Genomic DNA, 57,671 nt, shown 5'->3' with positions numbered 1-57,671 from the left:
CGAGGGCGACTTTTACACGCACAAGATCATGACCCCGATGTTCACCCCCGAGCCGCACCCCTATCCGGCGCCGAAGGTGTTCATCGCGGCGGTCGGCGAAGCGATGACCGAGATGTGCGGCGAGGTCGCCGACGGTCACCTCGGTCACCCGATGGTCTCGAAGCGCTACCTCGACGAGGTGACGGCCCCGGCCCTGCTGCGTGGGCTGCGGCGATCGGGCCGCTCCCGCAGCGACTTCCAGGTGTCGGCCGAGGTGCTGGTCGCGACCGGCCGGGACGACGCCGAACTGGCGACCGCGATCGCGGCCGTGCGCAAGCAAATCGCGTTCTACGGCTCGACGCCGGCGTACCGCAGGGTGCTCGAGGTGCACGGCTGGGGGGACCTGCAAACGGAATTACATCGGCTATCCCTGGAAGGCCAGTGGGATGCAATGGGGTCGCTCATCGACGACGAGATGCTGGCGGCCTTCGCCGTGGTCGGCCCAGTCGACACGGTCACGGCCGCCCTGCGGACCCGCTGCCAGGACTCGGTCGACCGGGTGCTGCCAATCTTCATGACCGCGTCACCGGGGTGTGTTAGCGCCGCTTTGAAGGACTTTCGACAGTGAGCGCGGCGACGACGGACGAGGCCGCCGGACTGCTGGCGGATCCGCTGGCCTACACCGACGAGCGGCGGCTGCACGCCGCGCTGGCGCAGCTGCGCGCCGGCGCTCCCGTGTCGTGGGTCGACGTGCCGAACTACCGTCCGTTCTGGGCGGTCACCAAGCACGCCGACATCATGGACATCGAACGCGACAACGCGCTCTTCACCAACTGGCCTCGTCCGGTCCTGACGACCGCCGAGGGCGACGAGATGCAGGCCGCGGCGGGCGTTCGCACCCTGATTCATCTCGACGACCCCCAGCACCGGGTGGTGCGGGCGATCGGCTCGGACTGGTTTCGGCCGAAGGCGATGCGCGCGTTGAAGCTTCGTGTCGACGAATTGGCCAGGATTTACGTCGACAAGATGATGGCCGCGGGTCCGGAGTGTGATTTCGTGCAGGAGGTGGCGGTCAATTACCCGCTCTACGTGATCATGTCGCTGCTGGGGCTGCCGGAGACCGACTTTCCGCGCATGCTCAAGCTGACCCAGGAGCTGTTCGGCAGCGACGACTCCGAATTCAAGCGCGGCACCACCAATTCCGACCAGCTGCCCGCGTTGCTCGACATGTTCGCGTACTTCAACGCGGTGACCGCGGCCCGCCGCGAGCATCCGACCGACGACCTCGCGTCGGCGATCGCCAACGCCCGCATCGACGGCGAGCCGCTGTCGGACATCGAGACGGTCTCCTACTACCTCATCGTCGCCACCGCGGGGCATGACACCACCAGCGCGACGATCTCCGGTGGCCTGCAGGCCCTCATCGAGAATCCCGACCAGCTCCGACGGCTGCGCGGCGACCTCGGCCTGATGCCGTTGGCCACCGAGGAGATGATCCGCTGGGTCACCCCGGTGAAGGAGTTCATGCGGACCGCCGCTCGCGACACCACCGTGCGTGGGATACCCGTCGCGTCAGGCGAATCCGTGCTGTTGTCGTACGTCTCGGCCAACCGAGACGAGGACGTGTTCGATGAGCCCTTCCGGTTCGACGTCGGGCGCGACCCCAACCGGCACCTGGCCTTCGGCTACGGCGTGCACTTCTGCATGGGTGCGGCGCTGGCGCGCATGGAAGTCAACAGTTTCTTCTCCGAGTTACTGCCCCGCCTCAAATCAATCGAACTGGCCGGTGACCCGGAACTCGTCGCCACGACATTCGTCGGCGGCCTCAAGCACCTGCCGATTCGTTATTCGCTCGAGTGAGCGATCCGCTTAATTAGCAGGCCTTTACGGCCGCCTGAAAATGTCGAAAAATCGGCGGCAATAGCTACACTCCCCGGTGGAGGACTACGCAATGACGCATAGGACGATTGTCATCACGGGTGCCAGTGACGGGATTGGCGCCGCCGCCGCCCGCCGCTTGAGTCGGGGCGGTGCGAACGTGGTGGTGGTCGGTCGGTCAGAAAGCAAGACAAAGGCGGTCGCCGCGGAATTGGGCGCCGACTATTTCGTCGTTGACTTCGCCGACCTGACCCAGGTGCGGGCGGTCGCCGACAAAATCCGGTCGGAGTATTCGCGCATCGACGTGTTGGCCAACAATGCCGGCGGCATGTGCCGAAAAGTCGAGATCACCCCCGACGGGTACGAGAAGACCTATCAAGTAAATTACCTGGCGCCATTCCTGCTCACCACGCATTTGCTGGACGTGCTGGTCGAGTCCCGCGCCGCCGTCGTCAACACGACCAGCTCGTCACAGCGCCTGCTTCCGCGGGTGGCGATCGCCGACCTGGAGAACACGGCGCGCAGCCGCCCCAGCGTCGCCTACGCGCTGACGAAGCTGGCGATCGTCCTGTTCACCCGGGAACTGCATCGCCGATACCACGCCAGCGGCCTGTCGGCCGCGACGTTTCATCCCGGCTATGTCAACTCCAACTTCGGTGACGCCTCGGGCTCGCGGATGCTGCTGTTCATGAAGAACCATGTGCCGATCACCGCCCGCTTCACCGCGACCGCGGACGAAGGCGCCGACCAGCTCGTCTGGCTTGCCTCCAGCGCGCCGGGCATCGATTGGGCGGCGGGCGAGTACTACTCGAAGGGCAGGGTGGCCAAGGCCAACCGCGCCGCCTACCGCGCCGAGCTAGCCCGCGAGCTATGGGAACGCACGTCGGCCCGGCTGAGTTGACACCATCGGCCCAGGTGTCCATCGGCCGCCCCGGTGGGGACCAAAGGCCCTAGGACGTACCGGCCGCGCGCCTAGGCTCGAATGTGACACTGCCCCGCAGCACTATTCGAAAGACGCATCGCATGCACCCGAACAGCCGCCCGGTCGTTACCCTGCACCCGCTGGTCTCCCTGGCGATCGATGAGCATAGCGGGCGCACGTACGTCAAGGCCGAGTTGCATTTGGGCGGAAAGCATCTCGCGGGGGCGGGCGTCGCCTATCGCCACCCGTCCGACTGCCTGACGCGCGAGGCCGGCCAGGAGCTGGCCACGGCGCGGGCGTTGTCGGACTTGGCCGAACAGGTCACGGCGCTGCGTCACGTCAGGGCCTGACAACACGCGGTCCGGCCACCCGGGCCAAAGCGCCCAACCCGGGTATTAGCATTGCAGCTCGTGCTAGGTGTTCATCATTCGGCGATCTGCACGAGCGACGTCGAACGCTCGCTGCGATTCTGGCGTGACGGCCTCGGTCTGAGCCAGTTGTTCGACCATCACTTCGGCGGTGACTGGCCGGAGCTGTTCGGCGCGCAGACCGATCAGTTGCGGTCGATCTTCCTCGGCGACCCGCAGACGCCGGAGAGCGGAATCGTGGAGCTGGTGGAGTTGCCCGGCGCCGCCGAGGCGTGTCCCGGGCCCGATGGCCCCCGGCACGGATTCTTCTTGCTTTCACTGCAGCGGGACGTCGACGAGACGCTCTCTGCGCTCGACACTTTGGGGTTCAACGACGGCGTCCGGCGTGTCACGGTTACGGCGCCGGGCGGAAAGGCGGTCGCGATGGCGGTCATCACCGCGCCTGACGGCGTGCGGGTCGAGCTGATCGGCTCGCCACAATGACGCCATCGACCGCCTTGGTCACCGGCGGAGCGTCGGGAATCGGGCGTGAAGTCGTCGGTCTGCTTCGCGAGGCGGGGCACCACGTTGTGGTGTGGGACCTCACCGATACCGACATCGTGTGTGACATCAGCGATCCCGACGCGGTGGCGGCGGCCATGGAGCAGACGGTGCGCGAGCACGGGGTGCCGGCGCGGGTGGTGACCTCCGCCGCCATCGGATCGTCCGGCCCGTCGGGCCTATTGCTGAAACAATCGCCCGCCGACTGGGAGCGGGTGCTGTCGATCAACCTCACCGGCACCTGGCTCACGCTGCGCGCCGCCGCGCAGGCCATGGTCGACGCCGAGGTGCAGGGTTCGATCGTCGCGGTGTCCAGCATCAGTGGCACCGTGGCCGACCGCGATATGGGCGCGTATTGCGTGTCCAAGGCAGGCGTCGACATGCTGGTCAAGGTCGCGGCCGCGGAGTGGGGAACCTACGGCATCCGGGTCAACGCCGTCGGCCCCGGCGTGACGCGGACCCCGATGCTGCCCAACCCGGACGCATGGCCGGGGTGGGTGGACGGACTGTCCAGGCGAACGGCGCTCGGTCGACTGGGGGAGGCCATCGACGTGGCCGGGGCCATCGTGGGTGTCCTCGAACTGCCCTGGGTGACCGGGCAGGTGGTGCACGCCGACGGCGGGCTGGCGCTGCACAGCCCGATCGACGCGTACGGTCAGCTGGAGCGGCTGATGCGGCTAAAGCGGCTGCGGGAGATCAGGGATCAGCGAGAGAAGGCCAAAGAGGCTTAGGCGCCGAAATCGATTATCCCTCTGACAATTGCACCGTTCAGCAGGTCCACGTACGCCTCGTTGACGTCGTCCAGCCGGTACCGCTTGGTGATCATCTCGTCGAGCAAGAGCTGTCCGGTCTGGTAGAGGCGCGCCAGCCGGGAGATGTCGGCCTTGGGATTGCACGATCCGAAGATCGTGCCCGCCAGCGTCTTGTTCATCAGGATGAAGTCCTGCAGGTCGATGTTCACCGACCGGGTCAGTTGCGACGTCATGCCGGTGAGCACGCACGTGCCGCCCTTGCGGGTGAGTTTCACCGCGTCGCGAACGTCGTCGGGGGCGATCAGGGACGGCGAGACCACCACGGCGTCGGCCATCACGCCGTGCGTGAGGTCCCGCACCAGGTCGAGCGCCTCGGCGGCCGTCGCGGCGCTGTGGGTCGCGCCGAACTGCATCGCTGATTTCTGTTTGAACTCAACCGGATCGACCGCGACGATCTGTGCGGCCCCGTTGATCCGGGCGCCCTGGATCGCGCCGGTCCCGATGCCGCCCACGCCGAGGACCACGACGGTGTCGCCACCGCGCACGCCGGCCCGATTCGCCGCCGAACCGTAGCCGGTCGGGATCGCGCACGACAGCAACGCGCTCGGCGCCAGCGGCAGGTGCGGGTCGATCTTCACGAGCGAATTGGTCGACACCACAGTGTGTTCCGCGAACGCGCCGATCTTGGCGATATGCCCGAGATTTCGGCCCCCGGCCGTGTGGTGGCGGAAGGTGCCGTCGGTGGGCATGCCCGGGATCATGGTGCCGATACCGACGTCGCACAGGTATTCCATGCCGGTCGCGCACCAGCGGCACTGTCCGCAGACGGCGACGAACGACATCACCACGTGGTCGTCCACGGCGAAACCCGATACTCCTGGCCCGATTTCGCGTACAACACCCGATCCCTCGTGCCCGCCGATGGTGGGGAACATGGTCGGCAGTCCCAGCGAGCGCATCACCTCGTTGGGCGCCGCCATGTCACCCTTGAGGATATGGTCGTCGGAATGACACAGCCCGGCGGCCGCCATCTCGACCAGGACCTCGCCTGCGCGGGGCGGGTCGAGCTCGTACTCCTCCACGGACCACGGCCCGCCGACGTCGTGCAGGATCGCGGCGCGGCTCTTCATTTCGCCGGGGAGAAGGTGACCGGGAGCTTGTTGGGTGAGCGGAACGTGAGCCCGACGATCCGGGACTCCTCGCCCGTGCCGTCGTCGGGCAGGAAGGCGAGGTTCTGGAGGCGGTCGAACAGGCTGTTGAGCATGACGCGGGTTTCCAGCCGGGCCAGGTGCATGCCGAGGCACATGTGGATGCCGCCGGCGAACGCGATGTGGGCGTGCCGCGGCCGGGTGATGTCGAACGTGTTGGGGTCGGGCCATCGGGTTTCGTCGCGGTTCGCCGAGCCCATGCACAGGTCGATCTGCGCGTCGGCTGGGATCGTCTTGCCCCCTAACTCGACTTCCTCGGTGGTGGTCCGCATGACCATGGTCAGCGGGGTTTCCACCCGCAGCCCTTCCTCGATGGCGGGTGGTATCAGTGACCGGTCCCGGGCGACCATTGCCAGTTGCTCTGGGTGGGTGAGCAGCAGGTACAGCAGGTTGCCCGACGAGCGGTAGGTGGTCTCCAGCCCCGCGGGCAGCAACAGGCGCAGGAACGCGATGATGGCCTCGTCGCTGAGCTTCTCGCCGTCGATCTCGGCGGCCACCAGGTCCCCGATGATGTCGTCGGTGGGTTTGCGGCGCCGCTGCTCGACCTGGTCGAGGAAGTAGCCGTGCAGTTCGGCCGCGGCGTTCAGCCCCGCCATGATGTCTGTCGGGATCGAGATTAGATCGAGGGACAGCCGCCGGAACAGGTCCAGGTCCTCGGGCGGCAGTCCGAGCAACACCGAGATGATCCGCGTCGGGAACTCGAACGTCAGCGCCTTCACCAGGTCGGCCTGGCCGTCTTTCTTGATCTCGTCGATCAGCTGGTCGCAGACCGGACCGATGACCGAGGGCTCCCACCGTTCCAGCGCGGTGGCGCGGAAGGCCTTGGCGACCAGGCTGCGGTGGTCGTGGTGCTCCCGGCCGCCCATCGCCAGAATGGTGTGCCCCATGACCAGTCCGATGGTCTTGTCGTAGGAGGCGGACGTGAAGATCCGATCGTCCCGGAAGGCCTGGAACACCCCGTCGTACCCGAACAGCACCCATTCGTCGTTCGGCCGCAGCTCGTCCGGCATCTGCGTGTGGTCGGCCAGGGACCCGTGCCAGACGGGGTCGGTGCGCCTCATGTACTCGAAGAATGGGTAGGGACTGGTTTCGCCGGTGAGGTCGAGGGCGACGGGCTGGCCGTCATGGTCGGTGCTGAGCGTCATCAGCGCTCCTCCTGAGCAGCCGGAAGGCAAATGGGTGCGGCGTGGATTTTGGCTATCATAATATAGATAGCAACGAAGCTTAACGGCTTGTGGTGGTTACCGTAATGGGCACAGTATTGGAGCCTAGGCGTCAGAAGGCGGTGATTCTCAGGTGCCCGAGCGGCGATTCGTGTGCTCGATCGACGAGCTGCCGCCCGGCGGCATGAAACTGGTGGACGTCGGCAAGTTCGGCGTCGGGGTCTACAACGTGCGCGGCTCGCTGTACGCGATCGTCAACTACTGCTCGCACGAGGGCGCGCCCCTGTGCCAGGGCCTCCTCGGCGGCACCAACGAGTCCGCGCCCGGCGAGCCCGGCGGGCTGCGCCGGGTGCGCGAGGGACAGATCGTTCGATGCCCTTGGCACAATTGGGAATTCGACGTGACCACCGGGCGCAACGTCGCCGATCCGCGCCGCCGCGTCCGCACGTACCGGGTCGACGTCACGGGCGGGGAGGTGTACCTGACCGCATGAGCCACTCCGTCATCGACGCCAATGTGCAGCCGCACTTCCGCTACAACGCTGAGATCCGCCGCTACCTGCCGGACGCCCACAAGCTGCGCTCCATTCCCGACGTCGAGCAGCAGTGGTACCAGGCCCCCGGCGGCGACTACCGCGAAGGCCTCTACGGCGAGCACTACCCCGGGTCGGACCCGGCCACGGTCAGCCGGCACCTGTTCGATGACGGAGGTGCGGACTTCGCGATCCTCAACCCACTGACCCGCGGCAACATCGCCGATTACCGGCTCAACAGCCGCCTCTGCGCCGCGGTGAACGACTGGCTGCTCGACCGCTGGCTGGAACCGGACACGACCAACCGGTTCCGGGGCACGATCCGCGTGAACCCCGAAGATCCCCGGGGCGCGGTGGCCGAGATCGAGCGCCTGGCCGACCACCCCAAGCTGGTGCAGGTAGGCGTTCCGATGCAGTCGCGCGAGCCCTACGGCAAGCCGATGTTCGAACCCATCTGGGAGGCCGCCGCCGCGCGCGGGTTGCCCGTCGCGGTGCACATCAACGGCGGCAACGGGGTCGACCACCCGCCCACCTTCGCCGGGCACGCCCACACCTACCCGGGGTACGCGGCGTTCATGCCGCTGAACTACTTCGTGCACCTGGCGACGCTGATCGTCGAGGGGGTGTTCGGCCGGCACCCCGGGCTGAGGTTCGTCTTCGCCGACGGCGGCTACGACATCCTCACCCCGCTGATCTGGCGGCTCGACACCTTCTGGTTGTCGATGCGCGACCAGACGCCGTGGGTCGACCGCTACCCCAGCGAATACCTGCCCGGCCACGTCCGGTTCTGTTCTTCGGCGTTCGACGGGCCGGTGGAGGCGGACAAGATGCGGCGCTGGATGGCCTTCTCCGGCAAGGCGGACCTGCTGATGTACGGATCGGGCTACCCCCACTGGTCCGCCACGACGCCGGTAGCCTCCGCTGCGGGCCTCGACGACGTTCAACGCGAAAAAGTGTTGTGGCGCAACGCCAGTGAACTGTACGGACTCAGGGAGCGTGTCTAATGACCACCATCGAACGGGCCGACGCACCGATCCGGCGCGACGAGATAGCGGTCACCATCGTGGACACCGACGTGCACCCGCTCCCGGTTTCGGCCGACGTGCTGAAGTCCTACGCGCCCCCGGAGTGGGTGGACAAGATCTGGCCGACCGGCAATGCGGTCACGCCGGTGCCACATTTCTACGACACCCCGGACTCGTACAAGACGATGTCGCTGCGCCTCGACGCAGCGCCGCCGGGCGGCGGATTCGCCGGCAGCGACCCGGATTTCGCCGCCAAGCAATTGCTCATCGATGCGGGCGTCAGCATCGCGTCGCTGGAGCCGATGTGCGACGCGCAGCTCCCGCAGGCCGAGCACGTCCTGAAGTCCACCTACAACGACTGGCTGGCCGACGTCTGGTTGGACCGGCACAACGCGCACGGGCGCTGGCGCGGGTCGATCAGCGTCAGCGCGCAGACGCCGGAACAGGCGGCCCGCGAGGTGGAGCGCTGGGCCGGCCACCCCTATATGTCCCAGGTGCTGATGACGCCCCAGACGCGCGGAATTCCCTTCGGAAACCCCCATTTCGACCCGATCTACGAGGCGGCGGCGCGCCACCGGCTGCCGGTGGCCACCCACCTGATGGGGCAGACGCCGTTCGAGCTCATCCCGCTGTACCCGGTCGGCAACCCCGCGCACTGGCACGACTTCTTTGCGTCCTGGCCGTTGCTGTATGTGTCGCACTTGATGAGCTTGGTGTTCGACGGCGCGTTCGACCGTCATCCCGGGCTGCGGGTGGTGTTCATCGAGGGCGGGTTCACCTGGGCGATGCCGGTGATGTCGAGGATGGACCGGATCTGGGAGGCCCGCCGCGGGGACCTGCCGCACGTGCGCCGCCGCCCGTCGGACTATGTGCGCGAACACGTTCGATTCACCACCCAGCCGCTCGAGGACGCCGACACCGTTCAGTTCCGCGAATACCTGGAGATGATGGACCTCGGCGACAACCTCATGTTCTCCACGGACTATCCCCATTGGAGCTACGACTCGCCGACCTACGCCATCAACAGGTTCCCCGCCGATCAGCGGGAGCGCATCATGCGCGGGAACGCGACGGCCCTGTACGGTCTGCCGCCGACCGTCAAGGCGCTGCCCGGCGAACGCGGTGGTGTCGGTGCCCGGTGACCTAAGACGAGAGCCGATGACCGACGCGAACCCGGCACGGCTCCAAGGCCTTAACCGCATCGACCCCGCGTTGCGCGAGGCGGCGATCGAGCTGGGCATCGTCGAATTTCGGGCCGAGACGCTGCCCGCCGAGCGCGACCGCGCCGACCTGCTGGCCGCGCGGCGGGCCACAGCGGTGGACACCGACGGCGTCGCGGTCGAGTCACGATCCATCGCCGGGCCCGGGGGTGGGCGGCTGGGACTGCGCCTGTATTGCGGGCCGGTCGAGTCTCCCGCGCCGATCCTCGTGTACGCGCACGGGGGTGGGTTCGTGACCGGGAACCTGGACACCGACCATGCGCAATGCGTGGAACTGGCGCGTGACGGCAAGTGCCTGGTGGTGTCGGTCGACTACCGGCTCGCGCCCGAGCATCCGTGCCCGGCGGCGCTCGACGATGTGGAGGCGGCCCTCCGCCACGCCGTGGAGAACCGCGCCGAATTGGGCGCGGACGCCGGGCGCATCGCGGTCATGGGTCGGGATGCGGGTGCGGCGTTGGTGGCCGGCCTGACCCAACGCATGTTCGACCGGGAGGGTCCCCCGGTCCTCGTGCAGATCCTGCACCAGCCGATGCTCGATTCGGATGCCACGCCGTCGCGGCGCGAGTTCCAGCGCACTCCCGGGCTGAACGGCCCCGCCGTGAGCCGAGCGTGGGGTCATTATCTCGGGCACGCGAGCGCGACCGGCCAGCATGTCCCGTCCCACCGCGCCAACCTGGAGGGCCTGCCGCCCACGTTCATCAGCTGCTCGGAAATCGACCCGTGCCGCGACGAGGCGATCGACTACGCCAATCGGCTGCTGCACGCCTACGTCCATACCGAGTTGCACGTGATCGCAGCGACGTTCAACGGCTTCGATGCGCTGGTCCCGGACTGGGTTGTCGCGCAAGAGAACCGCGCGCTGCATGCGCAGACGCTTCGGCGCGTGTTCGCTATGTAGGGAGCGCCGCTAGACGGGGTTGAATTTGGTGATCAGCCACTTGCCGTCGACGCGCGTCATATGCACCAGCACGCTGCTCAGCGCCACCGCCGGCTGAGGGCTGTCCTTGGTGGTGGTCGACTGGTCGACGAAGATGAGCACGATGGCGGAATCGGGGTGCAGCTCCGTCACCGCGGCCCCCGTCACCTTGGCCGTGGTCCTCAGTGACCTCTGTTTGGCGGCGGGTGCGACGATCTGCTGGGTGAAATCGTTGTAGTAGTTCAGGAAATCGCCGGCGAGGTGCGACTTGGCGTTGGCGAAGTCCTGGTCGAGCGTGTCCGACGAGTAGGACAACAACGCTGTGGTGCCGTCGGATGCGGAGCTGACCACCGCCCGCTTGACGCCGGGGTCGGTCTGCTGATCGGGGCGGTACTCCTTGAAGTAGAGCCACGTGGCGACGCCGCCCGAAGTCAGCAGGAGCACGACGACGAGCCCGTAAAGGGCCGTCCGCACCGCGGGCGGCACACTGCGTCGCCGGCGCCTGGGTGGCGCGGGCGGGTCGGCCGCCGCCGCGTCGTCGGTTGTCGTCGGCTCGGCCACTCGGTCGACACCGTCAGCGGGTTCGCTTGTGGCGGAGGCGAGTTCGTCGGACCCTGCGGTGGTGTCGCGCACATCGTTGGTCACGGTACGTACTCAACTTTCGACATCTTGTAGCGTCCGCCATCATCGGCAACGGTCACCCTGAGCCGCCATATCTTGGGCGGCTCGTCCCTTCCTGGTGGGGAATTTGTGACTCGGGATGTGGCCGACACGAGCACCACCGCCGAATTGTCCTCCACGAGTTCGACCGCGGCGGCGTTCACCGTGCCCTCGGTGATCGCTTTGGATTGCTCGACCACCCTGACGAAATCGTTGGCCCGCTGCTGGAAGTCGACCTTGAACTGGCCGGTCGAGCTGTCGATCACGCGCTGCACGTCGGCTTTGGCCCGGGTGAAGTCGAGCGAGATCATGTTGACAACGCCCTGTCTTGCGCCGGCCACAAACGCCGCCTCGCGCTGGTGGCGCTGGTTGGCGTCGCGATGTTGCAGCACCATGTGGGTGCTCGCTGCGGCGAAGACGATGGTGAGGATGATTGCGGCGGTGATGGCGCTCACCGGCAGTGACGGCACCCAGCGCCGCCATCCGGTCCGCCTCGCCGGACGCCTGGGTGCGGCGTCGTCGGTGCCCTCGAGGTAGTCCTCGTCGGCCGTCTCCTCGTACTCCCCGCCGTAGGCGTCGTCCTCGGACTCGGCGTAGTACTCCTCGGCGGTCTCGTCGTAGTCGTCGACGGCCTCCGCGTCGGCGGCGGCGAGTGCCGCGTCGGCGTAGTCCTCGGCGCCCTCCGCCAGGGCCAGCGCCTCACGTCGGAGGCGGGCCGCGCGGGCGCGGGCGCGGGCCGCGGCCGCCAGCGCCTCCGCCTCCGCGGCCTCCGCCTCGGCCTCGGCGATCAACGCCAGGGCGTCGGCCTTCGAGGTGACCGACTCCTGCGGGTGGTCGTCAGCCTCAGCCATCGCGATCACCGCTCGTCAGGATCATTATCGACTGCACTCCGGTATCTCTTACCGTATCGCCGTTGCTAACATCGGAGTCGCCAGCGAACTGCGACAACCAGGACCGATCAGGCGGATGATCAACCACCCCAACCTTCTCCCTTGCGTCTTCCGCGGCGGCGATCGACGGCCGAAAACGATCCCGCCGGCATCATGACGGCTGTCGACTCTCCCGAAAAGATACTCTTCACCTCCACCACCCAAGCCTTTCTCCAAAAGAAGCGCCGCTGCGCCGCGTCCGGGAACTGCATGCCGCCGGCCAGTCGTTCGACCCGGCCTGGTGGCGGCGCGCCGCCGAGTTGGGCTGGACGGGCCTGCTGGTGCCGGAGGAATTGGGCGGCGGCAGCGTTTCGGAGAGCGGCTTTGCCGATCTGGCCGCGGTCGCCGAGCAACTCGGCAGGACGGTGGCGCCCGGACCGCTATTCCCGGTCAGCGTCGTCCTGGCGGCGCTCGCCGGCTGCGCCGACCCGCATTCCCACGCCGCCACCATCGATGCCCTGGTAGCGGGGACGAAGGTTGCGTCCTGGGCGGTTTGTGAGCCGGGCCGGGGCTGGGCGCCGGCCGACCCGTCCGTGACGGCCACGGCAACCGATTCGGGCTATCGCATCGACGGCACCAAGGATCGGGTCGAGGCGGGGAGCCAGAGCGATGTGCTGCTGGTGGTGACGCGGTGCGGCGGTGAGCTTCGTCAGTTCCTGGTCCCGACGGACGCGCCCGGCGTCCGGATCGCGCCCCAGCAATCGGTTGACCTGGTCAAGCAGTACGCCCGGGTGGATTTCGGCGGTGTCGTCGTCGAGCCGTCGGCGCAGGTCGGCGACGCCCGGCAGTCCGCCGCGCTGATCGACCGGCAGAGCCAGATCGCCCAGGTGCTGCAGTGCGCCGAGGTGGTCGGCATCCTGCAGACGGTATTCGACTTCACGGTCGAATGGGCTTCGGGACGGCACAGCTTCGGTCGCCCGTTGGCGTCGTACCAGGCGCTCAAGCACCGGTTCGCCGATATGAAGCTGTGGCTGGAGGCATGCCGCGCCACCACGGCCGCGGCCGTCGCCGACGTCGGCGCCCGATCGCCGGATGCCGGCCTGAGTGCCAGCATCGCCAAGTCCTATGTCGGGGAGATGGCTGGCCGGATCGTGCAGGACTGTGTGCAGATGCACGGCGGGATAGGCGTCACCTGGGAGCACGACCTGCATCTGTACTTGCGCCGGGTTACGTTGTACCGCTCCACTTTCGGCACACCGGAGGAGCACAACTTGCGCGTGTACGAGGCCGAGAAGGCCACCCGGCCGACGAGGATGAACGGATGACGCCGAGCGAATCGGTCGCCGAATTCGCCGCCAGGGCCCGAGCGTGGTTGGCGGACAACATGCCCGTCATCGACCCGGACGCGCCGCCGGCCGCACCGCGGGACGACGAGCGGTCCTGGCAGCGGGCGCGCGAGCTGCAGAAACGGCTCTATGAAGGGGGATTCGCCGGCATCTGCTTCCCGAGAGCGTACGGGGGGCTGGGTCTGGACTACGAGTACCAGCAGGCGTTCGACGTCGAGACCCGCAACTACGAGATGCCGCTGATCCTCAACACCCCGACGTTCACGATCTGCTGCGCCACGCTCCTCGACACCGGCACGGAGGACCAGAAGAAGCGACACATCGCGGCCGCGCTGCGCGGTGACGAGGTGTTGGTGCAACTGCTGAGCGAACCCAGCGGAGGATCGGACCTCGCCGGTGTCATCACCCGCGCCGAACGCCGCGGCGAGCGGTGGGTGATCAACGGCGCCAAGACGTGGAGCACCAGCGCTTTCGCGGCCGACTACGGGCTGTGCCTGGCCCGCACCGACTGGGGCGTGCCCAAGCATGAGGGTTTGACCATGTTCCTGGTGCCCATCGACCATCCCGGAATCACGTTGCGGCGCATCACCATGCTCAGCGGCTCGACCGAATTCTGCGAGGAGTTCCTGGACGAAGTCGACGTCGGCGACCATGCGGTGATCGGTGACGTCAACGGTGGCTGGGCCGTGGCGTCACGGCAGCTCTATCACGAGCGGCGAGCGGTGGGGCAAGGATCGGAGTTCGCCAGCGGCAGCGGCAGCGAGGGCGGCAACGCGATCCCGGTCGACTTCGTTGCCCTGGCCGAGAAGACGGGACAGGGCGGCGACGGACGCGTTCGTGAGATGGCCGGCCGGGCCCTGGTGCACCGCGCCGTGGGCGAGCAACTGATCGGTCACGTCTACCGAAGCGTCCGGGACGGCGCGTTGCCGCCGGCCGCGGGCACGCTGATCCGCTTGTTCCACTCCGAGACCGTCACCCTCGACGTCGACACCGCATTGGCAATCGCCGGAAGTGCCGGCGTGGTGGGCGAACCCGGCGAAGGCCTGCAGACCGGGCTGCGCTACCTGTCCCGGCAGACCGTCGCCATCGGCGGCGGCACCACCGAGATGGCCCGCAACGTCATCGGTGAGCGGGTGCTGGGTTTCCCCCGGGAACACGCCGCCGATCGCGGCGTGCCCTTCAACCAGGTGCGGCACGGTCAAACCAGCTGACCGCTGTCGGATTCACCTTCCTCCTGGGCGAGCACGCCTTGGGTGCTCCCGCCGGAAAAGGGGAGCTGGACCAGCGACAAAACGTGGTGTGCGGGGCTACCCGGCGGCGCGACCAGCACGCACTCGGAACCGTGCCGCCGTGCGCGGTCGCGGGCGGCGGCCAGCGCGCTGACACCGGCGGACCCGAGGTGGGTGACGCCGCTCAGGTCGATCGTCAAAGGCGCAATGCCCGCACGGCTTTCGACGGCGATCTGCCGGTCCAGGGTGGGCGCGGTGGCGGAGTCGACATCGCCGCTGACGACGATGCGGCCCGCCGAGATCGCCGAGGCGAATTCGTTGCTCGCCGACCGCGCCATCGTGGCCCGGCTGACCATCGCGTCGGTGACGAAGTTGGCCGGCCTGGAGAGGCGGTGCTTCACGCTGGCCGTCGTCCCGCCGGCACCGCTGGTTATCTGCGCCCGCGATACCAGGGCTTCCGCCATGGCAAGGCCGCGTCCGCGTCCCTTCTCGCCCTCTCGGTAATCCTTCCACTGACCGTGGTCGATCACCGAGGCGTGCAGGTTGCCGTCCTCGGTCAGGGATGCCTCGACGACAATGCGGCCGGAAACCTCACCGGCGTAACCGTGTTCGACCGCGTTCTCGACGAACTCGGAGATCGCGTGCACGATGTCGCAGATGTCATCGTCGTCGGCCCCGACCCGGGACAACCATTCGCGGAGCCCGGCGCGGACCGTTCGTGCAGTCCGGATCGTCGCGTCCAGCGTCATGGCGAAGGGCTCCGGCGGGGTGCGGCGTTGCGCCGCAAGTAAGGTCACGTCGTCGCTGTAACCCGTCGACCGAAGCAGCAATTCCAGCGTCTCTGAGCAAAGGCGGTCGACGGCCCGCGCGGCGGAGTCGATGACAAACCCTCGGCCCGCCGCGATATTGGCGGCCAGATCTGCGAATTCGGCGGTGCTGGCGACCAGCGGACGGCCGGGGCGCTCGATCAGGCCGTCGGTGTAGAGCAGGACCGAGTCGCCCACTTCGAGAACTTCGGTGCGTAACGGAAAGCCGGTGTCGGCGCCGAGGGGACCTGCCCCGGATGGATCGGCGTATCGGGCGGTCCCGTCGGCGCCCACCAGCAGCGGCGGCGGGTGTCCCGCTGTGCAGTACCGGAATTCGCCGGTGACCGCGTCGAGTGAGCCGACGCACAGTGTGGCCGAGTTCGAACCCGGCACATGGTGGTGGAAACGGTCGACCGCCTCGAGGGCTTCTTGGATCGGCCGCCCAGAGAGGATCTGCATCCGCAACGCGGTGCGCAGTTGCGACATCACCGCGGCCGCCTCGACGCCATGCCCGACCACGTCGCCCACGACGAGAACCAGTCTGTCGTCGAGGGCGATCACGTCGAACCAGTCGCCGCCGGCCGCCGTATCCTCCGCGGCGACCAGGTACTCCGCTGCGATGTCGGCGCCGGGAACGACGGGCACCGACGGCGCCAGCAGCGCCTCTTGCATCACGATGGCCGAGTCCCGGACGTTGCGGTACCGCTCCGACAGTTCCGCCATGCGGGATTCGGCGGCCTGCCGGGCCCGCACCCGCTCGGTGGCGTCGATGAACGCGAGCTGCACGCCGTCGATCGAGCCGTCATTGCCGCGTCGTGGCGTCACGATGAAGTCGAAAAAATGTTCCTGTGCCGTGCCCGAGCCCTCGAAGTCGGCCTGTACGCGCCACTCGGTCCCCGACTGCGGCTCGCCGGTCTGGTACACCCGGTCGAACATTTGCAGGATCTGCTGGCTCTCCAGCTCGGGGTAGACCTCCCGGACTAGGAGCCCGATGGTGTCGATCGGGGGGCTGAGGGTGCGGTAAGCGGCGTTGACCGCGATAAAGCGGTGGTCGGGCCCCTCGAGGCCGACCAGCAGCGCGGGGACGTTGTCGAAGACGCGGCGGACGTCGTCGGCCGCGCCCACGCTCTTGTCCCAATCCTTTTCGGCCACCATGCGGCGGTCCCTCCCTACCGATCCATTCCGGCGGGCCGACTCGATGCCAAATCACTCCTTTGCATATCTGCACACGGGAACGATCAGATTATCAATGCGCGCCCGATGCTCGACCCATCAGTTGGCCGCTCTTGCGTTCCCCACGCTGTGGGAGGTGTGAGACGCCGCCGGGCTGCGCGGGCCCTTGTCCGGCACACCCGGAACGGGTTCCGGCTCACGCGCCGCCCGCCGTCCGGGCGGGCATGCCGTAGTCCCGGCGCGGGTCCCCGCGTCAGGCCGAGACGGGCTTCTTCGCCGGCGCCGAGACCTTCATCAGCTTCATGAGGTTGCCGCCCATGATCTTCGCGACGTCCGCCTCGTCGAAGTCGGTGAGCTCGTCGACGAAGGAAATCGGGTCCTTCAGGCCCTCGGGGTGCGGCCAGTCGGATCCGAACAGCACGCGGTCGGTGCCCACCATCTTGACGATCTCGGTGAACCGGTCCTCCCAGAACGGGGTGATATAGACGCAACGCTTGAACGCCTCGACCGGGTCCTCGCTGAACGACTGCGGCATCTTCTTGTAGACGCCCTTGAGGCCCTTGAACAGGTCAGGCACCCAGTCGGCGCCGTTCTCGATCGAGAGGACCCGCAGCTCGGGGTTGCGGGAGAACGCGCCGTGGCAGACCAGCGCCCCCATCGCGTCCAGGATCGGCCGGTGCCCCATCGCGAAGCTGCGGAAGGCGGTCGGCTTGAACGGCAGGAACTCGTCGCCGGGCTCCCACACGTTCGCGAACTCGGAGTAACCGCTGTCCGAGGCGTGCATCGATACCGGGATCTCGGCCTTGATGCACGCCTGCCAGAACGGGTCGAACTCCTCGAGGCCGAACGATCGGCTGCCCTTGTAGCCGGGCACCGGCGCCGGGCGGACCAGCACGGTGCGGGCGCCGCGCTCGAGGCACCACTGAAGCTCTTCGAGCGCGCGGTCGACGATCGGCAGGGTGATGACCGGGGTGGCGAAGATCCGGTCCTTGTAGTTGAACGACCATTGCTCGTACATCCACTGGTTCAGTGCGTGGATGACGTCGTGGGTCATCTCCGGGTCGTCCTTCATCCGCTCCTCGACCAGGCTGGCCAGCGTCGGAAACATCAGGGCGTAGTCGATGCCGAGCTCGTCCATCACCTCGAGGCGCGCGCCCGGCTCGCGGAACGCGGGGATGGCCTTCATCGGCTCGCCCAGGATCTCGCGGTAGGTCTTGCCCTGCGCGCCGTTGCGGAAGTAATCCTCCTGGGCGCCCGGGCGCGCCACCACCTCGAACGTCGGGTTGGGAATGTACTCGCTGATGTGGCCGCGCACCACGATCTTGGTGCGACCGCGGACCTGGACGTAGTCGATGACGCGCTTGCGGTTCTCCGGCAGGAACTTGGTCAGCGCCTCCTGCGGTTCGTACATGTGGTTGTCGGCGTCGAACACGGGGAAGGAAAGTTCGCGAGTCGGCATGGCGATCTCCTCGGGAAAGGTCTGGGCCGGTAATGACGTTACCACTTTCGGGCAACGCGGTATACGGGCCTATGCGCGGGTGCCGAGGTCGCCGCTGGGTGTATCTCCATTGATGATGGCGAAGCTCACCGTCGCCGTGGCGAGCAACGCCGCGTCGCCGTCCCCGTAGACGTCCACCTGCATGACCATCGCCCGTCGGCCGGAGCGCAGCATCCGGGGCACCGCGAACGCCGCCCCCTGCCGCACGGGGCGCAGGTACCGGATGAACAAGTCCGCGGTCGTCATCGTCGTGCCCGGCTTGAGGAAGTCGAGCCCGAACTGACCGCCCGCGACGTCTACGAGGGTGGCGATCAAGCCGCCCTGCAACGCCCCAGACGTGTTGACCACCTGCGGACTGACCGGCATGGTCATCGCGAATTCACCGTCGCGGTTGCCCGGGCGCATGCCGATCTGCGCGAACAGTTCGGTCAGCGAAGGGGCGGTGGACGTCTCATCGGGTTCCCGGATGCCGAGGGCGCGGCTGCAAAATTCGTAAAGCTGGGCGGAGTCCACCGGCGTTCCGTTCAATTCCGTTCCGAGCCAATGCAATCGCTGCGCGCCCATCATCGTCTGCATGACGATGGCGGCTGCCGCTCCGACGTCCAGGCCGGGATTGAACGTCCCCTCGGTGATGCCTTGCCCGACGATGTCGCGGATCAGTTGGTGCAAGGGGGAGAGCACCCGCGCGTACTCGCGGGGGCGCGTCTCGGCGAGGTGCTGGTTGTACAGCGTGAGCGCCCGGTTGAGGCTGTCCTGCGTGCTGGACTCCGGTTGTTGGCCGACGCGGTCGATCACCAGCTTCAGCGCGGCCGTGCTGTCCAGGCCCACGGTCTCCGCGCGCCAGGCCTTCGCCGTTTGGGCGATGGTCCGCTCGAAGAGCGCCAGCAGCAGTTCGTCCTTGCCACCGAAATGCTGGTAGAACGCGCGCAGTGACGTCTTCGAGCGGGCCACCACCTCCTGCACGGTGAAATCCGTGCGCCCGGTTTCGCCCAGTATCGTGACGGCGGTCTTGATGAAGCGATCGCCGCGCGTCACCTCGGGGTTGTCGCCGGCTTCAGCGCTCCGGGCGGCCGTGGGCATCGGGCCTCCTCGGTTGCGGACCGGTCACCTCCGAGAACGAGGTTACCGTACCGAACTATCGCACTCCTTCCATTTGCGCGACACCGGTCGTCGCGTCGGGGCTGGCCGGGCGGTCCGCCTCCTTCGAGGCCAGCCACCACACCATCGGGTAGGCGGTGGCAAACCCCAACCACATCCCCGCCCACATGATCAGCCAGAACGCCATCGACGTGGGGGAGTAGCGCAACACGAATGCCACCAGCAGCATCGAGGCTCCCATGCCGATGTCGAAGGCGACGATGGCGAGAACCGAGATGCGCGACGCCGCCCAAATGCGTTGGCCCACCGACCGAGTGCCGTCGGCCAAGGACATCGCGTGGTACTCGAACGCGACGAGCAGTGGCAGGGCGATCGCGGCGATGATCAGCATCATGGGCCAGACGCCCTGCCCGGCGATCTTGATTCCGGTCCACATCACCAAGGGCATGGCGATCATGTGACCGACGAACGAGACGGCGCCGCCGGGGATGGTCTGGACGGCGGCAGCCGCGGCCGGCCCCAGTCTTGGAGCCCGCCCGTGTTGTTCCTGCCAACGCGGGGTGGCGGGCCGGCCCCAGCGCTGATAGGCCCACCACGCCAGTGGACCGGCATAGATGGCGGTGATCGGCCAGACCGCCTCCATCGCGCGCAGCGGCTGCCGGTAACCGCGCAGATATGTTTCCGCCAGCAGCACGCCGGCCACCATCACTCCGAGGATGGTCACTATCCAGGCCACCAGTGTCACCCACTGCGGCGCGGGCATCGCCATCATCATCATCTTGGTCCTTCCTGCATGGGAGATTTCAATCCCGTTGTGTCGTTGTGTCGTTGTGTCGTTGTGTCGTTGTGTCGTTGTGTCGTTGTGTCGTTGGGTGGCGGCCGGCCCGACACCACCGGTCGTGGCGCCGGGCCGGCCGTGTTCCTTCAGGCGACCCCCCGGTCGGCCAGGAGGACGTCGGCCAACTCGGCGACCTCCTGGGCGCAGCCCCAGGACAGCGTGACGCCGGCGCCGCCGTGGCCGTAGTTGTGCACGATGCGGGTGCCGGGTTCGATTTGCAGTCGCACGCCGGCTTCGCGGAACGGCCGCAGGCCGACTCGTATCGGGTCGACCGCGTCGAGCTGCGCGCCCCGCAGGCTGGGCAGGAATTCGCGACAGCGGTCGAACATCTCCCGCAGCGGCGGATAGCCGTCCAGGTCGAGGTCGGTGTCGTATTCACCCGGCTCGACGAGGCCGCCAAGCAGCAGCCGATTGGCGCCGCGAGGAACGATGAACACCATGTCCTGGTCCTCGGTGCCCGTATCGTTCGCGACGGCGTGCACGGCCGTCACGCGCGACATCGTGCTGCCGTCGTTCACCACTCGTAACAGAGCCCCCCGGTGCGGCTCCATCGTCGGGTCACACGCCAGCTCGCGTGCTCCCAGCCCCGAGCAGTTGACGATCAGCTGCGCGCCGTACTCGGACATCAGCTCGTCCTCCTGCTCGACGAGCGCCCCGCGAATGCTGCGCCTGGCCATGGTGACGCCGGCGTTCCCCGCCTGGCGGGCCAGCCAGGCCAGATACGAGTCGGTGTCGATGGTGGGCGCCAGGTAGGAATAGGCGTCGACCATCCCGGCGGCGGGATTGATCTCGTGGGCGTCGATGAGTTCGGGGTCGTGGACGAAGCCGGGCACGAACTGTTCGACCGCAAGCATTTTCGCCTGTTCGGCCGGATCCTCCTCGATCGGGCGGGAGAAGTAGAACACCGCCGGCCGCAGGCTCACACCGGTGCGGGGGTCGGCGGCGAGGCGGGCGAAGCGGCTGTAGGAGTAGCGCGCCCAATCAGCGGAACGGGCCAGCACCGCTTGATTGTGGTGGCGACCGCACACGGACGGTGGCCATTCCCACACCGCTCCCGCGACGGTCGACACCGTGTCGGCATCGAACCGGTCGGCGGCCACCACGACGCGCCAGCCCTGGCGGGCCAGCGTCAGCGCCGTGGTCCATCCACTGACGCCGGCGCCGATCACCAGCGCGCCCGGCTGGTCGATCCGCGCCGTCATGACCGGACCTCCCGCCAGCTCAGGGCGCCCGTCGACCGCCCGGAAGGGGCGCTGGCGCGCAACGCGTTACGACATTCGGACAGGAAAAAGCTCATCAATTTCTCGTTTCTGATCTCCGCGCGTGTGCGCGGCAAGGGATGTGGGCAGCGACGGCAAGCCGGGCGACGGCGCGCGGTGGCTTGGCGCTGGCCTATCAGATACGAGCGATGCAGTGCCGGGTGAGAATCACTCGGCCCGGGCGGTGGGGAATCAGGCCGAAACGCGGGGGCGGCCCGCGGGGTATCGACACGACCCACCAAACCGCCGAACCGGCCAAGGCCAGGATGGCGAGGACCACCGCAAGTGCGACCAAGTCAGAAGCCGGGCATGCCTGCGCCAGATGTTTGCACTCGTGGTCCATCGGCGCGCACGAACCGGCGCCCAGCGGGACGCGTTCGGCCAGGGCGCCGATTTCGTGGCCGATGGCGGTCCTGGACAGCGTCGACACTGTGGCCATGTGCATGGTTGCGGTGGCCGCCTGCGGAACGTGGCAGCCGGCGGCCATGCCTAGGGCCCAGAAGAATGCCGCGATCGCCGCGGCATAGCGCGGCCACTGATTCACTCGGACAGCATCACGGCGCATAACAAGGAAGAGGCTAGCACCCCCGGGGGGTATGGGCCACACGTGACACACCCAAGTGGATGGGTTGCGCTCCTGGAACCCCCGAATGGGCGGTAATCGAGCCCTTTTGCGAGACGGCGCAGCCGCCGTGCCTTGTCATAACGCGACCGGCAAATACGGGTACGGGGTACGTGGATGCTAGGCCGCGTTGGGTGCCTCGCTTTCTGAGGAATCCGACGTGTCCGCCGAAGCCGCGATTGCAGGCGTTGACGGACGGCGACCTGGCGATCGCGGAGGAGTCGGCACTGGAATGCCTGTGCGGCGAGGGACTGCGCCTGCCCGGCTTCCTGGGTATCACCGACACACCGCGGCCCGACGCGAGGGAACTCCTGCTCGGGCTGGCCAAGCGGGACATCGGTGTACGGGTCATCACGGGTGACCGTCCGGCCACCGCCCGCGCCATCGCACGCCAGATCGGGCTGGACGTCGCGGACGAATCGGTGATCACGGGCGCGCGCTGGGAGCGGCTGTCGGTCGCGGAGCGCGCCGAGGTCGTCTCGGACACCGTCATCTACGCGCATGACACCCGAGCAGAAGGTGCAGATCGTGCAGCAGATCAGCCAATCCGGGCGGATCTGCGCGATGGTGGGCGACGGGGCGAACGACGCCGCGGCGATCCGTGCCGCGGCCGTGGGGTGGGCGTGTCCTCGCATGGAAGCGGTCCGGCCCGCGGCGCCGCCGACGTCGGGCAGACGCTGCTGGAATCACGCGCCCCGCTCGTCCTCGGCACCGTCGCCGCGACCTTCGTCACGCTGCCGCCTCGGCCGAACCGGACACGAACGGCTCGGGCGAGGCCCAACCTGAATCGGCAGCGGCGAGCCGGTGGGCCGCGTACGCCGCGGCGCATCCAGACTCCAAGCGCGCCAAGGCGTTGCGCTCACTGCGGGAGCCGGAGCGCCGCGCGATCGACCTCCCGGTCATCGGGAAGTTCCACGGGCCCGACAAACACGACGCTGTCTATGTCGCGGGATTGGCGGCGTTGCTAGTGGTCGGAGCGGTCGAACTGCCGGTCGCGCTCGTCGCGACGGGCGGGCACGTGCTGGTCAAGCAGCACTCCAGCCGCTCCCTCTCGGCGATCGGCGAAGTGATGGAAGACGTTTTCGGCCGCACGTCTAGCACTGCCGCTCACCCGCCGCGCGCCTCGATCAACGCCGAGCGGTTCACCTTGGTGGCCGCGGTCCGCGGGATGACGCCGACGAATTCGACGGTCTTCGGTGCCTTGTAGTGGGCGAGCCGGCCCTTGGCGTACTCGATCACCTGCTGTTCGGTCAGCGACGCACCGTCGGCCAACTGGACGACGGCATGCACCCGGCGTCCCCACTGCGCGTCGGAAAGGCCGATGACGACCACGTCCGCGATGCCGGGGTGACCGGCGAGCGCCGACTCCACTTCGGCCGGAAAGACATTCGCCCCGCCGGTGATGATCATGTCCACTCGGCGATCGACGATGTACAGGTAGCCGTCCTCGTCCAGGTATCCGATGTCCCCCGCGGACCGAAACCCGTCCTCGGTCGACGGGAGCGGCGGCGCACCGCCCAGGTAGCGGGATCCCGCGCTCATCGGCGCGCGCAGGTAGATCTCGCCGTGTTCGCCGGGGCCGAGCGGCCTGGTGCCGGCGTCGAGGATGCGAATCTCGGTGTCGCGGAAGCCCCGTCCGACGCTACCCGGATGCGCGAGCCACTCGTCGCCGCGCAGGGCGGTGAGTCCCAGGTTCTCGGTCATGCCGTAGGCCGTCACGATCTGCTCGGGGCTCAGCAGCTCGAACCAGGTGTGCATGAGCGACGGCGGCATCACCGCGGCGCCCTGCAGGATGAAGACGATGCTGGACAAGTCGCGCTGGCCGACATCGGGCCGCGCCGCGATGCGTGCGAGCATCGTGGGCGTGGCCGTGAAATTCGTGACGCGGAAGCGCTCGATCACGTCCAGAACCAGGGCGGCGTCGAACCGTTCGAGCACAACCAGGTGATCACCGGCCAGCAGGAAGAAGAAGGTGGCAAAGCCGTTGGTGTGATACATCGGCGCGGGCACCATGATCGTCTGCGGCTGGGCGACCGGTGTCCAGTTCGAGAGGAACGGCTCGCCGTGCTGAGCGGTCCAGAGCGACGGCGCCAGGCTGAGGATCACCTTGGGCACGCCCGTCGACCCGCTGCTGCAGATGCCGTTGGCGTTGGGGGAGACGGCCGCGGGGAGGGGGCTCGTGGACTCGCCGGCGGCGCGCGCATCCAGGTCCCACCGGGTGTTGTCGTCAACGACCACGGCCGGGTCGATCACCGCGCGCACCCGCTCTCGCTCCCATTCGGGCAGGTCCCAGTGCATGGGAACGGGGACCGCGCCGATCTTCCAGCATCCCAGCGTGGCGAGCATCAGGTGAAGCGAATTCGGGATCGCCAGCGCCACAAGCGAACCCGTTCCGGCGCCGGCAGTGGCCAGTGCCCGGCCCCATTGGTTGGCCCGAGCGTCCAGTTCACCGAAGGTGAGCGCTTCCGCCGTGCCGTCGAGCGCGACCACGGTCACGGCCGGCGCGTCAGGTCGCCGTTCGGCGAGCTCGCCGAGCCTGACGCCGAACGGGATCCCGTTCTCCAGGGGGTTGTGCACCGCGCCCGCCGCGAGCGGCTCGGTCGTCACGCCGGCACCGCCCCACTGAACAGCGTCTCGAGGGACCCGTTCGCCACGTCGGGCATCAGGCGCAGGGCTAGCGCCTCGGCGCCCAGCGGCAATCGGATCAGCGGCTGCGTGTGCCGGTCGAGGACGCTGACGTCGGACTCGTCGCAGAAGCCCAGGGCCCCGAGCAGTTGGTGCGAAGTGCGCAGAACCTGCCGCGCGGTATCGGACGCCTTGAGCCGTAGAACCAGTGCGTCGGCCGAGGAGACCTGACGCGGCGTGGTTTTCGGGCGGCAGATCGTGTACTTGGCCAGTTCGTCGAGTCCGCGCAGCGCCACGGCCGCATCGGCGACGGCGAACCGGACGGCCTGGAAGTCGGCCAGTGGCTTGCCGAACTGAACCCGGGCGCGCACGTGGTCGGTGACGATTCGTAACGACTGCTGCATCGCGCCCAGAATTCGCCATGACCCCAGCACGAGATGAAGGTTAACGTCGGTCGCGGGAACCGATCCGTCGGGCGCGCCGAGCGACGCCGGGACCAGGAACGGACCCAACTTGGCGTTCGTCCGCGACGCCGGGTGCGGACGGTACCGGGTACCGTCCAGGTCGGCGGCGATCCAGCTGCCCGGCAGGTCGCCGTGGTCGATGCGGGGAGCCGCCGGATTGACCAGGGTTAGCCGGGCGCCGTCGAGCGCAAGCAGGTCCTCGACCAGCGGGTAGGGCAGCGCGGTCGCACCGGCGGCCCGGCAGAGCACCGCGGCGGCCAGCAGGTCGTCCGGCGTTGATCGGGCGTCGAGTTCGAACGCGCCGAGCTCGGCCAGGGCTGCGCGGGCCGCGTCCCGGACGGTGTCGTCGGTCTCTGCGCGCAGCGCCGCGGGCGGGCCGCCCAGGCGGGCGAGGCGCTTGGCGGTGACGGCGGCGAAGTCGTTAATATCTTGTGGCAGTTCAGGTTTCAACGATGCTCTCCCAGGATGTCCCGCGCCACCAGCATGCGCTGCACTTCGATGGTGCCGGACGCCACGGTGGCGGCCTGCGCGTAGCGCCAATGGTCTTCGATCGCGCCGTGCAGCGGCGCCGACGCGCCGCTGTCCAGTGCGGTGGGGCCGAGCACGTCGAAGAGCAGCTCGGCAACCTGTTGATCGCAGGTGGTGGTGGCGATGCGCGCGGCGCTGGCCGCCGCCCCGGCCGAGGGGTCGTCCTGCAGCGACACCGCGCGATACGCCAACAGCCGGGCCACCCGAAGGTCGACGAGTGCTTTGACCCAGCGGGCGCGCACGGATTCGGGCAGTCGGTCCCAGTCGTCTCCGAGCTCGGTGATCATCCGGGAGAGCAGCGATTCGCAGCGCGCGTAGCGGGCGATGCCGACGCGCTCGAAGGCCAGCGCCTCCCGCATCACCCGCCACCCGTCGCCCACCTCGCCGAGGACGTCGCCGGCGAACGCCGGCACGTCGTCGAGGAACATCTCGTTGAGGTGATGCGGTCCGAGCATCGACCCGATGGGGCGGACGGTGAATCCGCGCCGGTCCATGGGGATCAGAAACAGGGTGAGGCGCTTGTGCTTTGGCGCTTCCGGGTCGGTGCACGCCGCGAGCACGCACCAGGACGCCATCAGGGCGTACGACGTCCACACCTTCTGGCCGGTGATGCGCCAGCCGTCACCGTCGGGCACGGCACGGGTGCGCAACGACGCGAGGTCGGTTCCGGCCTCCGGCTCGGAGAAGCCCTGACACCAAATCGCATCGCCGGCCGCGATCGCGGCGAGGTGCTTGGCCTTCTGCTCGGCGGTCCCGTACCGCATCAGGGCCGGCCCGACCCAGTTGATGCCCATGTACTGCGGGCCGCGCGGCTCGTGCTGGGCCCACATCTCCTCGCGCAGGACGGTCTGTTGCCACACCGAACCCCCGCCGCCGCCATGCTCTTTCGGCCAGGCCAACGCCAGCAACCCCTCGGCGGCCAGCAACTTGCAGAACGTCTCGGTGGTGGCCAGATCTTGCGGGTTCTCCGTGCAGGCACCGAGGAAGTCGGCAGGGATGTGATCGGCCACCAGCTCGCGCAGATGCTTGCGCAGGTCGGCGGCGTCGTCACCGAGGTCGTAATCCATCGTCGTCATCCCTTCGGCAGTCCGAGCAGCCGCTCGGCGATGATGTTGCGCTGGACTTCCGAAGTTCCGCCGTAGATGGTTGCGGCCAATGCATCCTGGCGCTCGAACAACAGGTCCGGATCGCTGACCCAATTCTGTCCTTCGGTTACGGCGGCGAGATCCCAAACACGTTGCAGGGTAACCGATCCGAGCAGCTTGAGGACGTCGGCCTCCGGGCTCGGCCGACCCGCCATCTCGTTGCCCAGTGCGCGGTACCCGGTGGCGCGGAGCGCCTCGGCGTCGGCGAGGAGCGAGCCGAGCTCGGCGCAGAGGTCGTCCGTCGGGCGCGCCCTGCGCACCGCGTCGAGTCCGCGCTTGATTTCGACCCAGTTCATCACCCAGATCATTTGGCGCTCATGCTGCAGCGACGACAGCGCGACCCCCCAGCCGCCGTTGAGCGGACCGAGCAGGTTTTCCGTCGGCACCTCGACGTCGTCGAGGAAGACCTCGCAGAACGTCTCATCGGAGATCGACGCCATGCGGATGGGCTCGATGGTCACTCCGGACGAGTGCAGGTCGAGGATCAGGCACGAGATGCCACGATGTTTGGGCGCATCCGGGTCGGTGCGGGCATACAGGGTGCACCATCGCGACAGGTGGGCCTGGGTGGTCCATATCTTGTGACCGCTGACGCGAAAGGTGTCCCCGTCACGCTCGGCCCGCGTGCGCAGCCCCGCGAAATCCGAGCCCGCTTCCGGCTCGGACATGCCGAGGGCCCACCACTCGTCGCCGCGCAGCAGGGGCACGAGCAGCCGATCGACCTGGGCGGGCGTGCCGAACTGACGGATGCCGGGCCCGGCGACGCCGGGACCCTGAATGTTGGGCAGCTTCGGCGCCGACCGCAGCGCGGACTCGATCCGGACCTCCATCGCGTCGCGCAGACCGAGCGATCGGCCGCCGTGCTCGCGGGGCCAGGTCGGTTGTATCCATCCGGCCTCGAAGGCGGCCCGCTGGTAGTCCCGCCGCAGCCCGAGGTCCCAGCGGTACTCGCGGTACCTGCCGTAGTAGTCCTTCGGCAGGAAATCCGTGAGCCAGGCGCCGAATTCGTCGGTTACGGCGCTCATCCGGCGGCTCCCGCGAACCGGCGGCCCACTTCGTGATAGAGCGCGCGACTGTCGCCGAGCATCGCGGCGCCCTGCCAGGCGTGCCGGACATAGAGGTGGACGTCGTGCTCCCACGTCTGCCCGAGCGCGCCGTGCACCTGCACCGCGGTGCGAGCACAGCTGGCCGCCGCCTCGCCGGCCGCCGCCTTGGCGAGCGCCGCGGCGGTCCAGGCGGCGGCGGGAGTGGTGTCCGGATCGCCCAACCGGGCCGCCGCCGCGTAGGTGAGGCTGCGGGCGCGCTCCAGGCAGACGAGATTGTCGGCCAGCGCGTGCTTGATGCCCTGGAAGGCGCCGATCGGGGCGCCGAACTGGCGACGCGCCTTTGCGTGCTCGACGGAGCGGTGCAGCGCGGCGCGCGCGACGCCGACCAGGTCGGCGGCGGCGGCGATCAACGGCGCCGTCAGCGCGGCTTCCGGGTCCACGGGCGCGGTGGCCAGCGGTTCGGTGTCAACCTCGAGGTCGGCCACCGGTTGCGCGGGGTCGGCCGACTCGCCCGCCAGCACGGTTACCCCGTCACCGCAACGCGCGACCGCCGCCACGACGCCGTCATCGGAGTGCGCCAGCGTCACGATCAGCTCGGCGCGGGGAAGGTTCGGGACCGCGACGGCGCGTCCGCGCAGGCGCCCCGCGCGCAACGTCATCGGTGCGCCGGGCAGCCGCGATCCCCGCGAGTGCACCGCCAGGGTGGCGACGGTGCCGCCGGCGATGTCGGCGAGCACCGAGTCGAGGCCGGTGCAACGCAGGGCGCCGGCCGCCAGGCCGACGCTGCTCAACATGGGGACGGGGGCGATCGCGGCGCCGCATTCTTCGAGAACGACGGCCACCTCGACGGGGCCGTAGTCGCCCGCGAGCGTCGCGAGTTCCGTCCAGCCCAGGTCGACGATGGTCTTCCACAGCGCCCGCCAGCGCTCGGGATCCGATCCGTCCGAAGCATGGCGGGCGGCGCTGGGCGGACACTCGGCGCGCAGGATGTCGCGCACGCTGTCGCGCAGCGACAACTGCTCCGAAGTTAGCCCGACATCCATAAGACCCCTAACATAATAAAAATAGTAAACTAGCGACGCTGTTGCAATCGATAGGTGGCGCATGGTCGAGTGGTATCTGTTCCTGCCGCAGGTGCGGTTGTCGGCGGCCGACGTGACGGACCGGGCGCGCTGCGCCGAAGCCAGCGGCTTTTCGGGCATCGCCTTCATCGACCACCTGGAGGCGCCGGGCCAGCCGGACGAAAACATCTGCGAGGCAATGGGGATCGCCACATGGGTGGCCGCCAAGACCGAGCGGTTGCGGATCGGCCACCTGGTGCTGTGTGACGCCTTTCGCCATCCCGCCGTCCTGGCCAAGCAGGCCGTCACCCTCTCGGACGCGTCGGAAGGCAGGTTCGAACTCGGGCTCGGCGCGGGATCCTGGCCGGCCGAGTTCACCAGATTCTCTGTCGGACAGCAAGATCCAGTTGCCCGGGTGGAACAGCTGGAGCGCCACCTCGCCCTGATCCGGCAATACTGGGGCGACGACGGGGGCGGAGTCGTCCCCCAGGCGCCCCGCAGGTCGCATCCCATCCCGGTCGTCCTGGGCGGTACGGGGCGCCGGATGATGGGAGTCGTTCGCAGATACGCGGATTGGTGGAACCTGCCGGTGAACCACCTCGACAAGCTGGCGGGGCTGGCGCCTTCCGCGGGGGCGGCACGCGTGTCGGTGCAGCTGATGGTGGGCTACGTCCGGGCCGGCGCCGATCCCGACGCGGTTCGCCGGGTGAGCGCCCGGCGATTCGGGCACCTGGGCTCCGGGCTGATCTGCGGCGACGCCGAGGAGCTGATTGGACGGTTCGCCGACCTGGCCATGCAAGGGGTCGAGCGGTTCTACGTGTGGTTCGCCGACTTCGCCGCGCCGGATTCCCTGCAGGAATTCGGCGAGTCGGTGATCAGCGGGTTCCCTGGCGTCGTCGCCGCACCTCGTTCGGAACCACCGGAGGCCGCGCAAACGGGCCCCGCTGCACGGCGTTGAGCTGGATCTCGGGCAGCTCGACGGACGGGTCGACGGTGTCCAGCCAGGCGACCGCGTCGGCGACGTCGGACACCTGAATCGCGTACATCTCGAAGGGAACGTCCTGCAGCATCTCGGTTTGCACCGGGCCCGGCGTGACGATGTGCACGGCGATGCCGTCGCGGTCGACCTCCAGCGCCAGGGCGCGGGCGAACGCGTTCATGCCCGCTTTGGAAGCGGAATAGGCGGTCCGGGCCGGCATCGGATCGTGCGCGGCCGACGACGAGATGAACACCAGTCGGGACCCCGCGCGCATGCGCGGCAGCACGGCGGAGGTCACCACGAAGCAGGAATCCAGGTTCGCCGAGATGACTGCCCGCCACTGGTCGAAGGTCTGTTTGCGCGCGTACGTCCCGCCCAACGTGCCGGCCGCGTGCACGACGAGGTCGATCGTCGTCAACGCGCTTATCGCGGTGGCGAATCCGTCCGGGTCCGAAGCGTCGGCCACGAGGTGTCGCGCCCCGATCTCGTCGGCGGCCGCGCGCAAGGGGCCTTCGCGCCGCGCCGCCAGCACCACGTCGTATCCCAGCTCGCTGAGCCTGCGGGCGCAACCCTTGCCGATACCACCGCTGCCTCCGGTGACCAGGGCGGTTCTGCCGGCAGTCAAGGGCGCCGGACGTCCCGCGGACGCGACAGCGCTTGCGGGGACAGCGCATAGATCCGCTGATCGGCCCGGCCGGACAACACGTAGGTTTGGGTGTCGGCGAGGTGGCGGCCCGCGATGCGGCGAGCTCGGTCGACGTCACCCTCCGCGATGGTCTCGGCCAGCTTGATATGCGTGCTGAGCACCGCCCGGCGCTTCGCCAGGGAGGGGTAGGTGCCCCGCGCCGCACTCTCGTCCGCCCACTGTTGCTCGTGGCTGGTCCACAGCGTCTCCAGGCTGCCGACGACCGCGATGATGGTGTGGTTGCCGCAGCCGCGAACGATGAGATCGTGGAATTCCCGACCGATTTCGGTGAACGACCGGCCGTCTTCGAGGTGCTCGGCCATGGAATCGTTGACTCCCTTGAGCTCCGGGACCAGGGTGTCCGCGCGGTCGGGCCGCTGCGCCGCGAGCGCCGCACAGGCCGGCTCCAGCTCCTGCAGCGCCATGCCGAGGTCGGCGACCGCGACCGACTCGCTCTGCAGCAGCAGTCCGAGCATGTATGCGGCGCTGGTCTTGGCCGGCGCGTGCACGACGGCGCCGCCGCGGTTGCCCCGCCGCACCGACACCAGCCCCTCGGTTTCCAGGATCCGCAGCGCCTCCCGCAGGGAGACCAGGCTGACGTTGAACTGCTCGACGAGGACTTCCTGGCGCGGCAGGAGGTCGCCGTCGGCGAGTTCGCCGTCGATGATCTGGCGGCGCAGCTCGTCGGCTACGATCTCAGCAATCCGCGGCGCCGACAATCGGCGACGGGCGTCCTGCCCAATTCCCAAGGCGGTCATCCGATCCTCGCGTGATCTGCTGGCTTAGCTATTTTAGCAGTAATGGTATAAATAGCCGCGTGAGGCGCGAGCCCGACAGCCGGCCGACACCGCTGCAGGAGCTGCGTGTCGTCGAGATCAGCGACCGGATAGCCGGCGCCTACTGCGGCAAGCTGCTCGTCGATGCCGGTGCGCAGGTGCGCAAACTGGAACCCTCGCAAGGCGATTCGCTGCGACGGTATTCGGCGACGGGTTCGCCGGTACCCGACGGCTCGCCGTCGCCGTTCTACAGCTACCTGAACGCGGGCAAGCAAAGCGCGACGCTCGGCGCGGGATCGGAGCGCTTGGCCGCCGAACTGGCCGCCGCTGACGTGGTGGTCCTCGCCGCGGGCCCGTCGCAGGCCGCGGCGCTGGGCATCGACCCGCGGCGGCTGGTGGCCGACTCGGCGCGGGCGATCGTCGTGACGATCTCCGACTTCGGCTGGACGGGCCCCTACGCGGACCGCGCCGCCAGCGAGTTCACCTTGCAGGCCTGGTCCGGCTCGCCCGGTTTCCGCGGGGACCCGGCTGGACCGCCCATCGCGATCGGCGGCGACCTGGGGGAGTACATGGGCGGTGTCTACGCCGCGTTCGGCGCGCTGGCCGTGCGCCGCCGCGTCGAGCGCGGCGGCCCGGGGGAGCATCTCGACCTGTCCATGCTCGAATCGATCACCGCGATGCAGAGCAGCGAATGGTTGCATTCGGCGCTGCTGCGCGTCCCGCCGATCCGCCGCACCCTGGAAGTCCCCTCGATTGAACCCGCGAAGGACGGCTACGTCGGGATCACCATGGTCACCGGCCAGCAGTGGCTCGACTTCGTCGCGATGGTCGAGTGCCCGCAACTGGAGGAGATCGAACAGCTCCGTTTCCAGATCGGCCGCTGGCAGTACCGCGACCTGATCCGCGAGCAGATCCGGCCGTGGCTGGCCGAACGGACCGTCGAGGAGATCGTCGAGCTGGGCCAGCTGTTCCGGTTGCCGATCGCCGCGCTCGGCAACGGGTCCACCATCCGCGACACGGAGTACGCGACCGAGCGCGGCGTGTTCGTCCGCAACCCCGCGGGCTTTCACCAACCGCGGCCGCCGTGGCTGATGTCGGCGTGCGCGCCCGCACCGCCCGGAGCCACCGCCACCGCCGGCGCCGATGACAAATCGAGCTGGACGGCAACCGAATCCACGTCGGCGCCGGTGCCGCAGGGGCTCCCGCTGGCCGGAGTGCGCATCGTCGACCTGACCGCATTCTGGGCGGGACCCGCGGCGACCCATCTGCTCGCCGCGTTCGGCGCCGACGTCGTCAAGGTCGAGTCGATCCAGCGGCCCGACGGCATCCGGTACTCAGGCGGGATGCGCACCGACGTCGACGACTGGTGGGAGTACGGCTGGGTGTTCCATGCGATGAACACCAACAAGCGTTCCGTCACACTGGATTTGGGCTCCGAGGAGGGGCGGCGCCTCTTCACCGAGCTGGCCGCCGGTGCGGACGTCGTCATCGAGAACTTCTCCCCGAGGGTGATGGACCAGTTCGGGCTCGCCGCCGACGTGCTGCTGAAGGTCAACCCGCGGCTGGTGGTCGCGCGAATGCCGGCGTTCGGGCTGGACGGCCCGTGGCGCGAGCGGGTCGGATTCGCACCCACCATGGAGCAGATCGCCGGCCTGGCCTGGGTTACGGGGCTGGCAGAGTCGCCCCCGGTGACGCCACGCGGGGCGTGTGACCCGCTGGCCGGGGTGCACGCCGCGTTCGCCGTGCTCGCTGCCCTGAGCTTCGCCGAACGCACGGGAACCGGCCAGCTGGTGGAGCTGCCGATGCTCGAGACGGTGCTCAATGCCACGGCCGTCCAGGCCATCGAATCGGAAGTCTTCGGAAAGACGCTGGGCCGGCGCGGCAATCGGGGTCATCCCGACGTCAGCCAGAACATCTACCGGTGCGCGGGTGAGGACGACTGGATCGCGGTCACCGTGCGCGATGACCGGCAGTGGGACGCCCTGGCCGAGCTGATGGGCCGACCGGACTGGTGTGACGATGCCATCGCAGGGGCGGCCGGCCGGCGGGAGCGCGCCGACGACATCGACCGCCGGCTGGCGGCCTGGTTCGCCGGTCAGGCGCTCGACGCCACCGTGGAGCGCCTGGCGGCGGCCGGAATCCCCGCCGCGCCGGTGGTGTCGCCCACCCTGGTAACCGAAAACCCCCAACTGCGTGAACGCGGATTCTTCGAGCCGTTGCGGCACGCGAGCACCGGCACGAACCTCTACCCGAGCCCGCCGTTCGCCGCACTCGCCGGTCGGGACCGCTGGCTGTCGAGGCCGCCGCCGAGGCTCGGCGAGCACAACGCGGAGGTCCTGGTCGAGCGGTGCGGGTTGACCGCCGAAGAGCTGGCGGACCTAGCGGCCAGCGAAGTGATCGGGACCCGGCCCAAAGGGTTATGAAAAGTAAAGGGAAGCTCATGCGCGTGACGGTTGACGGAAACCTGTGTGAGGCCAACGGCTTCTGCGAATCGCTGGCCCCGGATGTCTTCGAATTGGGCGACGCCGACGTAGTGCAGATCGCCGATGGCCCGGTGCCGCCGCGCCTGGAGATCGACGTGCGCGCCGCGGTGGACCAATGCCCCAAGGCCGCGCTACGGCTGACCGACTGAGGTGAGTTGGCGGCCGCCTGTCGTCGTGGCGCCCTAGAGTTGACGCGACACCAATCGACGAGCGGGAGGCGCCCATGGCATCGCGAGACATGACCAGGTATGCCGCGATGCGGCCCTACTTCGAGGTGGTGGCCGAGGCCGTCGATGGCTTGGTCGACGGCACGGATTTCTTCGATATGCACGCCGAGGACGTGGTGGTCGAATTCGTCATCACCGTCCCGAGCTATCCCCGCCGGGTCGTGGGGCGGGAAGCGTTGGCCGAGCTGTACGCCGACTACGGGGAGTCGATCGTGCAGGACGGCAGCAGCGACGTATACCGTTACTTCGATCCGGAGAAATCCGTGGTGGTTGTGGAGTACACGATGCACGGCACCGTGGTGAGAACCGGTGCGCCCTACGTCAACCGGTTCGTCTCGGTGATCACGATCAGGGACCGCAAGATCGCGCACTGGCGCGACTACCTCGACCCGCTGGCCGTAATGGCCGCGTTCGGCACGACGTCGGCGCCCGGCGCGCAGCGCTCCTGATCGCGAACAGCTGCCAACCCCAAGGGCTTCCGCTAAACCCGACCGGCCGGCCCGGACCCGCGTTGACGTTCAATGCTTAAAATAGTAAAAATAGAGCAGTCGCCGAACCGCGGTGAGTGAAGGGCGGCCCAGTCGCGTCCAGCCCGCGCGGAGATACGGAGTGCTCGTGACGCAGATGATTTCGGACTCGGCCCCGGATCCGGCCGGAGACCCGTCGGAGCGAGAATTCGGGCAGGCGGGCATCGCGCTGTCGTCGTACCGCTTTCCGACGGGCTGGTTCATCGTCGCCTTCGGGTCCGACCTCGCGCGAGGTCAGGTCAAGCGGGCGCACTACTTCGGTGAGGAGTTGGTGCTTTTCCGCACCGCATCGGGGCGGGTGCACGTGATGGACGCGTACTGCCAGCACCTCGGCGCCAATCTCGCAGTGGGGGGCGTCGTCGAGGGCGAGAACATCGTCTGCCCCTGGCACGGCTGGCAGTGGCGCGGCGACGGGACCAACGCGTTGATCCCCTACAGCAAGATCGGCTGCAAGAACAACGTCCGCATCCGCACGTATCCGTGCATGGAGTGGTACGGCTTCGTCCTGGCCTGGCACGAGCGGCATGGCCGGGCGCCGTACTGGCAGCCACCGGTGCTGCCCGAGCTGGAAACCAACGAGTACTACCCGCTGCACCCGCACACCCAGATGCTCAACCGGGTCAAGGTGCACCCCCAGATGATCATCGAGAACGCCGCGGACCCCTACCACGTGCAGTACGTGCACAAGGCCGCCAATCCCGCCACCACGGCGTCGTTCGAGGTGTCGGGCTACCACCTGCACGCCACCGTCAACGCCCATTTCGGGGGTGGCCGCACGCAGACCTGGCTGACGCCCAACGGGCCGGTCGACGCGAAGATCATCTACGACAACTACTCGCTCGGGCTGGGCGTGGTCCGCTTCCCGAGCGAGCTGGTCGCGACCGTGCAGGTCACCGGGCAGACCCCCGTCGACGAGGACTACACCGACTACTTCTACACCCAGGCCTCCGTTCGGGAGCCCGGCGACACGGGCGACGTGCCCACTGGGCGCGCCGCGCGGTTCCTGGCGCTGCAGCAAGAGGTCATCAAACAGGACTTCTTCACGTGGGAGAACATGAAATACCTCGAAAGGCCGAACCTGGCGCCCGAGGAGGCGCACGACTACGCCGCGCTTCGCCGCTGGGCGCACCGCTTCTATCCCGGGCCGCAGGCCTCGCCGTCCGACTTCGGTTACACCGCCGACGGGGAGCCGGACCCGGCGGCCGCCGAAGCGTAATCAGGCGGATGGAGGCCTGATGTGCAGTCAGCGCTTCGGGCCGGGTGCTTTCGGCGTCGACGGGTTCACCGTGCCGGCCGTGCTGGATCGCCGCGCCGACCAGCATCCCGACCGCGTCATGATGACGATCGCCGGCGAGGACGTGACTTTCGACCAGATGCGGCGGCGCTCCTGTGCGGCCGCGAACATGCTGACCGACCTGGGGATCGCGCGCGGCGACTGCCTGGCGCTGTTCACGGCCACCTGTCCGGAATGGGTCTACCTATGGCTGGGCGCGGCACGGATCGGTGCGGTGAGCGCGGCGGTGAACGCCGCGAGCAAGGGTGACTTCCTGCTCCACGCCCTCGAGCGGGCACGGGCCAAGGTGATCTTCACCGATGCCGAGCGGCGCCCCCGGGTCGACGATGTCGCCGGCGCGCTGGCGACGGTGAGCGACGTTGTCGTGCAGAATGATTCGCTCGCCGCCACCCTGAGCCGCGGTTCCGATCGTCCACCGCCCTGCCGCACCGCGGCCGAGGACGTGGGCTGCCTGTTCTATACGTCGGGCACCACCGGACCGTCGAAGGCCGTCGCCACGACGTGGCACTACCTGTTCTCGGTCGCCGGCACCGTCGCGCGCGCCTGGGAGTTCGGCCCGGGGGAGGTGCTGTGGACGGCGATGCCGCTGTTCCACCTCAGCGCGGCACCGAGCGTGCTGGCCCCGATGCTGGTCGGCGGAACGACGGTGCTGGCGAAGTCCTTTCACCCCGGCGCGGTGTGGGACGACATCCGTGCCCACGGTGCGATCGGGTTCGCCGGCGCCGGCGCGATGGTCTCGATGCTCCAGAACCAGCCTCCCGATGACAGCGACGCGCGGCTGCCGCTGCGGTTCATTTCCGCCGCTCCCATCGCGGCCGACTCCCACCATGACATCGAAAAGCGTTACGGCTGCCGCATTGCCACCATGTACGGGATGACCGAGGCCTTCCCGATCGCCGTCAGGGGAGTGGGGGACGAGGGTGCGCCCGGAACGTCTGGTCGGCCGAACCCCGATTTCGACGTGCGCATCGTCGACGCGGGCGGCGATCCGCTGCCGGCCGGGGCCGTCGGCGAGATCGCATGCCGCCCCAAACACCCCCACGTGATGAGCGAGGGCTACGTGGGCGAGGAATCGCGGGTGGATCCCCACCCCGAATGGTTCCGCACCGGTGACCTCGGCCGGATGAATGACGACGGGACCCTCACCTACGTGGACCGCGTCAAAGACGCGGTGCGGCGGCGCGGCGAGAACGTTTCCTCGGTCGAGGTGGAGACCGTCGTCAAGCGGCACCCCGCAGTGGCCGACGCGGCGGTGGTGGGGGTGCCCAGCGAGCTGGGCGAGGACGACATCCTCTTGTTCGTGACGCTGCGGCCCGATACCGCATTGGATTGTGCGGAGCTGCTCGACTTTTGCGCGGCGCGGATGCCGTACTTCTGCGTCCCGCGCTTTGTCGAGACGGTCGATGAGCTGCCCGCGAACGCTGTCGGGCGGATCCGCAAGGACATCTTGCGCGCGCGGGGCATGACCCCGAACGCGTGGGACCGGGAAAGACAGGGGTATATCGTTCGCCATTAAGTTACGTTAATGTTACGTAAACGCCAGGAAGTTACGTTAGCGTTACGCCAATAAGTCTTCACTGCTAGCTCCGGAAAGGCCGCAGCACCATGACCATGACCTATCAGGAACAGCAACTGCTCCAGGCCGCGACGGCACGCGCCGCCATCCTCGATCTGAACGCCCGGCACAATCGGGCGTTCTCCGACGGTGACCGGGACCGCTGGCTTGCCACGTTTCGGCATTCCGGTGCCACCTACGCGCGCGACGGAGAGTCATTCCACGACGTGCGATCGGCGTTCGACGGCGGTGATGGACAGCGGCTGGTAACGCTGGACCACGAGATCCGCGTCGACGGCGTCAACGCCGTGCAGCGTTGTGTCGCCGTGCTTTTCGCGAGCATGTACGGTGACACCACGCTGCGCGCCACCGGAGCGTTTCGCGACTCGTTGATCTACGAGCGCGGTGGCTGGTACTTCGCCTCGCGCGAGCTGACCTGGGATTCCGTGCCCAGCCGGCATCCGCTCGTCATGTGAACGCCGCCGGTACGTGGAGCAGGACCCAGCCGGAAGCGTGAGCTACGCGCTGACCTTCGGCACCTACGAAGACGCGCTGAAAATGGTGGGCGCGACCGGGCAACCCCGCACCGCCGCAACGGCCGTCAGCGGGGCGCGCATCCAGCTGTTCGCGGCGATGGTCCACGACGGCAACCGCTCGTATTGGGACCCAGAGTTCGCTCGGCAGCGGTGGGGCGCCCTGCTTGCCCCGCCGGCCCTGCTGATGGGATGGCTGATCCCCCCGCCGTGGGAGCCATCTCAAGACCGGGGTGCCGGGCGGCCGTCCGCCGCCATGGTGCTCCAGGTGCCATTGCCCGGGACCACGTTCATCAACGCGGCCAACGACACCGAGTTCTTCGCACCCATCGTCGAGGGTGACGTGCTGACCGTCGTCGAACAGCTGGTGTCCGTGTCGCCGGAGAAGCGGACGCGCCTGGGCGTCGGGCATTTCGTCGAAACCCTGGAGACCTATCGGCGCCGAGGCGGGGAAGTGGTGGCCACGAGCCGAAACACCTTGTTCCGCTTCACGCCTGGGGCCGGCTCGTGACCGACCGGTACTGGAACGAGATCACCGTGCCGGTCGAGCTGCCGGAGATGGTCGACAACATCACCTACCAGCGGGTGGTGGAGAACGCCGGCGCCACTTGGGACTACTTCCCCGGGCATTTCGATCCCCACTATGCCCGCTCCCAGGGCAACCCGACGATCTACGTCAACACCATGCACCTCGCCGGCTTCGCCGACCGGGTCGCGACCGACTGGGCGGGTCCGGGCAGCCGCGTGGTGCGCCGCTCCATGCGGCTCGCCGGATCGGTCTATGCCGGTGACACGATGGTCGGGCGCGGCAGGGCGGTGGCCAAGCGGCGCGACGACTCGGTGGACCCGCCACGCTGCCTGGTCGACATCGAGATCCGGGTGACCAATCAGCACGGCGCGCTGTGCTGTCCGGTCGAACTCACCCTGCAGGTGCCCGAAAGCGCCTGATCAGCCGGCATTCAAGGGCGGCAATTGCCCCTTGCAGACCAAGGTTTGCAACTCGACGTACTCGTGCAGGCCCTCCGGCCCGAACTCCCGCCCGATGCCGGACTGCTTGAAACCGCCGAACGGGGCGCCGATGTCGAGCGTGTACATGTTGATGCCGTAGGTGCCGGTGCGCACACCGGCGGCGATCTCCAGGCCGTGCGAGATGTCGGCGGTCCAGACCGACCCGGCGAGGCCGTAGTCGCTCTCGTTGGCGATGCGGAGCGCGTCCTGTTCGTCGCGGTAACGCAGCACGGTCAGCACCGGGCCGAAGATCTCCTCGCGGGCGATGCGCATGTCGTTGGTGGCGTCGGTGAACAGCGTGGGCTGCACGTACCAGCCGCGCTCGGCCGGGCTGTCCTGGCCGCCCAGGACCAGGCGGGCGCCTTCCTGCTGTCCGGACCGGATGTACTCCTGGACGCGGCGCTGCTGCCGTTGCGCGACAAGGGGTCCCACGTCGGTCGCCGCGTCGGCGGGGTCCCCGACTTGCAGGCCCGACATCATGGCCGCCAGCGCGTCCACGACCTCGTCGTGGCGTCGGTCGCTCACTAGGATGCGGGTCTGGGCGACGCAGGCCTGCCCGTTGTTCATCAGGCCCGCGCTCTTCAGGCCCGCCGCGGTCTTCTCGATGTCCGCGTCGTCGAGGATGATCGCCGCGGATTTGCCGCCCAGTTCCAGGCTGAAGCGCTTCAGTTGCTCCCCACAGAGGGCGGCGATCCGGCGGCCGACGGCGCTGGAGCCGGTGAACGCGATCTTGTCCACACCGGGATGGCGGACCAGCGCCTCGCCGACGTCGGTGCCCCCGGGGAGCACCGACACCACCCCCTCGGGGAGGTCGATCTGCTCGATCATTTCCGCCAACCACAAAGCGTCCAAAGGTGTTTCGGGCGCGGGTTTGACGATAACCGTGCAGCCTGCGATCAGCGCTGGGATCAGCTTCGGCATGATCAGGAACTGCGGCACGTTCCACGGCACGATCGCGCCGACGACCCCGACCGGGGCCCTGCGCAGGTGCACCTCGCCGAGCACACCCTGGCGGCGCTCGGTCCACGGAAAGTCGCGCGCGGCGGCCAGCGCGAGGTGCATCAGTCCCGCCGCGGCGGCCCCCTGGCCCAGGCGGCTGAAACTGCGCGGGGACCCCATCTCGTCGGTGATCAGATCGGCCATCTCGTCAGCGTGGCCGGCGTAGATCGCGGCCAGCTGCTCGACCTTGGCCATTCGCTCGGCATGGGCCATCCGCGGCCACGGTCCGTGGTCGAAGGCGTGGCGCGCGGCGGCGACGGCCGCGTCGACGTCCTCGGGCCCGGCCGCCTGGGCATGGCCGACGGGCTCCTCGGAGTGCGGGGATATCACCGCGAGCTGTTGCGGATTGGCGGGCTTGCGCCACTCACCGCCGATGAAAATCTCGTTGTACGCGCGATGGCCGGGATTCTGGGACATCGAGAACCTACCTCAGGCAGGGGGCGAGCGACCGTAATTTCGCTATAGATGTTAACATAGCAAAAAAGACAGGAAGCCGACCAGGGTTGTCATGACTAGCGACTGGCGCAGTTATCCATTCCAGTTGGTGCCGGGCGACGGCCAGCTCGATTTCCCGGCCGCCGAGGGCGAACACCCGGACCAGGAGTCGGACACGTGGTTCATCGCGGGTGAGCTCGACGCCGCGACCGGCCGTTCCTTCGCCTTCCTGACCATCTTCAACAAGAACCAACCCGGCGGAACCGTGGTGGCCGATTTCTACACGATGGCGCTGTTCGATCTCGACACCGGCGACTACGGCACTTACACCGACTACGACATGCCGCCGGCCAACATGGAGCCGGGCGCGCGGCGCAAGCTCACGATGGCAGTCGGCCACCTCGACCTCAGCTACCGCAGCAGCGCTGGCACCGCCTCCTGGACCACCTGCCGCGACAGCGACGGGAACCTGCAGCCCTTCACCTACCGCGTCGGACTGGTGGGTGAGGACCGCGACGGACGCGCGATGCGGCTGGACCTCGTCGTAGCGCCCACGCGCGCACCGACACCCGTGGGCGCGTCCACCTACAACGGCAAGATCATCTGCTTCGGCCAAAGCGACACGTATTCGTACTTCCAGACCGGGATGTCGATGACCGGCATCCTGCGCTGGGGCGACGCCGTCGAGCAGGTCACCGGCGCAGCCGGGCATGTCGACCGGCAATGGTTTCCGAAGTACGCCGGAGGCGGAGGATCGGGTGGGGACCCACGGTCCCGGTCGCACGAATGGCGCACCATCAATTTCGACAACGGCGTCGACATGAGCATTTGGCGGCAGTTCGACCGCACCAACGGCAACGCGCCGCAACCGTTCTCCGGGGCGACCACCAGCTACCCGGATCCGGTGATGGCGCCCCACTGCGCCGAGGACGTCGAGGTCTCGACCACCAGCTACGTGCGCTGGCCGGAGGAGGTCCGCCCGCTGGTGCGTCCGCCGGCCCGGGCGCGCTACCTGCCGGACCGGCACCGAATCACCTCTCGCGCACTGCAACTCGACATCATCGGTGAACCGCTGGTCGCTGCGCCGGCGCACGGTCTGCCGATCGAGTACATGGAAGGGCCCTATCGTTATCGCGGCACGCTGGGGGGCCAGCCGGTAACAGCCTTCGCGTTCAACGAGCGGTCCCTGGCGCTCTACCGAGACTGGGAGTTGGTGGAAGTCCTGGCCACCAGCGTCGCGAACATGGAAGCGGCCGACCGCGACCTGCAGGTGATGGTCCGGCTGCTGGTGCAATTGCTGTCCGCCGGACGCCGCGCCGAGGCGGGCGAGCTGCTGACCACGATGCGTCCGGGCGGAAATGATGTATTAGCAACCCTTTTCGAGGATCTCATCGCCCTGCTGGGACCCGACGGCTGATCAGAGGCCCGGAGCGTCCGGGGATGCGTTCCCGAGTGCTCGTCCCCACGCGAGATGCCGATGCTGCAGGCCCGGCTCGTTACGCCCGAACAGTAGGTGGTCGCGAGCACCCGACTCGAGATTGGCTTGCACGCTCTCGGCCAACCGGTAGTCCTCGTCGCGCACCGTGGAGTGTGCATACTCGAACACGGCTTGAGCGCCCGCGGCGACCGATTCGACCGAGAGGTCCAGCGTCGTCGAGTTCTGGTGCACCGTCGTGGATCTGCCCGGGCGATCGCCCGGGTAGACGCGGAACAGCTCGCCGTTGGCAATCGTCACCGACAGCACGATGTTGGGGAACAGCGCGTAGATGACGACCATATTGTGGAACGGGTTCCACTGCTCCTCGGGGATGTTGTCCAGCTCCAGGATCGTGTTCAGCGGGAAGATCAATCGGTGATGCGGCCCGTAGGCGTCGAAGACCGTGCAGTTGCTGCGCGCGATGGTGGCGAAGGTCTGCCGGTGCACGGTCGCGAAGTGGTAATTCTCGGCGAAGGTGTCGATCGCCAGCTTCCAGTTGATCGCGGAGTCGAGCACCTTCTCGCCCAGCGGCGCCCACCGGCCGATGCCCCACGAGTCGAGTTCCTCGGCGAGCGGTCCCAGATGCGCGGCGACGTCCAGGGTCGCGCCGGAATCCAGCGCCACCCAGAGGAACCCGGCGAACTCCGCAGCCGGAAGTTCCGTCAACCCATCGGATTTGACGTGAAGCTCGGGGAAGCCCTCGCGGCCCGGCAGCCCCACCAGCCTTCCGGCGTTGTCGTACGTCCACGCGTGGTACGGGCAGCTGAAGCGTTTGGCGACCCCGCAGCCGGTCGCCACCTGGGCCTGGCGGTGCAGGCAGACGTTGTCGAACGCCCTCACCGACCCATCCGATGCCCTGGTCAGCAGGACGGATCGACCCATCACCGTCTTGACGCAGTAGGCGTTGGGGCCGGGAAGTTCCGAGCCGTACCCCACCAGCTGCGGGCTGGCCTGAATCAGCGCCCGGTCGCGGCTGTGACGCTCCACGGACGTGTAGTCGCGCGCGTCAATCCGGTGCGGCGCCGGGGCGAGGTCAGTCGCGTTGTCTCGCGCCAGCTTCAACGCGCGCCGGGTCAGGTCGATGAGCTGATCGTGTTGCATGTGACCAGTACAGACCTTGCGACGGTTGTAAGGTCAAGAAGTGGCTGAACAGTTGCTGATCGGCGACGTCACGGCCTTGACGGGCATCGCCTCGGGCCGGATCCGCCACTACGAGAAGATCGGGCTGCTGCGCGCGGATCATCTCAGCAACGGCTATCGGGTCTTCGGCGTCGAGCAGGTCCTGGACCTGTTGCGGATCGACCTGATGAGAAGCCTCGGCATGAGCATCAACGACATCCAGCGACTGACCGGCGACGGCCAAACCACGTTGGCGGACCTACTCGACGAACACCGAGCTTTGCTGGTGCGCCAACGGGATCGCCTCGATGAACTGATCGCGGCCCTGGATGAGTGCCGCGCCCACGACCACAACGACGACATCCTGCGCAGTCTGGCGACCACCCACCGCGACAGCATCGGCGTCATCGGGCGGCTCAGCGCTCCCTTGCCCGCGCCCGTCGCGGCCATGTACGCCGACCTGTTCGACGAGTGGGACCTGCCGGTTCCCGCGTTGTTCGGGCAGATGGTGCTGCCACCCGCAGCGAGCACGCTGCTGGCTCAGCTGGCCGAGACGCCGGGACGGCGGGTGCTCTTCGCTCGCCTGCGCCGGCTCGCCGGCGAGGTGGTCGGCCTGGGTGACAGCGTGACGGCGGCGGGCGAGCTCGCCCGGTCCTGGACCGACCGGCAGCTGGCGGACCCGCTACCCGACGACGTCGTCGCCGTGCTGCGCGGTGTGCGGCCCCTGCTGGAGCGCGACCCGGTGATCGTGCAGGGCTTTCGGGCCTGGGCGGCAACGATCAACCCAGCTGCCCCGCACTTCCTCGACGAGATCGCCAGGCAGGCCGCCCGTCGCGGCTTGGAGGCTGTCAGCGTCATCGTGCTGCCCGGCCCCGGGGCGTAGACCGACCCCTAAACCGACCATGCGCCGATGTGATGCAGATGTGACCGATGAGGTTCCCGTGTCTAGAGTGACTGCGTCGTACGCTGTGATTCGTGGCATCGGTCTCGCGACGCAACCTGCTGAAATTCGCGGCCGCAACGCCCGCCTTGGTAGGCCTGGGTGTCGCGGGCGTGTCGTTGGGCGCGGCGCCGGCCTCGGCGTCGCTGGGCACCCTGCTGGACTATGCCGCCGGCGTCATCCCGGCAAGCCAGATCAGGGCCGCGGGAGCCGTCGGGTCGATCCGCTATGTGTCGGATCGGCGGCCGGGCGGGAACTGGATGCTCGGCAAGCCCATCCAGGTCTCCGAGGCGCGCGACCTGAACAGCAATGGGCTCAAGATCGTGTCCTGCTACCAGTTCGGCAAGGGCAGCACGGCCGACTGGTTGGGCGGGGCCGGCGCGGGCGTGCAGCATGCGCAGCGCGGTATGCAGTTACACGCCGCCGCCGGCGGCCCGGCCGAGGCCCCCATCTACGCCTCGATCGACGACGACCCATCATATGACCAGTACAAACAGCAGATCGTCCCCTATCTGCGGTCCTGGGAGTCGGTGATAGGCCACCAGCGCACAGGTGTGTACGCGAACTCCAAGACCATCGACTGGGCGCTGCACGACGGTCTGGGCTCCTACTTCTGGCAGCACAACTGGGGCTCGCCGAAGGGGTTCACCCATCCCGCCGCCCACCTGCACCAGGTCGAGATCGACAAACGCAGCGTCGGCGGCGTCGGGGTCGACATCAACGAAATCCTCAAGCCGCAATTCGGCCAGTGGGTCTAACCGAGCGCGATTACTTCGGGCCGAAATTGCCACGGACGGCGTGACCCACGCCAAAGCGCGACCCTCGCGGCAATCTCGGGGGTCGGCGCCCGGAGGGCCAACCGCGCCCGCGCTCATCCCGCCGGGCGCCCCCGCCCGGCATCCCAGCAAACACTCGTTCGCTGATTACTCGGACCTGAGGGCTTTGCCGGGCCGGGCGGGGCCGGACCGACCCTGCATCCGTGAATCTCACGACCCGAAAATTTTTACATAACGATTACATAACAATACGGCCTTGAACAGCGCAGTTATAGCTACTCGACCGTAACCACCTGCATGCAGCACGTTTGTTCGGGAGGTCCGTGCCGTGGCTCGAAGCGGGTGTTACTCAGGACACGGTTACCCGCGCGTAGAACTCACCAGTAACCAATCAGCAGGCAAAAGGTGCACTGATCCTTATGACACTCTTAGTACATCCGATGCAGTCCCCGGTGCCGCCGAAAAGCGAGCCTTTCGCCAGGCAGGCGCAGAAAGCGGCCCCGGGACAGGAAGACCACACATCGGTCAGGGTTTCCCGGCTGTGATTCGACGCTGAATCCGCGGTGCCTAGCGGCGCTCTGCGCGCCAGAAACGACCGGCCGGACGACCGAAGACGTAAAGACGCACGTAGGGGAGATGTAGCAGGTGACGATCCACGAGCACGACCGGGTATCCGCTGACCGCGACAAGAACGACCCGCACCACTCCCATGCCCTCGTGGACCGCCTGACGGCGGGCGAGCCCTACGCCGTCGCTTTCGGCGGACAGGGCAGCGCCTGGCTGGAGACCCTCGAGGAGCTGGTGTCCTCGGCCGGGATCGAGTCGGACCTGGCGACGCTGGTCGGCGAGGCCGAGCTGCTGCTCGAGCCGGTGGCCCGAGAGCTGGTCGTCGTCCGTCCCATCGGCTTCGAGCCGTTGACCTGGGTGCGAGCGCTGGCGGCCGAGGACCCCGTCCCGGCGGACCGGCACCTCACGTCCGCCGCCGTGTCGATACCGGGCGTGCTGCTCACCCAGATCGCGGCCGTGCGCGCCCTGGCGCGCCAGGGTATGGACTGGACCGCGACGCCACCGGTGACCGTCGCCGGGCATTCGCAGGGCGTGCTCGCCGTCGAGGCGTTGCGGGCCGCGGGCGCGCGCGATGTCGAGCTGCTCGCCTTGGCCCAGCTGATCGGCGCGGCCGGTACGCTCGTCGCCCGTCGTCGGGGCATTTCCGTCCTCGGCGACCGGCCGCCGATGGTTTCGGTCACCAACGCCGACCCCGAGCGCATCGGTCGGTTGCTGGAGGAGTTCGCGCAGGACGTCCGTACCGTGCTGCCGCCGGTGCTGTCGATCCGCAACGGCCGCCGCTCGGTCGTCATCACCGGCACCCCCGAGCAACTCTCCCGCTTCGAGCTCTACTGCCGGCAGATCTCCGAGAAGGAGGAGGCCGACCGCAAGAACAAGCTGCGCGGCGGTGACGTCTTCGCGCCGGTCTTCGACCCGGTGCAGGTCGAGGTCGGCTTCCACACACCGCGCCTGGCCGACGGCATCGACATCGTCGGCGGCTGGGCCGAGAAGGTGGGCCTCGACGTCGCCCTGGCCCGCGACCTGACCGAGTCGCTCCTGGTGCGTCGGGTGGACTGGGTCGAGGAGGTCACCCGCCTCAACGACGCCGGCGCCCGCTGGATCCTCGACCTCGGACCCGGCGACATCCTGACGCGGTTGACCGCCCCGGTGATCCGCGGGCTGGGCATTGGCATCGTGCCCGCCGCCACGCGGGGCGGCCAGCGCAACCTGTTCACCGTGGGCGCCGTCCCCGAGGTGGCGCGGGCGTGGTCGAGCTACGCCCCGACCGCGATTCGCCTGCCCGACGGCAGGGTCAAGCTCTCGACGAAGTTCACTCGGCTCACCGGGCGCTCGCCGATCCTGCTCGCGGGCATGACGCCCACCACGGTGGACGCCAAGATCGTCGCCGCGGCCGCCAACGCCGGACATTGGGCCGAGCTCGCCGGCGGCGGTCAGGTCACCGAGGAGATCTTCGCCAACCGGGTCGAGGAGCTGGCGGGCCTCCTCGAGCCGGGCCGCACCTACCAGTTCAACGCCCTGTTCCTCGACCCGTACCTGTGGAAGCTGCAGGTGGGCGGCAAGCGGCTGGTGCAGAAGGCCCGCCAGTCCGGCGCGGCGATCGACGGACTGGTCATCAGCGCCGGCATTCCGGAGCTCGAGGAAGCGGTCGAACTGATCAAGGAACTCAACGACGTCGGCATCAGCCACGTCGTGTTCAAGCCCGGCACGATCGAGCAGATCCGGTCGGTCATCCGCATCGCCACCGAGGTGCCGACCAAGCCGGTGATCGTGCACATCGAGGGCGGGCGCGCCGGCGGTCACCACTCCTGGGAAGACCTCGACGACCTGCTACTGGCGACCTACTCCGAGCTGCGGTCGCGCTCCAACATCACGGTGTGTGTGGGCGGTGGTATCGGCACCCCCGAACGGGCGGCCGAGTACCTTTCCGGGCGTTGGGCCCAGGCATACGGCTTCCCGCTGATGCCGATCGACGGCATCCTGGTCGGCACCGCGGCGATGGCCACCAAGGAGGCCACCACGTCGCCGTCCGTCAAGCGGATGCTCGTCGAGACCCAGGGCACCGACCAGTGGATCGGCGCCGGAAAAGCCCAGGGCGGCATGGCCTCCAGCCGCAGCCAGCTGGGTGCGGACATCCACGAGATCGACAACAGCGCGTCGCGGTGCGGCCGGCTGCTCGACGAGGTCGCGGGCGACGCCGAGGCGGTCGCCGCGCGCCGCGACGAGATCATCGCGGCGATGGCCAAGACCGCCAAGCCCTACTTCGGCGACGTCGCGGAGATGACCTACCTGCAGTGGCTGCGCCGCTATGTCGAGCTGGCCATCGGCGAGGGCGACTCCACCGCCGACACCGCCGCGCCGGGCAGCCCCTGGCTGGCCGACACCTGGCGCGACCGGTTTCAGCAAATGCTGCAGCGCGCCGAGGCGCGGTTGCACGCCAAGGATTCCGGTCCCATCGCGACGCTCTTCGACGACTCGGCGCTGCTGGAGAACCCCGAAGCGGCGATCGAGCTGCTCCTGGCCCACTACCCCGACGCCGACACCGTGCAACTGCATCCGGCCGACGTCCCGTTCTTCGTCACGCTGTGCAAGACGCTCGGCAAGCCCGTCAACTTCGTCCCGGTCATCGACAAGGACGTCCGGCGCTGGTGGCGCAGCGACTCGCTCTGGCAGGCGCACGACGCCCGCTACGACGCCGACCAGGTGTGCATCATCCCCGGCACGGCGGCGGTCGCCGGCATCACCCGCATGGACGAGCCCGTCGGGGAATTGCTGGACCGGTTCGAGCAGGCCGCCGTCGACGAGGTGCTGGCCGCCGATGGGGGGCCGAAACCGGTGACCTCGCGCCGGCTGGGCCGCCCCGACGTGACCGGGCCGCTGGCCGTCGTGCTCGACGCCGCCGACGTGCAGTGGGCCGGTCGCACCGCAACCAACCCGGTGCACCGGATCGCCGAACCGGGGGACTGGCTGGTCCACGACGGACCCGAGAGCCGGCGCGCCAACCACCCGTCCACCGGAGCGCGGCTCGAGGTCGAGGGCGAGCGGGTGGTGCTCAGCGTGCCCGTGTCGGGCACCTGGATCCAGATCCCGTTCACGCTGCCGCCGAACACCTTCGACGGCGGTACCCCGGTCGTCTCCGTCGAGGACGCCGCCGCCGCCATGCGGGCGGTCCTCGCGATCGCCGCCGGCGTCGACGGACCGCAATCCCTGCCCGCGGTCACCGACGGCACCGCCACCGTCACCGTGGACTGGGACCCCGAGCGGGTGGCCGACCACACCGGCGTCACCGCCACCTTCTCCGAGTCGCTGGCGCCCGGCCTGACCACCGTCCCCGACGCCCTGGTCGGCCCTTGCTGGCCGGCGGTGTTCGCCGCGATCGGCTCGGCGGCCACCGACGCCGGGGTGCCGGTCGTGGAGGGCCTGCTGAGCCTGGTGCACCTCGACCATGCCGCTCACGTGGTCGGCAAGCTGCCGACGGAGCCGGCTCAATTGACCATCGCCGCAACGGCTTCGCCCGCCGTCGACACGGACATGGGGCGGGTCGTCCCGGTCGCCGTGCAGGTCCGCGACTCCGACGGAGCCGTCGTCGCCACGCTCAGTGAGCGTTTCGCGATCCTGGGGCGCACCGGCACCGCCGAGCTGGCCGACCCGGTGCGCGCCGGCGGCGCGGTGTCGAAGAACGCCACCGATACGCCGCGCCGTCGCCGCCGCGACGTGCGGTTGACGGCACCGGTCGACATGCGCCCGTTCGCCGTGGTGTCCGGCGACCACAACCCCATCCACACCGACCGCGCGGCCGCGCTGCTGGCCGGCCTGGAATTGCCGATCGTGCATGGGATGTGGCTGTCGGCGGCCGCGCAGCACTCGGTGACCGCCACCGACGGGCGGGCCCGCCCCCCGGCCCGGCTGATCGGCTGGACCGCGCGGTTCCTGGGCATGGTGCGTCCGGGAGACGAGGTTGACTTCCGCGTCGACCGTGTCGGAATCGACCGGGGCGCGGAGGTTCTCGAGGTCGCCGCCCGCGTAGGGTCGGACCTGGTGATGTCGGCGACCGCGCGCCTGGCCGCCCCGAAGACGGTCTACGCGTTCCCCGGTCAGGGCATTCAGCACAAGGGCATGGGCATGGAGGTCCGGGCCCGGTCGAAGGCGGCCCGCAAGGTGTGGGACACGGCCGACAAGTTCACCCGCGACACGCTGGGCTTCTCGGTGTTGCACGTCGTGCGCGACAACCCGACCAGCATCATCGCCAGCGGCGTGCACTACCACCACCCCGAGGGCGTCCTGTACCTCACGCAGTTCACCCAGGTGGCGATGGCGACCGTGGCCGCCGCGCAGGTCGCCGAGATGCGCGAGCAGGGCGCCTTCGTCGAGGGGGCCATCGCGTGTGGGCACTCGGTCGGCGAATACACGGCGCTGGCCTGCGTGACCGGCATCTACGAGCTGGAAGCCTTGCTGGAGATGGTCTTTCACCGCGGCTCGAAGATGCACGACATCGTGCCGCGCGACGAGCAGGGCCGGTCCAACTACCGGCTGGCCGCCATCCGGCCCTCCCAGATCGACCTGCCCGACAACGAGGTCCCCGCGTTCGTCGCCGACATTGCGGCGAGTACCGGTGAGTTTCTCGAGATCGTCAACTTCAACCTGCGCGGCTCCCAGTACGCGATCGCCGGCACGGTGCGCGGCCTGGAAGCCCTCGAGGCTGAGGTCGAACGCCGCCGCGAGATCACCGGGGGCAAACGGTCTTTCATCCTCGTGCCGGGCATCGACGTGCCGTTCCACTCGCGGGTGCTGCGGGTCGGCGTCGCCGAATTCCGCCGCTCGCTCGAGCGGGTCATGCCCCGCGACAAGGACCCGGAGATCATCATCGGGCGCTACATCCCCAACCTGGTGCCGCGCCCGTTCTCGCTCGATCGCGACTTCGTCCAGGAGATCCGGGATCTGGTGCCCGCCGAGCCGCTCGACGAGGTTCTCGCCGACTACGACACCTGGCGCGCGGAGAGGCCCCGTGAGCTCGCCCGCAAGGTGCTGATCGAGCTGCTGGCATGGCAGTTCGCCAGCCCCGTGCGCTGGATCGAGACGCAGGACCTGCTGTTCACCGAGGAGGCCGCCGGCGGCCTGGGCGTGGAGCGGTTCGTCGAGATCGGCGTGAAGTCGGCCCCGACCGTGGCCGGGCTGGCCACCAACACCCTCAAGCTGCCCGAATACGCCCACAGCACAGTGGAAGTGCTCAACGCTGAGCGCGATGCGGCGGTGCTGTTCGCCAACGACACCGACCCCGAGCCGGAGCCGGAGGACGTGGCGGAGCCGGATGATTCGGCCGCTGCCGCGGCGGACGCTGCACCCCGGCCTAATGTCGCCCCCGCTCCCTCGGCGCCGAGCGGCGCTGCGCGCCCCGACGACATCGCGTTCGACGCCGCCGACGCCACCCTGGCGCTGATCGCGCTGTCGGCCAAAATGCGCATCGACCAGATCGAGCAGCTCGACTCCATCGAGTCGATCACCGACGGCGCGTCGTCGCGGCGCAATCAGCTGCTGGTCGACCTCGGCTCGGAGCTGAACCTGGGCGCGATCGACGGTGCCGCGGAGGCCGACCTGGCCGGCCTGCGGTCGCAGGTCACCAAGCTGGCCCGCACGTATAAGCCCTATGGCCCAGTGCTTTCCGATGCGATCAACGACCAGCTGCGCACGGTGCTCGGGCCGTCGGGCAAGCGGCCGGGCGCCATCGCCGAGCGAGTCAAGAAGACCTGGGAGCTCGGTGACGGCTGGGCCAAGCACGTCACCGTCGAGGTCGCGCTGGGAACGCGCGAGGGCACCAGCATTCGTGGAGGCGGCCTGGGCCACCTGCACGAGGGCGCGTTGTCCGACGCCGCCTCGGTCGACCGGGTCATCGACGCCGCCGTCACGTCGGTCGCCGCGCGCCACGGCATCTCGGTGGCGCTGCCCTCGTCGGGCGGCGGGGGTGGCGCGACCATCGACGCCGCGGCACTGAGCGAGTTCACCGACCAGATCACCGGCCGCGACGGCGTGCTGGCCTCGGCGGCCCGCCTGATCCTGGGCCAATTAGGTCACGACAATCCGGTGAGTGCAATGCCGGCGGCCACCGATGCCGAGCTGATCGATCTGGTCACCGCCGAACTCGGCGCGGACTGGCCGCGCCTGGTGGCGCCGGTGTTCGACGGGAAGAAGGCCGTCCTGTTCGACGACCGCTGGGCCAGCGCGCGCGAGGATCTGGTCAAGCTCTGGCTGGCCGACGAGGGCGACATCGACGCAGACTGGGTCCGGTTGTCGGAGCGCTTCGAGGGCGCAGGGCACGTCGTCGCCACCCAGGCCACCTGGTGGCAGGGCAAGGCGCTGGCCGCGGGCCGGCAGATCCACGCGTCGCTCTACGGGCGCATCGCTGCCGGTGCGGAGAACCCGGACCCGGGCCCGTACAGCGGCGAAGTGGCCGTGGTGACGGGCGCTTCGAAGGGGTCGATCGCGGCATCGGTCGTCGGGCGGCTGCTCGACGGCGGCGCCACGGTCATCGCGACCACCTCGAAGCTCGACCAGGACCGGCTGGCGTTCTACCGGGGCCTGTACCGCGACCACGCCCGCTACGGCGCCGCCCTGTGGGTGGTTCCGGCCAACATGGCGTCGTACTCCGACATCGACGCCCTCGTCGAGTGGGTCGGCAACGAGCAGACCGAAAACCTTGGGCCGCAATCGATTCACGTCAAGGACGCGCAGACCCCGACGCTGCTGTTCCCCTTCGCGGCGCCGCGCGTCGCCGGTGACCTCTCGGAGGCCGGTTCGCGTTCGGAGATGGAGATGAAGGTGCTGCTGTGGGCGGTGCAGCGGCTGGTCGGCGGGCTGTCGAAGATCGGTGCCGAGCGCGACATCGCCTCGCGGCTGCACGTCGTGCTGCCCGGCTCGCCCAACCGCGGAATGTTCGGCGGCGACGGCGCGTACGGCGAGGCCAAGTCGGCGCTCGACGCGCTGGTGAGCCGCTGGCACGCCGAGTCCTCGTGGGCGTCCCGGGTCAGCCTGGCGCACGCGCTGATCGGGTGGACCCGGGGCACCGGCCTGATGGGCCACAACGACGCCATCGTCGAGGCGGTCGAGGAGGCCGGCGTCACCACCTACTCGACCGACGAGATGGCCGGGATGCTGCTGGACCTGTGCGACCCGGAGTCCAAGGTCGCGGCGGCCGGCGCGCCGATCAAGGCGGACCTGACCGGCGGGCTCGCCGAGGCCAACCTCGACATGGCCGAACTGGCCGCCAAGGGGCGCGAGCGGGCGACGTCGGATCAGGACGAGGACGCCGAAGCGTCCGAGGCCGCGGGCACCATCGCCGCGCTGCCGTCCCCGCCGCGCGGGTTCACCCCGGCGCCGCCGCCGGAGTGGGAGGACCTCGACGTCGACCCGGCCGACCTGGTCGTGATCGTGGGCGGCGCCGAGATCGGGCCGTACGGCTCGTCACGCACCCGGTTCGAGATGGAGGTCGACAACGAGCTGTCGGCGGCCGGTGTCCTGGAGCTCGCCTGGACCACCGGGTTGATCCGCTGGGAGGACGACCCCCAACCAGGTTGGTACGACACCCAATCCGGCGACCTGGTCGACGAGTCGGAACTGGTCGAGCGCTACCACGACGTCGTGGTGGAGCGCTGCGGCATCCGTCAGTTCGTCGACGACGGCGCGATCGACCCCGACCACGCTTCGCCCTTGCTGGTGTCGGTGTTCCTGGACAAGGACTTCAGCTTCGTGGTGTCCTCGGAGTCCGACGCGCGCGCCTTCGTCGAGTTCGATCCCGAGCACACGGTCATCCGCCCGGTGCCCGACTCGAGCGACTGGCAGGTGATCCGCAAGGCCGGCACCGAGATCCGGGTGCCCCGCAAGACCAAGCTGTCGCGCGTGGTGGGCGGCCAGGTGCCGACCGGGTTCGACCCGACGGTCTGGGGCATCAGCCCGGACATGGCGAGTTCCATTGACCGCCTTGCGGTCTGGAACATCGTGGCGACGGTGGACGCGTTCCTGTCCGCCGGCTTCAGCCCCGCCGAGGTGATGCGTTACGTCCATCCGAGCCTGGTGGCCAACACCATGGGCACCGGCATGGGTGGCGGCAGCTCGATGCAGACGATGTATCACGGCAACCTGCTGGGCCGCAGCAAGCCGAACGACATCTTCCAGGAAGTGCTGCCCAATATCGTTGCGGCCCATGTGGTTCAGTCGTACATCGGCAGCTACGGCGCGATGATCCACCCGGTCGCGGCGTGCGCGACGGCGGCGGTGTCGGTCGAGGAGGGCGTGGACAAGATCCGGCTCGGCAAGGCCGAGATGGTGGTGGCCGGCGGCATCGACGACCTGACGCTGGAAGGCATCATCGGCTTCGGTGACATGGCGGCCACCGCCGACACCGGCATGATGCGTGGCCGCGGCATCGACGACTCGAAGTTCTCCCGGCCCAACGACCGGCGCCGGTTGGGCTTCGTCGAGGCGCAGGGCGGCGGAACCATCCTGCTGGCGCGCGGCGACCTCGCCGTGAAGATGGGACTGCCGGTGCTCGCGGTGGTGGCGTTCGCGCAATCGTTCGGTGACGGCGTGCACACCTCGATCCCCGCACCGGGGCTTGGAGCGCTCGGCGCGGGCCGGGGCGGCAAGGCCTCGCCGCTGGCCCGCGCGCTGGCCAAGCTGGGCGTGGGCGCCGACGACGTGGCGGTGATCTCCAAGCACGACACGTCGACGCTGGCCAACGACCCCAACGAGACCGAGCTGCACGAGCGGCTCGCCGACTCGCTGGGACGCTCGCCGGGCGCGCCGCTGTTCGTGGTGTCGCAGAAGAGCCTCACCGGGCATGCCAAGGGCGGCGCGGCGGTCTTCCAGATGATGGGCCTGTGCCAGATGCTGCGCGACGGGGTGATACCGCCGAACCGCAGCCTGGACTGTGTCGACGACGAGCTGGCCACCTCCGCTCACTTCGTGTGGGTGCGCGAGAAGCTGCAGCTGGGGAACAAGTTCCCGCTCAAGGCGGGGATGCTGAGCAGCCTCGGCTTCGGTCACGTCTCGGGCCTGGTCGCCCTGGTGCACCCGCAGGCGTTCCTCGCCACGCTGAGCCCCGACGAGCGCGCCGACTACCAGCGGCGCGCGGATGCACGCCTGCTGGCCGGCCAGCGCCGACTCGTCTCGGCCATCGCCGGCGGTCCGCCTATGTACCAGCGGCCACCCGACCGTCGCTTCGACCACGACGCGCCGGAGAAGCGGCAGGAGGCGGCGATGCTGCTCAATCCGGCCGCCCGGCTCGGCGATGACGACGCCTACGAGGTCACTCCGGCGTGACCCGGCCCATCCGTTAGCCTGGCCACCCATGGGCATCGTGGGAGTCGGGATCGACCTTGTCTCCATCGCTGAATTCGCGGAGCAGGTCGACCAGCCGGGGACGGTGTTCTCCGAGACGTTCACCCCGGGTGAGCGGCGTGACGCGTCGGACAAGAGCTCGTCGGCGGCGCGTCACCTGGCGGCCCGGTGGGCCGCGAAGGAGGCCGTGATCAAGGCGTGGTCGGGATCCCGGTTCGCTCAGCGGCCGGTGTTGCCGGAGGCCATCCACCGCGACATCGAGGTCGTCACCGACATGTGGGGACGCCCGCGGGTGCGGCTGACCGGGGCCGTTGCCGAGCACCTGGCCGACGTGACGATCCACGTGTCGCTCACCCACGAGGGCGACACCGCGGCCGCCGTCGCCATCCTGGAGGCCCCCTGATCGCGAGCGTGCGTGTCAGTCCGCGACACGCCGGGCGGAAACGGCAGTCTGCGCACGCTCGCGGGGGCCCGAGGCTGCTCGCGCAATAAGGGTGTGCGACTAGCCTCGGGAACATGAGCGATCTCGTCGAGCGCGTCCACGAAGTGCTGCCGTCGGTGCGGCGCGACCTCGAAGACCTGGTGCGCATTCAGTCGGTGTGGGCCGACCCCGGTCGGCGCCCGGAGGTGTACCGCAGCGCCCAGGCGGTGGCGGACTTGTTGACAAAGGCCGGTTTTGGCGACGTGCAGATCGTCAGCGAGGGCGGGGCGCCCGCGGTGATCGCCCGGCATCCCGCGCCGCCCGGCGCGCCGACGGTGCTGCTGTACGCCCACCACGACGTGCAGCCGGAAGGTGACCCGGGCCAGTGGGCGTCGCCGCCCTTCGAGCCCACCGAACGCGACGGCCGGCTCTATGGCCGCGGGAGTGCCGACGATAAGGCTGGCATCGCAACGCATTTGGCGGCCTTCCGGGCGCACGGCGGTCAGCCGCCGATCGGTGTGACGGTCTTCGTCGAAGGCGAGGAGGAATCCGGCTCACCGTCACTGGGCCGGCTGCTCGCGGCTCACCACGATGCGCTGGCCGCCGACGTGATCGTCATCGCCGACTCCGACAACTGGAGCACCGAGATTCCGGCGCTGACGGTGTCGCTGCGCGGCCTGGTCGACTGCGTGGTCGAGGTCGCCACACTGGACCATGGGCTGCACTCCGGGCTGTGGGGCGGCGTCGTGCCCGACGCGCTCAGCGCGCTCGTGCGAATGCTGGCCAGCCTGCACGACGACCACGGCAACGTGGCGGTGGCCGGCCTGCACGAGACCGACGTCGCGTCCCTGAACTACCCCGACTACCCCGCCGAGCGGGTGCGTGCGGACTCCGGCGTGCTGGACGGGGTGTCGGAGATCGGCACGGGCTCGGTGCCGCAGCGGCTGTGGGCCAAGCCGGCGATCACGGTCATCGGCATCGACACCACGCCGATCGCCGCCGCGTCGAACACGCTGATCCCGCGGGCCCGCGCCAAGATCAGCATGCGGGTGGCGCCCGGCGGCGACGCCGCGGCGCACCTGGACACGCTGACCGCCCACCTGCGGGCGCACGCCCCGTGGGGCGCGCACGTCAGCGTCACGCGCGGCGACAAGGGCGAGCCATACGCCATCGAGGCCAGCGGCGCCGTCTACGACGCCGCGCGAGCCGCGTTCCGGCAGGCGTGGGGGACCGAGCCGATCGACATGGGCATGGGCGGCTCGATCCCGTTCATCGCCGAGTTCGCTGCCGCCTTCCCGGCGGCCAAGATCCTCGTCACGGGCGTGGAGGACCCCGGGACCCAGGCGCACAGCATCAACGAGAGCCTGCACCTCGGCGTGCTCGAACGCGCGGCCATCACCGAGGCGCTGCTGCTGGCGAACCTGGGTTGACGCTTTCGGCGGGCGCGCTGAGCGACCCGGTGTTGTTGGCCGTTAACCCATTCACGAGTTCAGCCCAGAGTCGTCGGCGCCGCCCTGTCGTGGCCGCTGAACCCGGAGTGGCGGCAATGTCAGTGTTGCGCGGTGCGGCACGGGGATCGGCTGACATCGCGTGATTTCAATCGCTTTTGCGGTCAATGGCGTAATCTTTTGATGTCACGCTCATCTGCGTTTGACGTATTCGGTTGTGCCGCAGCGCTAATCGGCTGTCGAAAATAGGAAACAATAGAAATCTTTCCGCAGAAGACCTAGGACGTATAGGGCATAGTGAAAATGTTGCGCATCGGTTCTGCAGCAAGAAGTCTCCTGGGCCTGGCCTTTCTGTTTCTTACCGTGAGCGCGTGCCTCTCAGGGGAACACCGCAGCTCCACCTTCTCTGTTCCGGCGCCCGGTCCAAAGGAATACCCGGCCCCCGCCGAGGGCGACTTTGTAGTAAGCAACTTCCATTTCCGTACTGGAGAGACGTTGCCGGAAATGAAGATTCACTACCGCACCTTCGGTACGCTGCTCCGTGACGGCTCGGGAAGAGCGACGAACGCGGTACTTCTCCTGCACGGCACAACCGGCGCCGGAAAGCAATTGCTCACTCCGAGCTTCGCCAAATACCTGTTCGGCGCCGGCCAGCCCCTCGACGTCACGCGCTACTTCGTGATCGTGCCGGATCAGATTGGCCACGGGGCGTCGAGCAAGCCGAGCGACGGCCTCCGTGCCCACTTTCCCCACTACGGCTACCAAGACATGGTGAATGCGACGCATGATTTGTTGACGACCAAACTCGGGGTCAACCATTTGCGACTTGTCATGGGTTTCTCGATGGGCGGTTCGCAGACATGGATGTGGGGCGAAAGCTACCCGAACTTCACCGACGCGCTCATGCCTTTGGCCAGCAACCCGATTGAGATCGGCGGGGCCAACCGCATCTGGCGCAAAGCGATCATCGATGCCATCCGTAGCGACCCCGATTGGGCCGGCGGAGACTACAAGTCCCAACCGATGAAGGCGCTCACCACGGTCGCGGACATCACCATGCTGGCGCCGAAGAACGCGCCCGTCTATCTCGAACACATCGCGCCGACCGGTCCGGCGGCCGACGACTATTTCGAACACCAGGTATCCGAGCAGATCGCGACTATGGACGCGAATGACTTACTCTTTGCATTCGAGGCCTCCGCCGACTACAACCCCGAAGCCGATCTCCCGAAGATCACCGCTGCCATGGTTGCCGTCAATTCGGCCGACGATTACCTGAACCCGCCGAGTCTGGGCATCATCGACCGCGACATCAAGCGCGTAAA

Annotated in this window: 47 protein-coding genes and 1 pseudogene (2 of these 48 running past the window's edge); 29 read left to right on the top strand and 19 right to left on the bottom strand. The window is 68.6% G+C overall.

Annotated elements, in window-relative coordinates:
* From G6N56_RS09155 to G6N56_RS09130, 6 genes are all read left to right on the top strand, one after another.
* On the top strand, positions 1-607 hold the 3' portion of the coding sequence (locus G6N56_RS09155) for an LLM class F420-dependent oxidoreductase (protein WP_085254813.1). 416 nt of this gene lie to the left of the window's left edge; 607 of the gene's 1,023 nt are visible here — the last part of the coding sequence; its start codon lies off the left edge, out of view; the stop codon is at positions 605-607.
* Complete coding sequence (locus G6N56_RS09150) at positions 604-1,839, top strand: cytochrome P450 (protein WP_085254814.1); 1,236 nt, start codon at positions 604-606, stop codon at positions 1,837-1,839. Before G6N56_RS09155 ends, G6N56_RS09150 begins: the two co-directional genes overlap by 4 nt.
* A 91-nt stretch (positions 1,840-1,930) precedes the next feature.
* Positions 1,931-2,758 (top strand): SDR family NAD(P)-dependent oxidoreductase, encoded by an 828-nt coding sequence (locus tag G6N56_RS09145; RefSeq protein WP_085254968.1) that lies wholly within the window; start codon positions 1,931-1,933, stop codon positions 2,756-2,758.
* Between the two features lie 122 nt (positions 2,759-2,880).
* Positions 2,881-3,129 (top strand): dsRBD fold-containing protein, encoded by a 249-nt coding sequence (locus tag G6N56_RS09140; protein ID WP_085254815.1) that lies wholly within the window; start codon positions 2,881-2,883, stop codon positions 3,127-3,129.
* 60 nt (positions 3,130-3,189) lie between these two features.
* A complete protein-coding gene (locus tag G6N56_RS09135) occupies positions 3,190-3,630 on the top strand; it encodes a VOC family protein (RefSeq protein ID WP_158090694.1) in 441 nt (146 codons plus the stop codon).
* Positions 3,627-4,418 (top strand): SDR family NAD(P)-dependent oxidoreductase, encoded by a 792-nt coding sequence (locus G6N56_RS09130; RefSeq protein WP_085254817.1) that lies wholly within the window; start codon positions 3,627-3,629, stop codon positions 4,416-4,418. The genes G6N56_RS09135 and G6N56_RS09130 overlap by 4 nt, the downstream gene beginning before the upstream one ends.
* On the opposite strand, the gene G6N56_RS09125 is transcribed toward G6N56_RS09130, so the two are convergent.
* Entirely contained in the window at positions 4,415-5,569 is a 1,155-nt protein-coding gene (locus tag G6N56_RS09125) for a Zn-dependent alcohol dehydrogenase (protein ID WP_085254818.1), read from the bottom strand. The two genes, G6N56_RS09130 and G6N56_RS09125, sit on opposite strands and share 4 nt — an antisense overlap.
* A complete protein-coding gene (locus G6N56_RS09120; protein WP_085254819.1) occupies positions 5,566-6,792 on the bottom strand; it encodes a cytochrome P450 in 1,227 nt (408 codons plus the stop codon). The genes G6N56_RS09125 and G6N56_RS09120 overlap by 4 nt, the downstream gene beginning before the upstream one ends.
* A gap of 151 nt (positions 6,793-6,943) precedes the next feature.
* Between G6N56_RS09120 and G6N56_RS09115 the strand changes: the two genes are divergently transcribed.
* From G6N56_RS09115 to G6N56_RS09100, 4 genes are read left to right on the top strand one after another with little or no spacing between them, the layout of a single operon-like run.
* Positions 6,944-7,303 carry a Rieske (2Fe-2S) protein gene (locus G6N56_RS09115; protein ID WP_085254820.1) on the top strand — a complete coding sequence of 120 codons (360 nt, stop codon included), beginning with the start codon at positions 6,944-6,946 and terminating at the stop codon, positions 7,301-7,303.
* Positions 7,300-8,346 (top strand): amidohydrolase family protein, encoded by a 1,047-nt coding sequence (locus tag G6N56_RS09110; protein WP_085254821.1) that lies wholly within the window; start codon positions 7,300-7,302, stop codon positions 8,344-8,346. Before G6N56_RS09115 ends, G6N56_RS09110 begins: the two co-directional genes overlap by 4 nt.
* The gene (locus tag G6N56_RS09105; protein ID WP_085254822.1) at positions 8,346-9,509 is read left to right on the top strand and encodes an amidohydrolase family protein; all 1,164 of its coding nucleotides are present in this window, start codon (positions 8,346-8,348) and stop codon (positions 9,507-9,509) included. The genes G6N56_RS09110 and G6N56_RS09105 overlap by 1 nt, the downstream gene beginning before the upstream one ends.
* Before the next feature lie 16 nt (positions 9,510-9,525).
* Complete coding sequence (locus tag G6N56_RS09100) at positions 9,526-10,485, top strand: alpha/beta hydrolase (protein WP_085254823.1); 960 nt, start codon at positions 9,526-9,528, stop codon at positions 10,483-10,485.
* A 9-nt stretch (positions 10,486-10,494) separates the two neighbouring features.
* Here the strand turns inward: G6N56_RS09100 and G6N56_RS09095 are convergent, their stop codons facing one another.
* Positions 10,495-11,064: a hypothetical protein gene (locus tag G6N56_RS09095; protein ID WP_085254969.1), complete on the bottom strand. Its 570-nt coding sequence runs from the start codon at positions 11,062-11,064 to the stop codon at positions 10,495-10,497.
* Positions 11,065-11,144: 80 nt separating this feature from the next.
* A complete protein-coding gene (locus G6N56_RS09090; protein ID WP_085254970.1) occupies positions 11,145-12,014 on the bottom strand; it encodes an Rv1363c family protein in 870 nt (289 codons plus the stop codon).
* A gap of 192 nt (positions 12,015-12,206) precedes the next feature.
* Between G6N56_RS09090 and G6N56_RS09085 the strand changes: the two are divergent.
* Together G6N56_RS09085 and G6N56_RS09080 are read left to right on the top strand one after the other, a co-directional pair.
* Positions 12,207-13,357 (top strand): annotated as a pseudogene (locus tag G6N56_RS09085) (acyl-CoA dehydrogenase family protein).
* Positions 13,354-14,589, top strand: a complete 1,236-nt coding sequence (locus tag G6N56_RS09080) for an acyl-CoA dehydrogenase family protein (RefSeq protein ID WP_085254824.1) — start codon at positions 13,354-13,356, stop codon at positions 14,587-14,589. Before G6N56_RS09085 ends, G6N56_RS09080 begins: the two are co-directional and overlap by 4 nt.
* Here the strand turns inward: G6N56_RS09080 and G6N56_RS09075 are convergent.
* The 6 genes from G6N56_RS09075 to lpqS form a co-directional block, all read right to left on the bottom strand.
* On the bottom strand, positions 14,577-16,568 hold the full coding sequence (locus tag G6N56_RS09075; RefSeq protein WP_085254825.1) for a SpoIIE family protein phosphatase: 1,992 nt from the start codon (positions 16,566-16,568) through the stop codon (positions 14,577-14,579). The genes G6N56_RS09080 and G6N56_RS09075 overlap by 13 nt on opposite strands.
* 271 nt (positions 16,569-16,839) lie before the next feature.
* A complete protein-coding gene (locus G6N56_RS09070) occupies positions 16,840-18,045 on the bottom strand; it encodes an amidohydrolase family protein (protein ID WP_085254826.1) in 1,206 nt (401 codons plus the stop codon).
* 69 nt (positions 18,046-18,114) lie between these two features.
* Positions 18,115-19,164, bottom strand: coding sequence for a hotdog fold thioesterase (locus G6N56_RS09065; protein WP_085254827.1), 1,050 nt, complete (start codon positions 19,162-19,164; stop codon positions 18,115-18,117).
* Positions 19,165-19,219: 55 nt separating this feature from the next.
* Positions 19,220-19,960, bottom strand: coding sequence for a DUF4396 domain-containing protein (locus G6N56_RS09060; protein WP_232069255.1), 741 nt, complete (start codon positions 19,958-19,960; stop codon positions 19,220-19,222).
* Positions 19,961-20,106: 146 nt separating this feature from the next.
* Entirely contained in the window at positions 20,107-21,222 is a 1,116-nt protein-coding gene (locus G6N56_RS09055) for an FAD-dependent oxidoreductase (protein ID WP_085254828.1), read from the bottom strand.
* Between the two features lie 193 nt (positions 21,223-21,415).
* The gene (gene lpqS, locus G6N56_RS09050) at positions 21,416-21,823 is read right to left on the bottom strand and encodes a putative copper homeostasis (lipo)protein LpqS (protein WP_085254829.1); all 408 of its coding nucleotides are present in this window, start codon (positions 21,821-21,823) and stop codon (positions 21,416-21,418) included.
* Between the two features lie 266 nt (positions 21,824-22,089).
* Here lpqS and G6N56_RS29940 point away from each other — a divergent pair, with 266 nt between their 5' ends.
* Positions 22,090-22,869 carry an HAD family hydrolase gene (locus G6N56_RS29940; protein WP_269473816.1) on the top strand — a complete coding sequence of 260 codons (780 nt, stop codon included), beginning with the start codon at positions 22,090-22,092 and terminating at the stop codon, positions 22,867-22,869.
* A 139-nt stretch (positions 22,870-23,008) separates the two neighbouring features.
* On the opposite strand, the gene G6N56_RS09040 is transcribed toward G6N56_RS29940, so the two are convergent.
* From G6N56_RS09040 to G6N56_RS09020, 5 genes are read right to left on the bottom strand one after another with little or no spacing between them, the layout of a single operon-like run.
* Positions 23,009-24,508: a class I adenylate-forming enzyme family protein gene (locus G6N56_RS09040; RefSeq protein ID WP_085254832.1), complete on the bottom strand. Its 1,500-nt coding sequence runs from the start codon at positions 24,506-24,508 to the stop codon at positions 23,009-23,011.
* Positions 24,505-25,440, bottom strand: a complete 936-nt coding sequence (locus G6N56_RS09035; RefSeq protein ID WP_085254833.1) for an acyl-CoA dehydrogenase family protein — start codon at positions 25,438-25,440, stop codon at positions 24,505-24,507. The genes G6N56_RS09040 and G6N56_RS09035 overlap by 4 nt, the downstream gene beginning before the upstream one ends.
* Positions 25,437-26,594 carry an acyl-CoA dehydrogenase family protein gene (locus tag G6N56_RS09030; protein WP_180150509.1) on the bottom strand — a complete coding sequence of 386 codons (1,158 nt, stop codon included), beginning with the start codon at positions 26,592-26,594 and terminating at the stop codon, positions 25,437-25,439. Before G6N56_RS09030 ends, G6N56_RS09035 begins: the two co-directional genes overlap by 4 nt.
* Positions 26,591-27,688 (bottom strand): acyl-CoA dehydrogenase family protein, encoded by a 1,098-nt coding sequence (locus G6N56_RS09025; RefSeq protein ID WP_085254834.1) that lies wholly within the window; start codon positions 27,686-27,688, stop codon positions 26,591-26,593. Before G6N56_RS09025 ends, G6N56_RS09030 begins: the two co-directional genes overlap by 4 nt.
* Positions 27,685-28,752: an acyl-CoA dehydrogenase family protein gene (locus tag G6N56_RS09020; protein WP_085254835.1), complete on the bottom strand. Its 1,068-nt coding sequence runs from the start codon at positions 28,750-28,752 to the stop codon at positions 27,685-27,687. Before G6N56_RS09020 ends, G6N56_RS09025 begins: the two co-directional genes overlap by 4 nt.
* Positions 28,753-28,813: 61 nt before the next feature.
* Between G6N56_RS09020 and G6N56_RS09015 the strand changes: the two genes are divergently transcribed.
* On the top strand, positions 28,814-29,728 hold the full coding sequence (locus G6N56_RS09015) for an LLM class flavin-dependent oxidoreductase (protein WP_085254836.1): 915 nt from the start codon (positions 28,814-28,816) through the stop codon (positions 29,726-29,728).
* Here the strand turns inward: G6N56_RS09015 and G6N56_RS09010 are convergent.
* Both G6N56_RS09010 and G6N56_RS09005 read right to left on the bottom strand, forming a co-directional pair.
* Complete coding sequence (locus G6N56_RS09010; protein ID WP_085254837.1) at positions 29,646-30,374, bottom strand: SDR family oxidoreductase; 729 nt, start codon at positions 30,372-30,374, stop codon at positions 29,646-29,648. The genes G6N56_RS09015 and G6N56_RS09010 overlap by 83 nt on opposite strands.
* A complete protein-coding gene (locus tag G6N56_RS09005; protein WP_085254838.1) occupies positions 30,371-31,192 on the bottom strand; it encodes a FadR/GntR family transcriptional regulator in 822 nt (273 codons plus the stop codon). Before G6N56_RS09005 ends, G6N56_RS09010 begins: the two co-directional genes overlap by 4 nt.
* Before the next feature lie 59 nt (positions 31,193-31,251).
* Here G6N56_RS09005 and G6N56_RS09000 point away from each other — a divergent pair, with 59 nt between their 5' ends.
* The 8 genes from G6N56_RS09000 (at position 31,252) to G6N56_RS08965 (ending at position 38,777) form a co-directional block, all read left to right on the top strand.
* Entirely contained in the window at positions 31,252-33,633 is a 2,382-nt protein-coding gene (locus G6N56_RS09000) for a CaiB/BaiF CoA-transferase family protein (protein WP_085254839.1), read from the top strand.
* Positions 33,634-33,650: 17 nt separating this feature from the next.
* Complete coding sequence (locus tag G6N56_RS08995; protein ID WP_085254840.1) at positions 33,651-33,842, top strand: ferredoxin; 192 nt, start codon at positions 33,651-33,653, stop codon at positions 33,840-33,842.
* A gap of 74 nt (positions 33,843-33,916) precedes the next feature.
* A complete protein-coding gene (locus G6N56_RS08990; protein ID WP_142280505.1) occupies positions 33,917-34,369 on the top strand; it encodes a nuclear transport factor 2 family protein in 453 nt (150 codons plus the stop codon).
* Between the two features lie 175 nt (positions 34,370-34,544).
* Positions 34,545-35,663 (top strand): aromatic ring-hydroxylating oxygenase subunit alpha, encoded by a 1,119-nt coding sequence (locus G6N56_RS08985; RefSeq protein WP_085254973.1) that lies wholly within the window; start codon positions 34,545-34,547, stop codon positions 35,661-35,663.
* A gap of 19 nt (positions 35,664-35,682) precedes the next feature.
* Positions 35,683-37,257 (top strand): AMP-binding protein, encoded by a 1,575-nt coding sequence (locus G6N56_RS08980; RefSeq protein WP_085254842.1) that lies wholly within the window; start codon positions 35,683-35,685, stop codon positions 37,255-37,257.
* Between the two features lie 89 nt (positions 37,258-37,346).
* Positions 37,347-37,772 (top strand): nuclear transport factor 2 family protein, encoded by a 426-nt coding sequence (locus G6N56_RS08975; protein ID WP_085254843.1) that lies wholly within the window; start codon positions 37,347-37,349, stop codon positions 37,770-37,772.
* An 82-nt stretch (positions 37,773-37,854) separates the two neighbouring features.
* Positions 37,855-38,340 carry an FAS1-like dehydratase domain-containing protein gene (locus G6N56_RS08970; protein ID WP_142280519.1) on the top strand — a complete coding sequence of 162 codons (486 nt, stop codon included), beginning with the start codon at positions 37,855-37,857 and terminating at the stop codon, positions 38,338-38,340.
* A 47-nt stretch (positions 38,341-38,387) separates the two neighbouring features.
* The gene (locus G6N56_RS08965; protein WP_085254974.1) at positions 38,388-38,777 is read left to right on the top strand and encodes a MaoC family dehydratase; all 390 of its coding nucleotides are present in this window, start codon (positions 38,388-38,390) and stop codon (positions 38,775-38,777) included.
* Here the strand turns inward: G6N56_RS08965 and G6N56_RS08960 are convergent, their stop codons facing one another.
* Positions 38,778-40,253: an aldehyde dehydrogenase gene (locus G6N56_RS08960; RefSeq protein ID WP_085254845.1), complete on the bottom strand. Its 1,476-nt coding sequence runs from the start codon at positions 40,251-40,253 to the stop codon at positions 38,778-38,780.
* Between the two features lie 91 nt (positions 40,254-40,344).
* On the opposite strand from G6N56_RS08960, the gene G6N56_RS08955 reads away from it, so the two are divergent.
* The gene (locus tag G6N56_RS08955; protein ID WP_085254846.1) at positions 40,345-41,688 is read left to right on the top strand and encodes a lipocalin-like domain-containing protein; all 1,344 of its coding nucleotides are present in this window, start codon (positions 40,345-40,347) and stop codon (positions 41,686-41,688) included.
* On the opposite strand, the gene G6N56_RS08950 is transcribed toward G6N56_RS08955, so the two are convergent.
* Positions 41,689-42,849, bottom strand: a complete 1,161-nt coding sequence (locus G6N56_RS08950) for an aromatic ring-hydroxylating oxygenase subunit alpha (protein ID WP_085254847.1) — start codon at positions 42,847-42,849, stop codon at positions 41,689-41,691.
* A gap of 40 nt (positions 42,850-42,889) precedes the next feature.
* On the opposite strand from G6N56_RS08950, the gene G6N56_RS08945 reads away from it, so the two are divergent.
* The 6 genes from G6N56_RS08945 to G6N56_RS08920 all read left to right on the top strand — a co-directional run.
* Positions 42,890-43,750, top strand: a complete 861-nt coding sequence (locus G6N56_RS08945; RefSeq protein WP_085254848.1) for a MerR family transcriptional regulator — start codon at positions 42,890-42,892, stop codon at positions 43,748-43,750.
* Positions 43,751-43,842: 92 nt separating this feature from the next.
* Positions 43,843-44,565 carry a DUF1906 domain-containing protein gene (locus tag G6N56_RS08940; protein WP_085254849.1) on the top strand — a complete coding sequence of 241 codons (723 nt, stop codon included), beginning with the start codon at positions 43,843-43,845 and terminating at the stop codon, positions 44,563-44,565.
* A 663-nt stretch (positions 44,566-45,228) separates the two neighbouring features.
* On the top strand, positions 45,229-54,459 hold the full coding sequence (locus G6N56_RS08935) for a type I polyketide synthase (protein WP_085254850.1): 9,231 nt from the start codon (positions 45,229-45,231) through the stop codon (positions 54,457-54,459).
* A 28-nt stretch (positions 54,460-54,487) separates the two neighbouring features.
* Positions 54,488-54,880: a holo-ACP synthase AcpS gene (acpS, locus tag G6N56_RS08930; RefSeq protein WP_085254851.1), complete on the top strand. Its 393-nt coding sequence runs from the start codon at positions 54,488-54,490 to the stop codon at positions 54,878-54,880.
* 113 nt (positions 54,881-54,993) lie between these two features.
* Positions 54,994-56,328: a dipeptidase gene (locus G6N56_RS08925; protein ID WP_085254852.1), complete on the top strand. Its 1,335-nt coding sequence runs from the start codon at positions 54,994-54,996 to the stop codon at positions 56,326-56,328.
* A 321-nt stretch (positions 56,329-56,649) separates the two neighbouring features.
* Positions 56,650-57,671, top strand: partial view of an alpha/beta fold hydrolase gene (locus G6N56_RS08920; protein ID WP_085254853.1) — the 5' portion only. The gene runs 121 nt beyond the window's last position; 1,022 of the gene's 1,143 nt are visible here — the first part of the coding sequence; the start codon lies at positions 56,650-56,652; its stop codon lies beyond the right edge, outside the window.

Origin of the sequence: Mycobacterium saskatchewanense (genome assembly GCF_010729105.1) — a bacterium.
Lineage (GTDB): Bacteria > Actinomycetota > Actinomycetes > Mycobacteriales > Mycobacteriaceae > Mycobacterium > Mycobacterium saskatchewanense.
This window is presented reverse-complemented; position numbering and strand designations above follow the sequence as displayed.

Excerpts from the sequence above, each read along its gene's own strand:
- G6N56_RS09145 (WP_085254968.1), top strand. The coding sequence starts at position 1,931 with ATGACGCATAGGACGATTGTCATCACGGGTGCCAGTGACGGGATTGGC.
- G6N56_RS09140 (WP_085254815.1), top strand. The coding sequence starts at position 2,881 with ATGCACCCGAACAGCCGCCCGGTCGTTACCCTGCACCCGCTGGTCTCC.
- G6N56_RS09130 (WP_085254817.1), top strand. The coding sequence starts at position 3,627 with ATGACGCCATCGACCGCCTTGGTCACCGGCGGAGCGTCGGGAATCGGG.
- G6N56_RS09125 (WP_085254818.1), bottom strand. The coding sequence starts at position 5,569 with ATGAAGAGCCGCGCCGCGATCCTGCACGACGTCGGCGGGCCGTGGTCC.
- G6N56_RS09120 (WP_085254819.1), bottom strand. The coding sequence starts at position 6,792 with ATGACGCTCAGCACCGACCATGACGGCCAGCCCGTCGCCCTCGACCTC.
- G6N56_RS09110 (WP_085254821.1), top strand. The coding sequence starts at position 7,300 with ATGAGCCACTCCGTCATCGACGCCAATGTGCAGCCGCACTTCCGCTAC.
- G6N56_RS09105 (WP_085254822.1), top strand. The coding sequence starts at position 8,346 with ATGACCACCATCGAACGGGCCGACGCACCGATCCGGCGCGACGAGATA.
- G6N56_RS09100 (WP_085254823.1), top strand. The coding sequence starts at position 9,526 with ATGACCGACGCGAACCCGGCACGGCTCCAAGGCCTTAACCGCATCGAC.
- G6N56_RS09090 (WP_085254970.1), bottom strand. The coding sequence starts at position 12,014 with ATGGCTGAGGCTGACGACCACCCGCAGGAGTCGGTCACCTCGAAGGCC.
- G6N56_RS09080 (WP_085254824.1), top strand. The coding sequence starts at position 13,354 with ATGACGCCGAGCGAATCGGTCGCCGAATTCGCCGCCAGGGCCCGAGCG.
- G6N56_RS09075 (WP_085254825.1), bottom strand. The coding sequence starts at position 16,568 with ATGGTGGCCGAAAAGGATTGGGACAAGAGCGTGGGCGCGGCCGACGAC.
- G6N56_RS09070 (WP_085254826.1), bottom strand. The coding sequence starts at position 18,045 with ATGCCGACTCGCGAACTTTCCTTCCCCGTGTTCGACGCCGACAACCAC.
- G6N56_RS09065 (WP_085254827.1), bottom strand. The coding sequence starts at position 19,164 with ATGCCCACGGCCGCCCGGAGCGCTGAAGCCGGCGACAACCCCGAGGTG.
- G6N56_RS09060 (WP_232069255.1), bottom strand. The coding sequence starts at position 19,960 with ATGATGATGATGGCGATGCCCGCGCCGCAGTGGGTGACACTGGTGGCC.
- G6N56_RS09055 (WP_085254828.1), bottom strand. The coding sequence starts at position 21,222 with ATGACGGCGCGGATCGACCAGCCGGGCGCGCTGGTGATCGGCGCCGGC.
- G6N56_RS09030 (WP_180150509.1), bottom strand. The coding sequence starts at position 26,594 with ATGACGACGATGGATTACGACCTCGGTGACGACGCCGCCGACCTGCGC.
- G6N56_RS09025 (WP_085254834.1), bottom strand. The coding sequence starts at position 27,688 with ATGAGCGCCGTAACCGACGAATTCGGCGCCTGGCTCACGGATTTCCTG.
- G6N56_RS09020 (WP_085254835.1), bottom strand. The coding sequence starts at position 28,752 with ATGGATGTCGGGCTAACTTCGGAGCAGTTGTCGCTGCGCGACAGCGTG.
- G6N56_RS09015 (WP_085254836.1), top strand. The coding sequence starts at position 28,814 with ATGGTCGAGTGGTATCTGTTCCTGCCGCAGGTGCGGTTGTCGGCGGCC.
- G6N56_RS09005 (WP_085254838.1), bottom strand. The coding sequence starts at position 31,192 with ATGACCGCCTTGGGAATTGGGCAGGACGCCCGTCGCCGATTGTCGGCG.
- G6N56_RS08995 (WP_085254840.1), top strand. The coding sequence starts at position 33,651 with ATGCGCGTGACGGTTGACGGAAACCTGTGTGAGGCCAACGGCTTCTGC.
- G6N56_RS08990 (WP_142280505.1), top strand. The coding sequence starts at position 33,917 with ATGGCATCGCGAGACATGACCAGGTATGCCGCGATGCGGCCCTACTTC.
- G6N56_RS08985 (WP_085254973.1), top strand. The coding sequence starts at position 34,545 with ATGATTTCGGACTCGGCCCCGGATCCGGCCGGAGACCCGTCGGAGCGA.
- G6N56_RS08980 (WP_085254842.1), top strand. The coding sequence starts at position 35,683 with ATGTGCAGTCAGCGCTTCGGGCCGGGTGCTTTCGGCGTCGACGGGTTC.
- G6N56_RS08975 (WP_085254843.1), top strand. The coding sequence starts at position 37,347 with ATGACCATGACCTATCAGGAACAGCAACTGCTCCAGGCCGCGACGGCA.
- G6N56_RS08970 (WP_142280519.1), top strand. The coding sequence starts at position 37,855 with ATGGTGGGCGCGACCGGGCAACCCCGCACCGCCGCAACGGCCGTCAGC.
- G6N56_RS08965 (WP_085254974.1), top strand. The coding sequence starts at position 38,388 with ATGGTCGACAACATCACCTACCAGCGGGTGGTGGAGAACGCCGGCGCC.
- G6N56_RS08960 (WP_085254845.1), bottom strand. The coding sequence starts at position 40,253 with ATGTCCCAGAATCCCGGCCATCGCGCGTACAACGAGATTTTCATCGGC.
- G6N56_RS08955 (WP_085254846.1), top strand. The coding sequence starts at position 40,345 with ATGACTAGCGACTGGCGCAGTTATCCATTCCAGTTGGTGCCGGGCGAC.
- G6N56_RS08950 (WP_085254847.1), bottom strand. The coding sequence starts at position 42,849 with ATGCAACACGATCAGCTCATCGACCTGACCCGGCGCGCGTTGAAGCTG.
- acpS (WP_085254851.1), top strand. The coding sequence starts at position 54,488 with ATGGGCATCGTGGGAGTCGGGATCGACCTTGTCTCCATCGCTGAATTC.
- G6N56_RS08925 (WP_085254852.1), top strand. The coding sequence starts at position 54,994 with ATGAGCGATCTCGTCGAGCGCGTCCACGAAGTGCTGCCGTCGGTGCGG.